The 44,051-nt window shown below is 39.5% G+C and carries 39 protein-coding genes, 1 tRNA gene and 1 pseudogene; 29 read left to right on the top strand and 12 right to left on the bottom strand.

All coding sequences use genetic code 11. The features are described 5' to 3' along the window. Nucleotides 1-260 (top strand): GGDEF domain-containing protein (locus ACTRWE_RS14180; RefSeq protein WP_462880159.1); only part of this gene is annotated, 260 nt, incomplete at its 5' end. Here ACTRWE_RS14180 and ACTRWE_RS14175 read toward each other — a convergent pair. After that, nucleotides 249-1,259 carry a GlxA family transcriptional regulator gene (locus ACTRWE_RS14175; protein WP_008110511.1) on the bottom strand — a complete coding sequence of 337 codons (1,011 nt, stop codon included), beginning with the start codon at nt 1,257-1,259 and terminating at the stop codon, nt 249-251. The genes ACTRWE_RS14180 and ACTRWE_RS14175 overlap by 12 nt on opposite strands. Nucleotides 1,260-1,387: 128 nt before the next feature. Between ACTRWE_RS14175 and ACTRWE_RS14170 the strand changes: the two genes are divergently transcribed. The 3 genes from ACTRWE_RS14170 to ACTRWE_RS14160 all read left to right on the top strand — a co-directional run bounded on the left by ACTRWE_RS14170 (nt 1,388) and on the right by ACTRWE_RS14160 (nt 5,463). Continuing rightward, the gene (locus ACTRWE_RS14170; RefSeq protein WP_350655136.1) at nt 1,388-3,295 is read left to right on the top strand and encodes a beta-ketoacyl synthase; all 1,908 of its coding nucleotides are present in this window, start codon (nt 1,388-1,390) and stop codon (nt 3,293-3,295) included. Nucleotides 3,296-3,648: 353 nt separating this feature from the next. After that, complete coding sequence (locus ACTRWE_RS14165; RefSeq protein ID WP_350655137.1) at nt 3,649-3,999, top strand: hypothetical protein; 351 nt, start codon at nt 3,649-3,651, stop codon at nt 3,997-3,999. Nucleotides 4,000-4,038: 39 nt separating this feature from the next. Next, complete coding sequence (locus ACTRWE_RS14160; RefSeq protein ID WP_462880158.1) at nt 4,039-5,463, top strand: CBM96 family carbohydrate-binding protein; 1,425 nt, start codon at nt 4,039-4,041, stop codon at nt 5,461-5,463. A 148-nt stretch (nt 5,464-5,611) separates the two neighbouring features. Here ACTRWE_RS14160 and ACTRWE_RS14155 read toward each other — a convergent pair whose 3' ends face one another. Both ACTRWE_RS14155 and ACTRWE_RS14150 read right to left on the bottom strand, forming a co-directional pair. Further along, nucleotides 5,612-6,796, bottom strand: a complete 1,185-nt coding sequence (locus ACTRWE_RS14155; RefSeq protein ID WP_462880157.1) for a DUF1624 domain-containing protein — start codon at nt 6,794-6,796, stop codon at nt 5,612-5,614. Nucleotides 6,797-6,923: 127 nt separating this feature from the next. After that, a complete protein-coding gene (locus ACTRWE_RS14150; protein WP_013464847.1) occupies nt 6,924-7,340 on the bottom strand; it encodes an MgtC/SapB family protein in 417 nt (138 codons plus the stop codon). A 271-nt stretch (nt 7,341-7,611) separates the two neighbouring features. Here ACTRWE_RS14150 and ACTRWE_RS14145 point away from each other — a divergent pair, with 271 nt between their 5' ends. Continuing rightward, complete coding sequence (locus tag ACTRWE_RS14145; protein WP_462880156.1) at nt 7,612-7,944, top strand: hypothetical protein; 333 nt, start codon at nt 7,612-7,614, stop codon at nt 7,942-7,944. On the opposite strand, the gene fghA is transcribed toward ACTRWE_RS14145, so the two are convergent. Then, the gene (gene fghA, locus ACTRWE_RS14140; RefSeq protein ID WP_462880155.1) at nt 7,898-8,740 is read right to left on the bottom strand and encodes an S-formylglutathione hydrolase; all 843 of its coding nucleotides are present in this window, start codon (nt 8,738-8,740) and stop codon (nt 7,898-7,900) included. The two genes, ACTRWE_RS14145 and fghA, sit on opposite strands and share 47 nt — an antisense overlap. Nucleotides 8,741-8,806: 66 nt before the next feature. Beyond that, nucleotides 8,807-9,928, bottom strand: a complete 1,122-nt coding sequence (locus ACTRWE_RS14135; RefSeq protein WP_013464850.1) for an S-(hydroxymethyl)glutathione dehydrogenase/class III alcohol dehydrogenase — start codon at nt 9,926-9,928, stop codon at nt 8,807-8,809. Between the two features lie 130 nt (nt 9,929-10,058). Between ACTRWE_RS14135 and ACTRWE_RS14130 the strand changes: the two genes are divergently transcribed. The 7 genes from ACTRWE_RS14130 to ACTRWE_RS14100 all read left to right on the top strand — a co-directional run bounded on the left by ACTRWE_RS14130 (nt 10,059) and on the right by ACTRWE_RS14100 (nt 17,823). After that, nucleotides 10,059-10,931, top strand: coding sequence for a LysR family transcriptional regulator (locus tag ACTRWE_RS14130; protein ID WP_029609976.1), 873 nt, complete (start codon nt 10,059-10,061; stop codon nt 10,929-10,931). A gap of 136 nt (nt 10,932-11,067) precedes the next feature. Continuing rightward, nucleotides 11,068-12,285, top strand: a complete 1,218-nt coding sequence (locus tag ACTRWE_RS14125; RefSeq protein ID WP_350654979.1) for a lipoprotein-releasing ABC transporter permease subunit — start codon at nt 11,068-11,070, stop codon at nt 12,283-12,285. Further along, on the top strand, nt 12,278-12,976 hold the full coding sequence (lolD, locus tag ACTRWE_RS14120) for a lipoprotein-releasing ABC transporter ATP-binding protein LolD (RefSeq protein WP_350654980.1): 699 nt from the start codon (nt 12,278-12,280) through the stop codon (nt 12,974-12,976). The genes ACTRWE_RS14125 and lolD overlap by 8 nt, the downstream gene beginning before the upstream one ends. Further along, nucleotides 12,966-14,210: a lipoprotein-releasing ABC transporter permease subunit gene (locus ACTRWE_RS14115; protein WP_462880154.1), complete on the top strand. Its 1,245-nt coding sequence runs from the start codon at nt 12,966-12,968 to the stop codon at nt 14,208-14,210. The genes lolD and ACTRWE_RS14115 overlap by 11 nt, the downstream gene beginning before the upstream one ends. 97 nt (nt 14,211-14,307) lie before the next feature. Then, a complete protein-coding gene (locus ACTRWE_RS14110) occupies nt 14,308-14,781 on the top strand; it encodes a YehS family protein (RefSeq protein WP_350654982.1) in 474 nt (157 codons plus the stop codon). 402 nt (nt 14,782-15,183) lie between these two features. Further along, entirely contained in the window at nt 15,184-16,536 is a 1,353-nt protein-coding gene (gdhA, locus tag ACTRWE_RS14105; RefSeq protein ID WP_350654983.1) for an NADP-specific glutamate dehydrogenase, read from the top strand. A 180-nt stretch (nt 16,537-16,716) separates the two neighbouring features. Next, nucleotides 16,717-17,823, top strand: coding sequence for a GGDEF domain-containing protein (locus ACTRWE_RS14100; protein WP_350654984.1), 1,107 nt, complete (start codon nt 16,717-16,719; stop codon nt 17,821-17,823). 45 nt (nt 17,824-17,868) lie between these two features. Here ACTRWE_RS14100 and ACTRWE_RS14095 read toward each other — a convergent pair whose 3' ends face one another. Both ACTRWE_RS14095 and ACTRWE_RS14090 read right to left on the bottom strand, forming a co-directional pair. Next, nucleotides 17,869-19,602 carry an AMP-binding protein gene (locus ACTRWE_RS14095; RefSeq protein ID WP_411737805.1) on the bottom strand — a complete coding sequence of 578 codons (1,734 nt, stop codon included), beginning with the start codon at nt 19,600-19,602 and terminating at the stop codon, nt 17,869-17,871. Nucleotides 19,603-19,933: 331 nt separating this feature from the next. Beyond that, nucleotides 19,934-20,380, bottom strand: a complete 447-nt coding sequence (locus ACTRWE_RS14090; RefSeq protein ID WP_213608045.1) for a DUF3010 family protein — start codon at nt 20,378-20,380, stop codon at nt 19,934-19,936. A 566-nt stretch (nt 20,381-20,946) separates the two neighbouring features. On the opposite strand from ACTRWE_RS14090, the gene thrS reads away from it, so the two are divergent. The 10 genes from thrS to ACTRWE_RS14040 all read left to right on the top strand — a co-directional run bounded on the left by thrS (nt 20,947) and on the right by ACTRWE_RS14040 (nt 31,383). Next, nucleotides 20,947-22,857: a threonine--tRNA ligase gene (thrS, locus tag ACTRWE_RS14085; protein ID WP_008466944.1), complete on the top strand. Its 1,911-nt coding sequence runs from the start codon at nt 20,947-20,949 to the stop codon at nt 22,855-22,857. A gap of 59 nt (nt 22,858-22,916) precedes the next feature. Beyond that, on the top strand, nt 22,917-23,477 hold the full coding sequence (gene infC / locus ACTRWE_RS14080) for a translation initiation factor IF-3 (RefSeq protein ID WP_008466946.1): 561 nt from the start codon (nt 22,917-22,919) through the stop codon (nt 23,475-23,477). A gap of 212 nt (nt 23,478-23,689) precedes the next feature. After that, nucleotides 23,690-23,890 carry a 50S ribosomal protein L35 gene (rpmI, locus tag ACTRWE_RS14075; protein ID WP_004587840.1) on the top strand — a complete coding sequence of 67 codons (201 nt, stop codon included), beginning with the start codon at nt 23,690-23,692 and terminating at the stop codon, nt 23,888-23,890. 15 nt (nt 23,891-23,905) lie between these two features. Continuing rightward, complete coding sequence (rplT, locus tag ACTRWE_RS14070; RefSeq protein WP_008110477.1) at nt 23,906-24,268, top strand: 50S ribosomal protein L20; 363 nt, start codon at nt 23,906-23,908, stop codon at nt 24,266-24,268. 287 nt (nt 24,269-24,555) lie between these two features. Beyond that, the gene (locus tag ACTRWE_RS14065; protein ID WP_411737804.1) at nt 24,556-26,373 is read left to right on the top strand and encodes a M14 family metallopeptidase; all 1,818 of its coding nucleotides are present in this window, start codon (nt 24,556-24,558) and stop codon (nt 26,371-26,373) included. Nucleotide 26,374: 1 nt separating this feature from the next. Next, a complete protein-coding gene (locus ACTRWE_RS14060; RefSeq protein ID WP_411737803.1) occupies nt 26,375-27,016 on the top strand; it encodes an MBL fold metallo-hydrolase in 642 nt (213 codons plus the stop codon). An 84-nt stretch (nt 27,017-27,100) separates the two neighbouring features. After that, complete coding sequence (locus ACTRWE_RS14055) at nt 27,101-27,559, top strand: Lrp/AsnC family transcriptional regulator (protein ID WP_008110469.1); 459 nt, start codon at nt 27,101-27,103, stop codon at nt 27,557-27,559. Nucleotides 27,560-27,673: 114 nt separating this feature from the next. Further along, the gene (locus tag ACTRWE_RS14050; RefSeq protein WP_008110467.1) at nt 27,674-29,230 is read left to right on the top strand and encodes a SulP family inorganic anion transporter; all 1,557 of its coding nucleotides are present in this window, start codon (nt 27,674-27,676) and stop codon (nt 29,228-29,230) included. Between the two features lie 258 nt (nt 29,231-29,488). Further along, nucleotides 29,489-30,562, top strand: coding sequence for a sensor histidine kinase (locus ACTRWE_RS14045; protein ID WP_008110465.1), 1,074 nt, complete (start codon nt 29,489-29,491; stop codon nt 30,560-30,562). Beyond that, complete coding sequence (locus ACTRWE_RS14040; RefSeq protein ID WP_033103250.1) at nt 30,559-31,383, top strand: LytR/AlgR family response regulator transcription factor; 825 nt, start codon at nt 30,559-30,561, stop codon at nt 31,381-31,383. The genes ACTRWE_RS14045 and ACTRWE_RS14040 overlap by 4 nt, the downstream gene beginning before the upstream one ends. 62 nt (nt 31,384-31,445) lie before the next feature. Here the strand turns inward: ACTRWE_RS14040 and pyk are convergent, their stop codons facing one another. Then, nucleotides 31,446-32,882: a pyruvate kinase gene (gene pyk / locus ACTRWE_RS14035; RefSeq protein WP_033103249.1), complete on the bottom strand. Its 1,437-nt coding sequence runs from the start codon at nt 32,880-32,882 to the stop codon at nt 31,446-31,448. A gap of 350 nt (nt 32,883-33,232) precedes the next feature. On the opposite strand from pyk, the gene gndA reads away from it, so the two are divergent. Continuing rightward, entirely contained in the window at nt 33,233-34,606 is a 1,374-nt protein-coding gene (gndA, locus tag ACTRWE_RS14030) for an NADP-dependent phosphogluconate dehydrogenase (protein WP_013464864.1), read from the top strand. A 66-nt stretch (nt 34,607-34,672) separates the two neighbouring features. On the opposite strand, the gene ansA is transcribed toward gndA, so the two are convergent. Together ansA and sppA are read right to left on the bottom strand one after the other, a co-directional pair. Then, on the bottom strand, nt 34,673-35,683 hold the full coding sequence (gene ansA / locus ACTRWE_RS14025; protein WP_033103248.1) for an asparaginase: 1,011 nt from the start codon (nt 35,681-35,683) through the stop codon (nt 34,673-34,675). 70 nt (nt 35,684-35,753) lie between these two features. Next, nucleotides 35,754-37,619: a signal peptide peptidase SppA gene (gene sppA / locus ACTRWE_RS14020; protein ID WP_008112457.1), complete on the bottom strand. Its 1,866-nt coding sequence runs from the start codon at nt 37,617-37,619 to the stop codon at nt 35,754-35,756. Between the two features lie 322 nt (nt 37,620-37,941). On the opposite strand from sppA, the gene ACTRWE_RS14015 reads away from it, so the two are divergent. Then, nucleotides 37,942-39,903 (top strand): oxidoreductase, encoded by a 1,962-nt coding sequence (locus tag ACTRWE_RS14015; RefSeq protein ID WP_033103246.1) that lies wholly within the window; start codon nt 37,942-37,944, stop codon nt 39,901-39,903. A gap of 314 nt (nt 39,904-40,217) precedes the next feature. Here the strand turns inward: ACTRWE_RS14015 and ACTRWE_RS14010 are convergent, their stop codons facing one another. Beyond that, entirely contained in the window at nt 40,218-41,066 is an 849-nt protein-coding gene (locus ACTRWE_RS14010) for an IS982 family transposase (RefSeq protein ID WP_462880153.1), read from the bottom strand. Between the two features lie 197 nt (nt 41,067-41,263). Here ACTRWE_RS14010 and ACTRWE_RS14005 point away from each other — a divergent pair, with 197 nt between their 5' ends. The 5 genes from ACTRWE_RS14005 (at nt 41,264) to ACTRWE_RS13985 (ending at nt 43,697) form a co-directional block, all read left to right on the top strand. Then, the gene (locus ACTRWE_RS14005) at nt 41,264-41,812 is read left to right on the top strand and encodes an NAD(P)H nitroreductase (protein WP_033103115.1); all 549 of its coding nucleotides are present in this window, start codon (nt 41,264-41,266) and stop codon (nt 41,810-41,812) included. Nucleotides 41,813-42,015: 203 nt separating this feature from the next. Continuing rightward, nucleotides 42,016-42,393 (top strand): hypothetical protein, encoded by a 378-nt coding sequence (locus tag ACTRWE_RS14000; RefSeq protein ID WP_033103118.1) that lies wholly within the window; start codon nt 42,016-42,018, stop codon nt 42,391-42,393. 88 nt (nt 42,394-42,481) lie between these two features. Then, a tRNA-Ser gene (locus ACTRWE_RS13995) sits at nt 42,482-42,572 on the top strand. Nucleotides 42,573-42,686: 114 nt separating this feature from the next. Continuing rightward, complete coding sequence (locus ACTRWE_RS13990; RefSeq protein WP_033103114.1) at nt 42,687-43,010, top strand: hypothetical protein; 324 nt, start codon at nt 42,687-42,689, stop codon at nt 43,008-43,010. A 69-nt stretch (nt 43,011-43,079) separates the two neighbouring features. Further along, a complete protein-coding gene (locus tag ACTRWE_RS13985; protein WP_008112467.1) occupies nt 43,080-43,697 on the top strand; it encodes an FKBP-type peptidyl-prolyl cis-trans isomerase in 618 nt (205 codons plus the stop codon). A 75-nt stretch (nt 43,698-43,772) separates the two neighbouring features. Here the strand turns inward: ACTRWE_RS13985 and ACTRWE_RS13980 are convergent. Next, a pseudogene (locus ACTRWE_RS13980) lies at nt 43,773-44,051 on the bottom strand (TonB-dependent receptor); the annotation flags it as partial.

Raw genomic sequence — 44,051 nt, 5'->3', positions numbered from 1 at the left:
ACATAGAGGTCGCTATAATCACAATGGATAAGCTAAGAACTGACATACAAAATCATCAATTTACTTATATGCAGAGCACGTTAAACATCACTATCAGTATTGGCTTGGTCGGTATTGATGCACATGAGCATACTCACCTGAGTGAAATTTTAAGATTAGCCGATAATTATTTATATTTAGCTAAAAACAACGGTCGAAACTGCGTTGTCAACAGCCTGACTAAAATATCAAACAAGGGCAAAGAAACATTAACCAAATAATTTTCGTCTGACTACTTTTCTGTATTCGCTCGGGGTTTGGCTCAATACCTTTTTAAACACACGGGTTAAATGCCCTTGATCGTTATAGCCAACTTCTAGCGCGACTTCCTGAATTGATAAGTTCGATGAAGCCAGTAATTCTTTTGCACCTTCAACACGTAGCTGCTGCCAGTACTCTATAGGGCTTTGATTTGTAGCAAGTCGAAACCTGCGTGTAAACGTGCGGTAGCTTAAGCTAAATTGTGCCGCGACTTCTTGTAAATCTAACTCACTAGATAAATTAGTTTTTAACCAAAATTGTATTTGTGCAATAAGTTCATCAGCATGTCGGTTAACGGCGCCTTCTAAATAGCGTTGATCTTCGTAGGGTTTACGTATTTCATGTGAAAAGTTCCGCTCAACATGCTGCGCCGCTTCTTTACCATAGTATTGGCTAATAATATGAACAATAACGTCAGCTAAGGCATTTAAACTGGCTACCGTATACATGCGCTCTGATTGGGTAATAAAAAAATCAGGTTTTAAGCTAACGTTTGGATAATCTTGAGAAAATTGCTTGGCATAATGCCAGTGAGTGGTTGCAGGGTGACCATCAAGTAAACCGGCTTCTGCGAGCAAACAATTGCCGGTACCAACGCCAATAATATGGCTTCCCATCGTAAAACTCTCATTGAGCCAATTAACTATTGGTTGATTTGTTTTAACAACCGGGCGTGGATTACGCCAAATACCCGGAACAATGATTAAATCGCAATAGGGGGCGTTATCACTGCTGCAATCAGGCACGATGGCTAAACCTGTTCTGGTTGCAATAGGAGCCATATTTTTAGCAATTAAATGAATATTCAGCGCTCTAAAGTGTTGCTTACTAGTGTGCCCTTTGGCGAACGCTTCACCTGCTCGGAGCATTTCAATTGGCAGGGTTAAACTAGTTACCAGTAGGTGCGAGTAAACAGCAATAGCTATATTTAATGGTGGATTTGTTGGGTTATTGCTCATTCAAATGCTCCGACCAGTTGTTTTTGGCCTTTTATGCTTAATATTTGGCTATTAAAGCACAAAGTTGTGTTCGTAATCCATTTAAACTGACTCCATATTCTTATAACACGTTTTTTTAAAGGTAAATTATGACCGCATTACCCGTCATTGTCGGCATGGGAGGCATTAATGCCGCTGGCCGTACTTCTTTTCATCAAGGTTATCGTCGTATCGTGTTAGATAGCTTAGAGTCTCAAGCTCGCCAAGAAACATTTTTAGGCCTTGCCACATTAATGAATTTAGTGAGTGTTGTGAATGGACAACTACAAGACATGAAAGGCAATAATGTTGAGCAAAGCGACATAGAAGCACGTTTTGGTGAGCAAATTATTGCAGGTACATTAATTCGTAAAATTGAAAAACAACATTTTGATGTAGATGCCACGCCATGGCAGCAAAAAATGACGTTAACCGCATCGGATGAAAACGCGATTGTGTTTGAAACACGCCGTCGTGATTTACCTTCGCCAGTTCCTGAAAGTTGGCACGTTGAAGAGCTTGAAAATAAAAAAGTGAAAGTAACTATTGCGGCTCAATTTGATATTAAACATGATTCTACTCGCGATAATCCAATTAAATCTGCTGGGCAACTACCCACAGGGTTTGATCCGTCAATTATGTACAATAGCCGCTACCAACCTCGTAGTTTACAAGCTACTATTTTTGCTGCCACCGATGCAATAAAATCAACCGGACTTGATTGGCAATACATTATGAATAGTGTTGAGCCTGATAAAATTGGTACCTATTCAGCATCGGTTATTGGCCAAATGGACGATAAAGGTTTAGGTGGGTTAGTCAAAGCGCGCCAGCAAGGTGATCGCGTCAGCACAAAGCAGCTAGCACTGGGTTTAAATACAATGTCGACCGATTTTATCAATGCCTATGTTACGGGCAATGTAGGAACTACTTTTTCTACATCGGGTGCGTGTGCTACTTTTTTATATAACTTGCGCGCAGCAGTAAATGATATACAAGCAGGGCGCACACGTGTTGCAATTGTGGCAAGTGTAGAATGTGCGATTACCCCTGAAGTGGTTGAAGGCTTTGGCAATATGAGTGCGCTGGCTAATATTGAAGGTTTGCGCCGCTTAGATGATTTAAGTAATGACGATGAACCTGATTATCGTAGAAGCAGCCGCCCATTTGGCGAAAACTGTGGCTTTACTTTAGGTGAAGGCGCACAAGTGGCTATATTAATGGATGATGCGCTGGCACTTGAACTAGGTGCAGACATTATGGGCTGTGTGCCTGATGTATTTGTTAACGCCGATGGAGTAAAAAAATCAATTACTTCACCTGGGCCTGGTAACTACATTACCATGGCAAAATCGGCTGCACTTGCCAGTAGCTTACTAGGTAAAGAGGCATTACAGCAACGTAGCTTTATTTTAGCCCATGGTTCAAGCACACCACAAAACCGCGTAACTGAGTCGTTAATTTATCATAAAGTAGCGCAAACATTTGCAATAGATAATTGGAAAGTAACCGCCCCTAAAGCGTATGTTGGCCATACTATAGCACCTGCCAGTGGCGATCAGCTTGCCATTGCCTTAGGTGTATTTAATCATAATATTATGCCGGGTATTACCACTATAGATAAAGTGGCTGATGATGTTTATGCAGATCATTTAGATATTCGTAACAGTCACTATGATTGTGGTGATATGGATATTGCATTTATAAATTCTAAAGGGTTTGGTGGTAATAATGCAACAGCCACAGTGCTTTCAGCAAAAGTAACGATGCAGATGCTTGCTAAGCGTCATGGCGATGAAATGATGGGGCTCTATACCAGCAAACATGCAGCGGTAAAAGAAGCACAACAGCACTATCAACAACAAGCAGATTTAGGTCAATACGCGCTAGTTTATCGTTTTGGTGATGGGCTGATTGATGAAAATGACATTGTTATTGATGAGCACAGCATTCAGCTGCCAGGCTTTGAAAAAGCAATTACATTCAGTACAACAAATTCCTATCAAGATATGTTCTAAGCACACATACTTGTTAGCAAGGCGCTTTTTAAGCGCCTTTTTTAATGTATGAACCCATATTGTAGTTTAACTAATGCGCTAATTAGTTCCTTAACGAAAATATTAAAACTTCACCTCTTTGCAAATACTTCAAATTACTAATCTCTTCTTCCGCATTAAAAATAAAGCACCTTGATAAATTGAAAATATTAGGTTTGTTGCATACAATATAACAATTAATTAGTAGTATGTTATTTATTTTATTAAGTTAAAAAGTATTATTTATTGTGCATCAAGAACTTTATAAATAGTTACTATAATTTTTGCTCAGATAGGTTAAATACTCAATTTTATTAATTACTTTAGGAGTAGTGATGAAATTAATACCATTAAAACGCTTGCTTACAGGGCAAAAAAGTCTCACTTTATGTACTTTACTCTTTCTGTCTAAACTTAGTTTTGCGTCTATTATTTTATTTGATGACAAACCACGTAATGGTACTTCATTGTGGTCAACCTCATCTAGTGAATCGACTTTAACTAAAATTGGTGAGCCTGTAGCTGATGGCGAAAGAGCTATATTAATGCAGGCACACTACTGGACTCAATCAGGATTACGTATTGCTCAAGTACCTCCTTTTAAAAATTCAATACTTGAGGCAAAAATATACAGAAAATCAGGAAATAAGGGCACTTTAATGTTTCGTCGCGGTAACGATTCATAAAAAATAAATCTTGATGAAACCAATAACGAATTTTGGACATTGGATGGTTTGCCTGGCCATAATAATTTTTCAGACGATACATGGCACACGATTAGAATCAATCTCAATGGCTTTAATCTTGATGAAAATGAGAAAGTCCTGGCTATTGGTATTCAAGGCCCTCTTGGAACAGGTAGATTTTACATGGACTCGGTTTCCTTTGTTGAGGGAGAGCCAGATAATAACATTTCTCCGCCGTTAGCTGGTAATTGGGAGCTGACTTTTGAAGATAATTTTAATTCAACTTTATTAAACCCTAATAATTGGCATGTTGGAAAGCAATATCTAGGAATGAGTGGTATCGCAGGTAATGCTGGGCGAGAAACTATTCGCATTGAAAATGAAATGTTACGGTTTGAAGCAGAAAAAAACACATTAAATCAAGGAACCAAACGTTACTTTTATAATGCCGCTGAGGTAAGTACTTTTCGTAAATTTAGACAAAAATATGGTTACTTTGAAGCCAAAATTAAGTATGACTCAGTACATGGTGCTTGGCCTGCATTTTGGTTACTACCTGACAAAGGCATTTATGGTAATGATACTTATAGGAGGCAGTCATTATTAAAATTTAATCTTGATGATGTATCTACTACTATTTCTTCTGCATTATTAAGATTTAAGATCTCTGAAGCAAACACTCAAAGCAGCATAGCTGTGCATAAAACACTTTCCGCAGATTGGTCCCAAGATACTGTAACTTGGAATACTAAACCGCAGGTCGATCCTTTATGGTTTAGTCATAGCTATGGAGAGGTTACGGGAAACATAATTGAAGTGGATGTTACCAGTTATATAAGAGAGCAAAAAAGTTCTGATAAAGAGGCGAGCTTTGCATTGATTGACAATTATATGCGTAGCCTGCTTATAAAAATTTTTAGCAGTGAAGCGAATAATATTTCTGATAGGCCCGCTTTAATTGTAAATGAAGAAAGTTTATTCCCGACTGAAGATGCTTTTGTGCGTGGAGGTAATTATGCAGATACTAATTATGGTCAAGAACCATTTCTTTTAATTAAAGACACTTGGGGAGATACCTCACCTACATTCGATCAGGGAATGGAGTTTGATATTATGGAGAGTTTAGGTACCTGGGGGGAAGACATCAGTATCTCTGCTCTGCATTGGGATGGTTACGGTAGCCAACATAAGTCAGTAAATTCCGGCGAGCTTTATCATAATTATTCCTCAGATGGTTTCCATATATATGGCATGCATTGGCAGCCTGGTTATGTCGGTATGTATATAGATGGTGAAAAAGTCTGGGAGCACTATGACGACCGAGTTGGAAGTTTACCTTCTTATATTATTTTATCGTTACAAGTAGGTGGTTGGGATGGTAATGAAAAGAATATCAGTGATGATTTTGAGGCTAACATGCTAGTAGATTTCGTTAGGGTCTGGAGTAATTCAGAGTTCAATTAACAACAAGAGCGAACCAAAGCGTTATCATTTATAAATGTCGATTATGATGCATTAAAAAAAGCACTCAAAAAATTAAATTAATATATCTGATAAAGTGACGAAACATTTTATCGAGTATTTCCCCCCCAATATATTGTGGGGGAGATTACTAAATATATTTAGCAATCAGGCTGTTTTTATTACGATATTTCCAGTTTAAGTAGCGCTTAGCGAGTAGGGCGGTAAGCACAACCACTACAGCTATCATCGCCATGGTCGCAATATAACTCATACCATACCCAGATGGTAAGCCAACAAGGGTTTCACCATAGGTCATATCACTAAAGTTAAAACCAAGAGCAGGTATTAAAAGCCAACTGATAGCATGTAGCAAATACAAGTGAGTGAGGTAGGAAAACATGCTGGTTTTACCTAGTACTTGCAGAAAATTTTGCGAAAAACTAGCCTTTAAGTGGCTCAACAGTTTTAGCGCAATTAAACCAAGCCCTACAGTAAGTAACATAAATTGTAACGACAACGGATATTTAGTCGGATTTAAAAACGACATAATAGTCAGCAGTGGAGCTGTATGTGTAGAAAACTGTGACATATCACCGTATAAATTAAAGCCGCGTAGTATTGAATAAAGTGCTAGGCAGCTCATACCCATAATAAACGCGTAATTCATCACTTTTTTACTATAATGCTGAGATTTATAATATATACCTGCACAATAAGCCAAACACATGAGTCCAACAATAGGCGCAACGGGGTAGGTCGTTCTAATAGAAAAACCAAACGGCAGTGCTAATACATTTTTTTGATGAACGATAGACCACAGTGTATGCGCTATTGTATTAGTTTCAAAGGTAATGCCATCAAGTAAGTTATGACCAAATACCAGTAATAACCCAGCTATAAATACAGGGTATATACCTGTTAAGCGAAGCAAGCCAAGCACCACAAAGCCCCAGCCAATCGCCCAAATTACTTGAGCATATAACATCGGGAAAAGAGGATTAAAACTCCATGACCATGACACAATTGTAAACTCAAATAAAATAAGCACTAAGCCTCGAACTATTAAAGCGTTAGCAAACTGACGAGTACACGCGTATTTATGCTCTGTAATAGCGGCAGAGAGGCCTGCTAAAAATACAAATAATGGCGCACAGAAATGCGATATAAAGCGTGTGAAAAAAGTAAGCGCATCTGTTCCGGGTATGGTCATGGGATCAGTTACTGAATAATTTAGACAATAATACATGCCGTGATCTATCACCATAAATATGATGATAATGCCGCGTAATAGATCAATATGATGCAAGCGACTTTGCGATAAAGATAATGACATAAAATACAATTAACAAGAATGAAAAAAATGAACTTGATTATATGTTATATTATATCAAAAGGCGAGTTTGAAGATTGAATTTAACAGGGTGATCGCGTCAGCGCTAAGCAATTAATTATAATTTTCATTATTTAAATTTTTTAACATACCTAAGCGTTATGAAGTTTATTACTGCCAACAAAATAGCTATTTCATAGCGGCTGTACGCAATAGCGATACCAATTAAACCCATATTCCAAATACTCGCAGCTGTTGCTGTTCCAGATGTAGACTGGTTATTTTTTAAAATAGCGCCGCCACCAATAAAACCAATACCTGTAATAATACCTTGTAACATTTTAGATTGCGCCTCTGCGCCCTCCAAAACTGACATAGCAATCAGTGCATAACCACATGATGCGACGGCAACTAAAGGAAACGTTCTTAGACCTGCACCATTATGGCTATGCTCTCTATCATATGCCATTGGCAGGGCAAGTAAATACGCCATGCCAAGATGAATCAAGTTATCAATAATGTCTCTCCACTGTAGATCAATTTCCATTGCTATTTCCACGGATAAATTTTAAATAAGTAGCAAAAATTGAACCAAGGTATTAATTTAAATAAAATCATTGTGTTACCTTTGTTTTATCGAGGGGGATGAGTGGCGTTAGCAATATTTACACAATAAAGTGCGTTTTTACCCAGCAATGAATTTCAGCTGCGTACCACACAAGCAAACTCTATTATGTAAAATTGTGGGGCTTACATATTTTTACAACACTCCTTTTTTAAGTCGTATATAATTTGGCTTATTTGCAACGAGAGTTTACATGCGCATTTTATTAATTATTATCTTTTTAAATGTATTAAGTGGTTGCACAGTAATGGGTATATTTTTGGATGAAACGGCGAGATCCAATTCAAACATCAATAGCACTAATAGTTATGTAAAGGATAAAGATGGTTTTAGTTTTAGCAAACTTGGTTACGAAACTGATAAAGCCATAATTGAATTTATAAAAGGAGATGACGGTGTGATTAAAAAATGTAGGCAGGTTACTAAGGTCTTAAAAGAATGTGTAGAAGTAGATAAATCTACTCTACACAGTAATGAATCTAAGCCGATAAAAACTGATGATGAAATAATAAGTGTTGGTCTATAAAGCTACTAATAAAAAAGTAACTATGATCGTAGCCAGCGTGCATTTCGAGCTGCAGCGGATACGCTTTTGTATTAGCGATATCGACCAAATTTTGCGGCTTAAGCTGCTCTTCTAAAAAGTTATCAGCATCACCTTGGCTTACCAGCATAGGTAAATAGTTAGCTTGCTCGGCTTGTTGCATTAATTCGCAAGTATCGTAGTGTGCCCACGTTGTTTTGTCGTCCCCTAAGTAGCCTGTAAATGCTTTTACACCCCACGGACACGCCATAGGATTAACAATAGGACTAAATGCCGAAGCGCTGGTGTACGATTGTGGGTTTTTAAGTGCAATCATCAATGCGCCGTGCCCGCCCATTGAATGACCACTAATTGCTTTTTTATCTGTAACAGGAAAGTGTTGCTCAATTAGTGCCGGTAACTCATTAACAACGTAATCATACATATTAAAATGGGTGTTGTAGGGCGCTTTTGTGGCATTAAGGTAAAACCCAGCACCTTGTGCAAAATCATAGCTGTCTTCGTTTGGCACGTTATCACCACGTGGGCTCGTATCTGGCGCTACAATGGCGATACCCAGCTCCGATGCTTTTTTAAATGCGCCTGCTTTTTGCATAAAGTTTTCATCGGTACAGGTTAAACCTGATAACCAGTACAGTACCGGCACCTTATTGGTTTCACTGGCGCCTGGCGGTAAAAAAACTGCAAAACGCATAGTGCAACGAGTGCTTGAAGCGCTATGGCTGTATTGCTTATGCCATCCGCCAGCCACTTTCGCTGTTGAAATATTTTCTAACATAACAATCCTTAAAAGCCGTTACTTAATAGCAACGGCTTGTGATGGTAATTAAGTGAAATGAGCGTATTAGTAATGAATTACAGTACGAATACTTTTACCTTCATGCATTAAATCAAAGGCATCGTTAATTTCTTCTAGGCTCATGGTATGAGTGATAAAGTCGTTTAGCGCAAATTCACCCGCCATGTAACGCTCTACAATTTCAGGAAGTTGTGAGCGACCTTTAACACCACCAAATGCGCTACCACGCCATACACGGCCAGTAACAAGTTGGAACGGACGAGTTGAAATTTCTTGGCCTGCACCTGCAACACCAATAATCACCGACTCTCCCCATCCCTTATGACAACACTCAAGCGCAGAGCGCATCACATCAACATTACCAATACATTCAAATGAGTAATCAACACCGCCATCGGTCATTTCAACAATGACTTCTTGAATTGGCTTGTCAAAGTCTTTTGGATTAATTAAGTCGGTAGCACCTAGTTTGGTCGCCAAGTCAAATTTAGAGGTATTAATATCAATACCAATAATACGGCTTGCACCAGCCATTTTAGCGCCAATAATGGCAGATAAACCAATACCACCTAAACCAAAAATAGCCACCGTATCGCCCGCTTTTACTTTAGCCGTATTTGTTACAGCGCCCATACCGGTAGTAACACCACAGCCTAATAAACAAATTTCTTCTAACGACGCTTCTTTGTTTACTTTAGCCAATGAGATTTCTGGCAATACTGTGTATTCAGAAAATGTAGATGTACCCATATAGTGGTAAATAGGCTCGCCATCTTTGAAAAAGCGAGTGGTGCCATCTGGCATTAAGCCTTTACCTTGCGTTTCGCGAACTGCTGAACACAAGTTTGTTTTACCTGAAGTACACATTTTACATTCACCACATTCTGCGGTGTATAAAGGAATAACGTGATCGCCAACTTCTACACTTGAAACACCTTCGCCCACAGCATAAACCACACCCGCGCCTTCATGACCTAAAATAGCGGGGAATATACCTTCAGGATCTTCACCTGATAAAGTAAAAGCGTCTGTATGGCACACACCAGTGGCAGTGATTTTTACCATTACTTCGCCTTTTTTAGGCATCATCACATCAACTTCTTCAACGCTTAAAGGCTGATTAGGGCCCCAGGCAATCGCTGCTTTTGATTTTATAAATTCAGACATGTGTATATCCTTTGTAGTGGTTTGAATATGAATTGTAGACCCATACTGTTTGGGTGATGAGGTTATTGTATTTGTTTCTCAGATAATGATAATCTTCAATTTAATAAAACACTTTTACAGTATGGTAATAATTATGCGTTGGGAAGGTATTGATGAGTTTATTGCTGTTGGCGAAGAGGGAAGTTTTACCCAAGCTGCACAGACGTTAGGTTTATCGGTTGCTCATATTAGCCGCCATGTTACAAAGCTAGAACAACGGTTAAATACGCAATTATTAACACGTACTACTCGCAAGGTTGTTTTAACCAAAGAGGGCGAGCAGTTTTTACACCAAGTTAAACATTTACAGCACGCAATGGACGAGGCCACTCAAGGCTTAGCATCGGTACAAACCTCACCTAAAGGTAAAATTAAATTAACAGCACCGGTTATGTATGGTGAAAGTTTTATTATGCCCATTGTGCATTCATTTATGCATGATCACCCTGAGGTAGAAGTAATCGCAACGCTCTCTAACGAGCAAGAAAACTTATTAGAGGGGGGCTTTGATTTAGCCATTCGACTAGGCCATTTAAAAGATTCAAGCTTAAAAGCGCGGCGCTTGAGCTCGCGACGATTTATTATGTGTGCTTCACCTGCATATTTAGCGCGTTTTGGTGAGCCTCACACTTTGGGGGAGCTTAATAATCATCAATGTTTAATTGGCAATAGTAGTTATTGGCGAGTAAATGAAAATAATCGTGATAAACATATTAAGGTAGCAGGGCGATTGCATTGTAATAGCGGCTGGGCACTCGTTGACGGCGCTATAAAGGGTTTAGGTATTGTTCAGTTGCCTGATTACTATATTGAAAATGAAATTAAATCCGGTCAGTTAGTACCTATATTAACTGCATACCAACCACAACAAGAGGGCGTGTGGGGTCTATATCCGCCACGGCAATTTGTGGCTACTAATGTGCGGGTATTACTTGATTACTTAGTAACAGGGCTGAAAGTTTAGCAGGGTTTACTGGCTTGTTTAAAATATAGCCAAGTGTCAGATTTATAAATTATTTCTTACATTTATGGTGATATTCAATTGCGCTGAGTTCGTGCTACTATAACGTCACACTTTTGGCATTAATGTTTTAATTAATATGTTTCAACCTGTTAGCCTATTTATCGGACTCAGATATAGCCGCTCCTCTAAAGGCAATGCGTTTATTTCGTTCATTTCGTTTTTTTCTATTGCAGGTATAGCGATTGGTTTAATGGCGCTTTTTACGGTCAGTAGTGTAATGAACGGCTTTGAGAGTAGTTTAAAATCAAATATGTTGGGGCTTATTCCACACGTTGAAGTGCAAGCCAAAGATCACTCCAAAGCGCAAATGAATTCGTTAAAATCTGCGCTTGAGCAATCACTGTATGTTGATCATGTTAGTTTGTACCGCCACGGTGAAGCCATATTGCAAACCAATAAAGATCTTCACGGGGTGTTATTACAAGGGCTTTACGACAATAACGGCTCGCTGTATAAAATCACCGACAAAATAGTGCAAGGCAATTGGCAAAGCGTACTAAATAATAATTATAATATTGCAATAAGTCGTTATTTAAGCCGCAAACTTGGCGTTGGCTTAGGTGATAAGTTACGTGTAATTATGCCTAACGCATCTACGTACACCCCACTTGGGCGCATGCCAAGCCAACGTTTATTTAAAATTGCTGCTATCTATGAAACTGGCTCTGAAATAGACATGGGACTGGCATTTACCAGTGGCGTATCACTACAACGGGTTTTAAAACTTAGCAACAATACGGTACCTAATTTAAGCGTGTCACTGCATGAGCCGTTTGCACTTGACCAGTTTATGCAAGACAGCCAACACATACTCAATGATTTTAAACTCACCGACTGGCGAAGCAGTCAAGGCACTTTATTTGCCGCCGTTGCGATGGAAAAACGCATCATGTCTATGCTCCTTGGCTTAATTGTGCTGGTGGCGGTATTTAATATTGTATCGGCACTGACCATGATGGTCAGTGAAAAACAAAGCGAAGTAGCAATTTTGCAAACATTAGGACTCACACCAAGCCAAGTGCAAACCGTATTTATGGTACAAGGGCTCTATAACGGAGTAATTGGCACGGCCGTGGGTTCTTTTTTAGGTCTTTTATTAAGCTTATATATAAATGAACTGCTGGCTTTGGTTGGTTTAAATTTACTATCGGGAATTTCACTCCCCGTCAAATTTGATGTGGTTAGTTTAAGTGTTATTGCCGTTTTAAGCTTAGCAATGAGCTTTTTAGCGACTTTATATCCAGCACGCCAAGCCGCTAAAGTAAACCCAGCAGAGGTATTACGTTATGAATGATTTAGTAATTAGTTGTGAAAAAATAAGCAAAGTGTACCAAGACGGGCAAAATCAGGTTGAGGTATTAAAAGGGGTTGATTTAGCCCTAACGCAAGGTGAAATGCTGGCAATTGTTGGCAGCTCAGGTTCAGGTAAAAGTACCTTGTTACATATTTTAGGCACCTTAGACACGGCCAGTGCGGGTAGTGCAAAAATAAAAAACCAAGACGTTGCTAAGCTATCTCGCTCGCAGCAAGCAGCTTTCAGAAATAAAAACTTAGGGTTTATTTATCAGTTCCACCATTTATTAATGGAATTTAGTGCGGTTGAAAACGTTGCCATGCCATTACTCATAAAAGGGTTGAGCGCAAAAGAAGCCAATAAGAAAGCGCTTAACATGCTAGATAAGGTAGGCCTTGCACATAGAAGTAGCCATAAGCCTTCGGCTCTTTCTGGTGGTGAACGTCAGCGTGTTGCCATTGCACGCGCTCTAGTGACAGAGCCTGCGCTGGTGCTTGCTGATGAGCCAACGGGTAATTTAGATAAGCAAAATGCGATTAAAATTTACGATTTAATTAATGAGTTAAATAAAAGTTTAAACACCAGCTTTGTGGTGGTTACTCATGATTTAGAGCTGGCTGATAAGCTGGGTAAAATAGCGTACTTAGATGATGGTAAACTATCAATAAAAGAGTCTAGTTATGTTGCTTAGTGCCTTTATTAGTAAACGCTTTAGAGCCTATTCAGGCCATAAAGATGAAAAAAATGCCTTTGTAAGTTTTATAGCCAAAGCATCCACTATCGGTATTTTACTTGGTGTTGCCGTGTTAATTGTGGCGTTATCGGTGATTAATGGGTTTGAGCAGCAATTAGTGCATCGCTTATTGAGTGTGGTGCCGCAAGTTGAATATGTTGCCCCAAGTAGGCCGATTGCCGATTGGCCCACTAAAGTCGAAAAGTTAAAACAGCAACTACACGTAACAGGCGCAGCCCCATTCATTGCTGTTAATGGTATGGCGCAATTTAAAAGCCAATTAAAAGCGGTTGAGATTCGAGGTGTTGAGCCTTCGTTGGAAAGTGATGTGTCAGCCATAAACCAATTTACACAAGGTAAATTAGTCAGCCAGTTAACAGGTGATAATGTTATTTTAGGCAAGCAAATTGTTAAGCAACTTAATATCGCATTAGGTGATAATGTGACCTTGTTAATCCCGCAAATTAGTGAAAAAGGCCAGTCATTACTCGCCCCAAAACGCGTTACACTCACGCTTGCGGGCATTATAGAAATGGGCGGACCAATCGACAGCAGCGCTGCTTTTATTCATCTTAACAAAGCACAACAAACCTTAGGCTATGATCAAAGCCAAGTAACAGGGTTACGCTTGCGTGTTGATGATGTGTTTTCGGCGCATCAAATAGCGCTTCGTGTTGGCCAGACTATTACCGATTATGTGTATATTTCGAGTTGGCTTAGAACGCAAGGTAGCTTGTATCAAGATATTCAAATGGTGCGCACGATTGTTTATATTGTGGTGTTTTTAATTATCGCGGTGGCGAGTTTCAATATTGTGTCTTCACTGGTAATGGAAGTGCGTGAAAAAGAAGGCAATATTGCTATTTTAAAAACCATGGGTGCCAAAGACAGTACCATATTGGCTACTTTTGTCATGCAAGGCTTAACCCAAGCATTTGTGGGTGTACTTTTAGGCTCAATTGTTGGCGTGATTTTAGCAATTAATATCAGTGAGTTATTTACTTGGCTGAGCTTGTTACTGGGTGAAAACCCGCTAGAAGGTGTGTACTTTATCGAATTTTTGCCCAGTAAATTAGTTTGGCAAGATATTGTGTTGACCGTTATAGCCACCTTTGTGCTTGCGATATTTGCTACGCTATATCCAGCATGGCAAGCAACACGAGTAGATCCGGCAAAGGTATTGGGTAATTAAACACAGTATTTAATAGGGTGCTTAGTGTAACTCTGATAAACTGCGTCGCTACTAAACAGCTTTTGTTTGCTGAGCGCTTATTTACCCGGGATTTACTTTGACACATAACGATATTTTACGCCGTATTCGCTACACCTTCGATTTAACCGATTCAGCAATGGTTGACGTGTTCTCCGCTGCAGAGCACAGCGTCAGCACTGAGCAGGTGATTGCATGGTTAACTAAAGAGGGCGAGCCTGGGTATACCCCAATAAGTGACACTGAATTTGCGGTATTTTTAAATGGTTTTATAAATACCAAGCGCGGCAAGCGTGAAGGTGAGCAGCCAGAGCCTGAAAGTAAATTGAACAACAATATTATTTTTATGAAATTACGTATTGCTTTAAATATGAAAGCAGAAGACGTGATGGCCACACTAGCCTTAGTTGATTTTTATTTAAGTAAGCATGAGCTCAGTGCATTTTCACGTAAAGTTGAAAACAAACATTACCGTGTGTGTAACGATCAAGTTTTACGTTTATTTTTAACTGGTGTGCAGCGTACTTTTCGCCCAGATGGCGAAAAAGCTTAATGCATTTTATAAAGGTTGATTAGCAACCTCCATTTACCCCTCTTAAACGAACTCACTAAAATCTACGCTATTATTAGTCTTATCCTTCTACAACTTCAGTCTTATAAAGCATTTTATGTTGACGCTCTCGTAAAAACGTAGAGTCGTATTTTGTTTTACTATTTTTTTAATACTTTTAACGTGTTATTCATTTAAATTGGTGTTTTTAGCATATAAATTCTTTTTTAACGGGTTTTTATACAAAAGAAACAATAATTTAATTCAACATCAAACACGTGCATCCAGTTTATCTATGATGTTAAAGTGTAAAAATAATGATCGCATAATCAATTTCTCTACTAACAATAACGTTGATCATTTTTCCTGTTTCGAATTTAAAAATACCCACATGGAAGAATAAATATGAATTATATACACAGAACAATTGCGCAATTAAAGCAGACGAGTCCTGCGCAATGTGAGTTTTATCAGGCAGTAGAAGAAGTGCTAGACTCGCTAGAGCCTGTATTTGCGCAAACCAGTCATTACCAACAACAAGCAATTATTCAAAGAATGGTAGAGCCAGAGCGTCAGTTAATGTTTCGCGTGCCTTGGGTTGATGACGAGGGCAATACTCAAGTTAATAAAGGCTACCGTATCGAATTTAATTCGGCGCTTGGCCCTTACAAAGGCGGCTTACGTTTTCATCCAAGTGTAAATGCCAGCATCATAAAATTTTTAGGCTTTGAACAAATTTTTAAAAATGCACTGACTGGTTTGCCTATAGGCGGCGGCAAAGGAGGCGCTAATTTTGATCCTAAAGGACGCTCTGATGGCGAGATAATGCGTTTTTGCCAATCGTTTATGACCGAGTTATATCGTCATATTGGCCCGACTACCGATGTACCTGCAGGGGATATTGGTGTAGGGGCACGAGAAATTGGTTATATGTTTGGCCAATACAAACGCTTAACAGGGCGCTATGAAGGCGTACTAACCGGTAAAAGTTTACTTTGGGGCGGATCGCTTGCTCGCAAAGAAGCAACGGGTTATGGCGCAGTGTATTTTGCTAACTATATGCTTGAAGATCGTGATGACAGCTTATCAGGAAAACGCTGTTTAATTTCAGGCTCTGGCAATGTGGCAATTTATGCCATGGAAAAATTATATCAATTAGGGGCTACGCCTATCACCTGTAGTGACTCAAAAGGCACTTTGTACGATGAGAGTGGCATTGACTTAAAACTCATTAAGCAATTAAAAGAGCAATCACGAGGGTGTTTGAGTGACTACCTAGATACTCACCCTCAGGCAAAGTATACGCCTCGCGATGAGTACCCTCAGGATGGTCATGCTGTATGGCGTTACAGTGCGGATGCGGCTTTTCCTTGTGCTACACAAAATGAATTAACCCAAGCGGATGCAAAAGCACTACTTGAAAATGGCTGTACTTTAGTCAGTGAAGGAGCAAATATGCCTTCAACCAAAGAAGCGATTGATTGTTTCATAGAAGCAAAAATTGCTTATGGACCTGGCAAAGCAGCAAATGCAGGTGGCGTGGCAACGAGCCAACTAGAAATGGCGCAAAATGCCAGTATGCAAAGCTGGACGTTTGAAGAAGTTGATGAAAAGCTCAAACAAATAATGAAAGATATTTTCACAACAGCAAGCGATACCGCAAAAGAATTTGATCAGCCCGGTAATCTATTACTAGGCGCTAACATCGCCGGTTTTAGACGTGTAGCCGATGCAATGATTGAACAAGGCGTTGTATAGTAGCGCCTCGGCTATTTAATTAACTCTCTACTTTTATTCTTTATACCCTGAATAGGGATTGTTCAGGATATAGCAAAAGTAATGTATAATATTATTTAATAAGGTAAATTTAACTCGCTAATTAATAACAATAAACTATAGTGTGGATAAGGATAAGTGAGCTTATTAAGGAGAGTGCAGGTGCGTCTTATTCCCGCAGTTTTTTATTTTTCAAGTGCAACAGAGCACGACTTCCAAAATCAACTTAATAAAAGCTCAATGCGTCTTGCTGATGCATCACTCTACCTTGTAACACTTTTTTTATTATCTTTTATTTTTATGTCTTGGTTTAATCAACAAGAGCCTGCCAATTCAACCATAACAATTTTACGCGTAACTATGGTGTTGTTATCGATAGTCCTGATTATTATAAATAAAACACTAAGTTCAGAGTACTTGCATTCGCGCTTTTTCAGTTATGCGGTTTTATTTTGTTTTTTATTTAGTTATTTCTTCTGGGTATATGTGCAACGCTATAGTGAATTAAAAGAGGGTGGACCTATGCTTGTCGCTGCTGCATTTATAGCCATACCGATGCTGCACTTAGGACATAAACTGGTTTTATGGTCAATCATTGGCATTGCCCTGATATTTATTGAGCTTTTTTCTTCTACTTCGATTGCGTGGACACTTTATTTTTATTTCAGCATAGTTATTGTACTGGCCATAGTGCAATATCAACTAGATATCCTATTAAGAAAGCAATATAAAGCGGAATTATTTGAAACTGAAAAAGCCAATACCGATCAATTAACAGGTATGCATAATCGGCATAGTTTTGATAGACGCTGTAAAGCATTAATTAACAAGTTAGCGCCATCACAATATTTAGGGTTAGCCATGATTGATGTCGACTATTTTAAAAATTATAACGATAACTACGGCCACTTAGAGGGAGACAACGTACTAATAGCAGTCGCAAACCGCCTAAAACATTGTGACGCTGATATTGTGGTGCGTTTTGGTGGTGAAGAATTTATATTGGTAAAAATATTACAGGCAAATGAGTTAGATTGGTTGAGTGACTTACCTAAACGCTTTGCAGACGATCCGATTGCGCATCAGTATTCACCCTTTAACCGTATTACTGTCTCTGCTGGTATTGCAATTGATAAATACACTACATATAGACCTTCAATTAAATCATTGTTGGCAACAGCTGATGTAGGGGTTTATAAAGCTAAAAATGCAGGACGAAATATCAGTATTACCGATTTTGTTGACCCTAAACAACCTGAAATTGAGTAAGACAATGCAAAGCACTAAGCTGATAGTGCTTCGCATTGAATCGGATTACGAAAATGCAGATTCGGCGAGCTCTTCTTGCATTTGTTCACGCATTTTAAATTTTTGCAATTTGCCGGTTACCGTCATCGGGTAATTTTCAACAAAGCGAATGTATTTAGGTTGTTTAAAGTAGGCGAGTTTGTCCTTTAAAAATAATCGAATTGCATGCTCATCAAGCACTTCACCTTCTTTAGGCTGGATCCAAGCACAGACTTCTTCGCCAAATTTTTCATCACTAATGCCAAAAATAGCGGCGTCTTGTATACCGGGGTAGGTGTAAAGCACTTCTTCAATTTCACGCGGATAAATGTTTTCACCACCACGAATAATCATGTCTTTAATTCTGCCAACAATGCTGACAAAGCCCTCACTGTCCATTACCCCTAAATCGCCCGAGTGCAGCCAGCCGTCATTGTCGATAGTGGCTTTGGTTTTCTCTTCATCATTCCAGTAGCAACGCATAATGCCGGCCCCACGGCTACATACTTCACCAGGCTGCCCGATTTTTTGAATGTCACCAACCTCATCAATAATTTTTACTTCGGTGTGTGCAAGTGCTCGGCCAACCGTAGTGACTTGACGCTCAATAGAAGAGTCGGTTTCGGTAATGTTATTAATTGGGCTGCATTCTGTTTGCCCATAGGCAATTACCACCTGATTCATATTCATGAGTGTTTGTACTTTACGCATAACTTGTTCGGGACAGGTTGAGCCAGCCATAACGCCGGTTCGTAATGTACTTAAATCATAATCACTAAAGTTATTAAGCTCTAATTCGCTTATAAACATGGTAGGCACGCCATGAAGTCCGGTGCACTTTTCTTGTTGTACCACCTCTAATGTGGTTTTTGGATCGAAAGAATCACTAGGATAAATAGCCGCAGCGCCTTTACTTACACACAATAAGCTACCCAAAACCATGCCAAAACAGTGATAAAGCGGTACAGGGATACAGAGCTTATCGCGTTCAGTAAAATGCATTGCTTGGGCAACAAGCAGTGCATTATTAAGAATATTTTTATGCGTTAGCGTAGCCCCTTTAGGGTTTCCTGTGGTGCCAGAGGTAAACTGAATATTAATGTCTTGATTGCAATTGAGGGTTTTTGCCACCGCTTGAAGTTCTAACTGGTGCGCATCTGAGGGTAAAGCGAGAATTTCATTAAATGAAAACATGCCATTTACTGGCTCATCACCTATGCAAATTACATTTTTTAATGAAGGAAGCTGAGCGGCTTTTAATTCCCCTTTTTGGCAACTATTTAGCTCTGGGGCTAAACTTTGTAGCATATTAATATAGTGACTGCCCTTAAACGCTGTGGCAGTAATAAGTGTAGAGCATTCAACACTATTAAGGGCATATTGCAGTTCATTTGGGCGGTAAGCGGGGTTAATACACACCATGATTGCGCCGATTTTAGCCGTGGCAAATTGAGTTAAGCACCATTGTATATTATTGGGTGACCAAATACCGACCCTGTCACCGGGCTTTACCCCTAATGCCAACAGGCCCATAGCCAGCTGATCAATCTGTTGCTGAAATTCTTTATAGCTTAAGCGAATATTTTGATGAGCAACAACAACTGCGAGTGCTTCAGGTTTATTGTCGACAATTGAGTTAAGGTATTCTCCAATAGTTTGCTCTACCAGTGGTGTACTTTGACTCCCCTTAAAATAACTATTTGATAGCGGTATAGTGTTTATTTGCTCTACTTCTTTTATCACTTTTTGTGTCGCTTTCATGACATACTCCATGTTTTTATTTTTGAGAGGCCTGCTGTTTAAATAAACACGAATTGTCGACAAAAGGAAGAGGGTTAGACTAATGTATTATACCAATCGGCAATAATACTAAATCATTTTGAGGGGGCAAATCAGACGCTAGCTGTGTTAAAAATTTCTCATTTAGAACAACTAACTAATGAAATTTTTGCTTTGATATCGACACGATTTTCCTCCCTCAAATTAGATCACTTAGTTAAGCGAATTGGTATTACTGTTTTTTTGTAGAATTTAAAGACAAAAAAACGCGTACTCTCTAGCGAATACGCGTTTTTATAAGGGTGTAATTAATTTACAGTTCGTCGCTGCGATACGTTTTTTTCATGATGTAAACGTAAGCATTAACAAATGCATTTTCTTGATACTTTTTAAGACCGGTGTCTTCAAACGCGATAGGTATCGGATTACGTTTTACTTGTTCTTTTATTTCGGTGGTTGAAAACACGCGTACATCGAGATTATCGATTAACTGAATAGCGGTTTCCATTTTGAATCCTTTAGCGCTGCCAGCAAACTTACCTTTAGGTTGGCGTTCGCGAATGGCAACCGAATCAATTTGGTAATCTTGCATTAACTTGGCAAAATCAAACTGAAACTTACGCATTACTTCAGTGTCGTTACCGTTACCTAAGGTAAAGCGTGTTTGGCGCACATCACGAATATCAAAAACGTCATTATCTTTACTTAAAATACAAAGTAGTACATCACTACCGGTAATTTCTACACCACATGTTCTCATTGCTAATCTCTACTATAACTTAATTACCCGTTATTATACGCAACACGCATTAAAATGCGAGTTTAAGCACTTGCAGTGGTGTTTTTGTTAGCGTTTAACGTCCATTCGTCATTTTGATGTAACAAGGTCTGTTTATCTTTGCGGCTAAATGTGCAGCCCTCCTTTTTTTTAGCCAAGACAGCGCTATGGTTTGTTTACTTTAAATAGGTGTGAGCGTTGCTCAATTTTTTACTTAGCGCCAGGTGATAGCTCCCGGGCTTTAACTAAATCGCCCCTAGATTGAACAAATCCTAATATAGAAAGCCAACAGACTCCTATTAAACGTTATTAATTGCACTTTTATGGTAAAATTGGGTGGTTTTTAATAGCTTAAAACTTGTAATTAATGCTGCAGCACGCGACAATAACTCTCTTGTAGTTGAGCAGACTCAGCATCTACATTAGCCATTTTTGGCGAAAAATAGTCAATGCTTATTCGTAAAAGCGTTGTCGAGTCATTCTAATTTAATTAATTAAAAATACACGTGATACATTGTAGGTGTCACCACTGTATGTAAGGATTTATAATGCCAGTTATTACTCTTCCTGACGGTAGTCAGCGTAGTTTTGAAAACCCTGTAAGCACACTTGATGTAGCAAATGATATAGGCCCAGGTCTTGCTAAAGCCACCATTGCGGGTCGTGTGAATGGCGAACGCGTGGATGCATGTGATTTAATTTCAGCCGACTCTCGTCTTGAAATTATTACAGCAAAAGATGACGATGGTTTAGAAATTATTCGCCACTCGTGTGCCCACCTAATTGGTCATGCAGTTAAGCAACTTTTCCCAGACGCTAAAATGGCGATTGGTCCTACTATCGATAACGGTTTTTACTATGATATTGATATGGAACATTCGTTATCTCAAGATGATCTTGATGCTATTGAAAAGCGTATGTTACAGCTTGCAAAAACAAACTACGATGTAGTGAAAAAAACCGTTAGCTGGCAAGAAGCACGCGATACGTTTGCGGCGCGTGGCGAAACATACAAAATAGAAATTCTTGACGAAAATATTGCTCAAGATGATCGCCCAGGTTTATACCACCACGAAGAATACGTAGATATGTGTCGTGGACCACATGTTCCTAACATGAAATTCTGTCAAAACTTCAAAATTATGAAGGTAGCAGGTGCATACTGGCGTGGTGATTCTGAAAATAAAATGCTGCAGCGTATTTACGGCACAGCGTGGGGCGATAAAAAGCAACTTAAAGCGTACTTAAAGCGTTTAGAAGAAGCTGAAAAACGTGATCACCGTCGTATTGGTAAAGCACTTGATTTATGGCACTGGCAAGAAGAAGCGCCAGGCATGGTATTTTGGCACAACGATGGTTGGAGCATTTACCGTGAATTAGAAGAATTTGTGCGTGAAAAATTACGTGAGTACCAATACGAAGAAGTAAAAGGTCCAATGATGATGGACCGTTCGTTATGGGAAAAATCAGGTCACTGGGAAAAATATTCAGAAGCCATGTTTACCACGGAATCTGAAAAGCGTGAATACGCAATCAAGCCAATGAACTGTCCTGGTCACGTACAAATATTTAACCAAGGTTTAAAATCATACCGTGATTTACCACTGCGTATGGCTGAGTTTGGTTGTTGTCACCGTAACGAGCCATCAGGCGCACTTCACGGTTTAATGCGTGTGCGTGGCTTTACCCAAGATGATGCGCATGTATTCTGTACTGAAGAGCAAATCATGGATGAAGTATCGGCCTGTATTAAAATGGTTTACGATACGTATGAAACATTCGGCTTTGAAAAAATTGTAGTTAAACTTTCAACTCGTCCAGAGCAACGTATTGGCGAAGATGAAATGTGGGACAAAGCTGAGCTTGCACTTGCTGATGCACTTAAGGCAAATGACATTGAATTTGATTACCTACCAGGTGAAGGGGCGTTTTATGGTCCTAAAATTGAATTTACTTTGTACGATTGCTTAGACAGAGCGTGGCAGTGTGGTACAGTGCAACTAGACTTTGCATTACCTGGTCGTTTAGGCGCAACATATGTGGCTGAAAATAACGAACGACGTACACCTGTTATGATACACCGCGCTATATTAGGGTCTATTGAGCGCTTCATTGGTATTTTAACAGAAGAGTATGCTGGTTTATTCCCAACGTGGCTTGCGCCTAAGCAAGTGGTGATTATGAATATCACCGATAAACAAGCACCGTATGTTCAGGAAATTGTACAAAAATTAAATAAACTTGGAATTAGAGCCGCTGCTGACTTGAGAAATGAGAAGATTGGCTTTAAAATCCGTGAGCATACACTTAAGCGTATTCCTTACTTATTGGTTGTTGGCGACAAAGAAGTTGAGCAACAAGAAGTAGCAGTACGAACTCGCACAGGTGAAGACCTAGGCAAATTTAATGTCGATGATTTTGTAGCTAAAATCAGTGAAGAAATCAAAAATCGACAGTAAAAATCGAGCGTGTAGGGCAAGCAAAAATAGCCAGCTACACGCTTATATTATTGATATTCTTGGAGGAACGTACTATTAGAGGCGGCAAGAAAGGGCAACAAACAGCTCAAAAAAATCGTATTAACGAAGAAATTACAGCGCAAGAAGTTCGTTTAATCGACATCGACGGCGAACAAGCTGGAATTCAGTCATTAAAAGACGCGCAAGCTATGGCTGATGCAGCGGGTGTTGATCTTGTAGAGATCAGTCCAAATGCTGAGCCGCCTGTTTGTAAGGTTATGGATTACGGTAAGTTCATCTTTGAAAAAAGCAAAGAACTAAAAGAGCAGAAGAAGAAGCAAAAGCAGATCCAGATTAAAGAAATCAAATTCCGTCCAGGTACGGATGAAGGTGATTATCAGGTTAAGCTACGCAACTTACGCAAGTTCTTAGAAGCTGGCGATAAAGCTAAGATAACTATCCGCTTCCGTGGTCGTGAAATGGCTCACCAAGAAATTGGTATCGAATTATTAAACCGTATTAAAACCGATTTAGAAGAATTAGCAGTTGTTGAATCTTTCCCAAATCGTGTTGAAGGCCGTCAAATGGTTATGATGATGGCGCCGGTTGCTAAAAAGTAATAATTAGGCGATAATACGCACCGAATTTAGCTCAGGTTTGCAAGTGATATGAAAATGTCCACCTGAGTTAACCGGTTTTAAAGTAAAATTGCGGTATTTATATCGGGTTTTCACCGGAACATAGCAGTAAGTTAGGCCTTTAAAGTGGAGCTATAGCAATATATCTCACGCCTTCTTACTAATTTTAAAGCAATACAATTGGAGTTATTGCAATGGCTTACAAGCTAAAAAGTCACAGAGGCGCAGCTAAGCGTTTCAAAAAGACTGCTTCTGGCGGTTTCAAGCGTAAACAAGCGCATCTTCGTCACATTCTGACTAAGAAAACTTCTAAGCGTAAGTTACACCTACGTCCTAAGATGATGGTTCATAAAAATGACCATGGTCTAGTTTCACGTATGTTACCATTCGCTTAATAGGGGTTTTTAGAAATGGCAAGAGTTAAACGCGGCGTTGTCGCACGTGCACGTCACAAAAAAGTTTTAAAACAAGCGAAAGGTTACTACGGAGCACGTTCACGTGTTTACCGCGTAGCTTTCCAGGCTGTTACTAAAGCGGGTCAATACGCTTACCGTGACCGCCGTGCTAAGAAACGTACTTTCCGTCAACTATGGATTGCACGTATCAATGCTGCTTCACGTCAAAATGGTCTGTCTTACAGCCGTTTTATCAATGGTCTTAAAAAGACATCTGTAGAAATCGATCGTAAGATCCTTGCAGATATCGCTGTTTACGACCAAGTTGCATTCGCAGCGCTTGTAGCAAAAGCAAAAGAAGGCCTAGCGGCAGCTTAAGTTTTTGTATAAGTATTAAAAAGGAGCCTATGGCTCCTTTTTTTGTGCCTGTAATTTATTATCTTTTTTATGCGCTTGTAGGCTTTTTCCTTTATTTATTACCGTTGTGTGTTCGTTTTTTTAGGTACTTATTAGCCCTTTTTATTCAGTAGATGTTGATAGCGTGGCTGGGCTGCAACTAAAAATGCCGTTGGCTGTATTTTTTTGTTGAACCACCGCAGTTTTGGCAACTAGAAAAGTTTAATTGCTATAATTTTTCTTAATTAATGGGTTTGTTAGAGAAGTATATGTTTATAAGTTTATTGGTTTTATCTGCAAGTATGGCAAATAGCAATCATTTACCGCCATTATTACCATGGGAAGGTAGTAGTACCTCACTATTGCAACAACAGGGACCCTTAACCACAGACTTTGAAATTTCTGCAGGAGTCTCGTCTCCCAATTATGCTAATACCATGGCATTTGTTGATAGATTAGTGGCTGCGAATCCCACTCAATTTAAATCAAAAACGATTGGCTATAGTAATAGTAAACGAGCAATAAAAATGTTGATTGCCAGCGAACAAGGTTTTTTTAATGCGGGGCAAATGGCCAATAGCACTAAACCTACCGTACTTATACAGGCAGGTATTCACGCTGGTGAGATTGATGGTAAAGATGCGATGTTTATGCTGCTTAGAGATATTGCGACAGGTAAGCGCCGTGACATTTTAAAAAAGGTAAATATTTTATTTATCCCAATATTAAACGTTGATGGTCACGAGCGTAGTAGTGCGTTTAATCGTATTAATCAGCGTGGCCCTGTCAAAATGGGTTTTAGAACAAACGCAAATAATCTTAATTTAAATCGTGATTACACTAAGCTTGATACGCCAGAGGTTAAAAGCGTCCTTCAAGTAATTAATGATTATAATCCGAATTTGTATATTGACGTACACGTCACTGATGGGGCTGATTACCAATACGATGTAACCTATGGCTATAACCCAGTATTTGCTAGCGAGTCGCCTGCCATTTCAGATGCGCTTAACCGTTATTTTAAACCAATGATTGATCAAACCCTCACTGAGCAAGGCCATATTCCGGGCCCTTTAGTGTTTGTTATGGATAAGCAAGAATTTAAATCAGGGCTGGCCGGTTGGGTTGCCACACCGCGGTTTTCAAACGGGTGGGGTGATTTAAAGTCATTGCCTACCATTTTAGTTGAAAACCATTCTTTAAAGCCATACAAACAACGCGTGTTAGGGACTTATGTGTTTATAGATGGTGCTATTGAAGCATTATCAGCGCATAAAGATAAACTCGCTAATGCAGTAAAAAAAGAACAAGAATTTGTTCCTAAGCAATTAATTGTTAAGCGTGGTTATTCTGAGCAGCCTGATCATATCGCGTTTAAAGGTATTGCTTATTCTAAAAGCCTGAGCCCATTGTCAAATCAACAAGAAGTAAGCTATTTGGGTAAAAAACAGGATTATGACAAGCTGCCTATTTTTTGGCAAAAAGAGGTGCAGCACACGGTTGAAGTACCAAAATCATTTTTTATTCCACCTGTTTACACCGATATTATTGAGAAATTAGCCCTGCATGGGGTGTCAGTTAATAAGCTCAGTGGTGCCAACACTCAGCCATTAAAAATGGCAAAAGTAGCGCAATATAGTTTTGATAAAGCGCCATTTGAAGGGCGTTTTAGAGTGTCGGCTAGTTTTGATTATGTACCAGCTACAAATGTGGATTTAGATGGTTGGTTTGAAGTCAGTACACAGCAAAAGGCGGGGGAGTTAGCTGTCCACTTGCTATATCCTGAAGCGCCTGATTCATTTTTTGCATGGGGGGAGTTTAATACTATTTTTCAGCGCACTGAGTATATGGAAAATTATGCTTTGATCCCGTTTGCTGAAAAAATGCTTGCTGATGACCTTAAATTAGCCCAAGAATTTGATAAAAAAGTGAAGCAGGATAAAGACTTTGCTAAGAACGCTGATGCACGTTTAAACTGGTTATATGAGCATAGCCCATTTTATGATCAAGCTTATTTGAAATACCCAATTTTAATGTCATACGAAGAGAATATAGTTATTCCAGCGCAAAAAGATAAAGAAATATAAGATGAAAATAATCACTATTCCCGTAACCCCGTTTATGCAAAATTGCCGCATTATAGTATGTGAACAAACCCAGCAAGCTGTCGTGGTTGACCCTGGCGGTGATGCTGACAAAATTAATGCAGCACTTAAGCAGCATAATTTATCATTGGCAGCGATTTGGTTAACCCATGGGCATTTAGATCATGTAGGCGCTGCGCATAATTTACGCGAGCAACACAAGGTAAAGATGATTGGTCCCCATGAGGATGAACGTTTTTGGTTCGACAATTTACCGATGCAAGCCACTATGTTTGGCTTTAAACCGATCAACTCCTTCTATCCTGATGAATGGTTAGCCCATGGTGATAGTATCAAGGTTGGGCAGCTTGAATTTAAAGTACTTCATTGCCCAGGGCATACGCCAGGGCATGTTGTGTTTTATCAACAAGCACACAATACGGTTATCGTCGGGGATGTTATTTTCAAAGGTTCAATAGGGCGTACCGACTTTCCTAAAGGCGACAGCAAGCAGCTAATCGACTCTATAATGCAACATATCATGACATTACCACCGAACACTGCAATTTTAAGTGGCCATGGTGACAACACCCATGTTGCTCATGAACAGGCTACTAACCCATTTGTAAGTGGCCAGTTTGGTTGATGTGCATATTTGTTAAAAATAAGCAGACTGCTTTTTAAAAAGGCTGTATAATTTAACCAATTTATTAGATAAATAAGAAATAAAATGTCTCTAAATCACGTAGATCGCCAAATATTGGCACTTTTACAACAAGATGCAAGTTTATCAACTGCTGAGATTGCAGACAAAGTCGGACTTTCTCAGTCTCCTTGTTGGCGTCGTATTGCTAAATTAGAACAAGATGGCTACATCAAAAGTAAAGTCGCATTGCTTGATGAAAAAAAGCTGGGCTTTGATATGTTGGTTTACGCCCATGTACGTTTATCAAACCATGGTAAAAAGAATTTAGCTGAGTTTGAAAAATTAATACTTAGCTATGATGAAGTGACTGAATGTTACACCATGGCTGGCACTATGGACTTTATGTTGCGTATTATTTCTCAAGGCATAGAAGGTTATGAGCACTTTGTACGCGATAACTTGCTTAGCTTAGAATATGTACAAGAAGTTCATTCTAATGTGACCATGACGTGTGTTAAACGAAGCACGGCACTGCCACTTTAAACTTTACTAAGCAGCTAAAAACACACAGGCTGAATTAACTATAATTGTGAAATGAGCGCTAATTTGATAAAATCTAGCGCTTTTTTTGTTAGCGAAATAAAACTGAGGAACTCAATGTTTAACTTACTCAGCAGAGCGCCAAGCTCTGCTAAAAACGATATTCTCTCTGGATTGACAGTGGCACTTGCCTTGATCCCAGAAGCTGTTGCATTTGCCTTTGTTGCAAATGTAGAACCTCTTGTTGGTTTATACGCCGCATTTATTGTGGGCTTAATTACGGCTATTTTTGGTGGTCGTCCGGGTATGATTTCGGGTGCAACCGGTGCATTAGCGGTTGTGATGGTAAGTTTAGTACTTGATCACGGAGTGGAATACCTATTTGCCACTGTGTTGCTGATGGGACTACTACAAATATTGGCTGGGGTATTTAAGCTTGGTAAATTTATTCGTATGGTTCCGCATCCTGTTATGCTCGGTTTCGTTAACGGTTTAGCGATTGTTATATTTTTAGCCCAGCTTGGACAGTTTAAAGTGCCTGATGGTGCTGGCGGCCAAATGTGGATGACGGGCAGTGCGCTTTACATCATGTTAGGTTTAGTGGCGCTAACGATGGCAATTATTCACTTTTTACCAAAATTAACTACCGCAGTGCCTTCATCACTGGTTGCTATTGTTACTGTAACGGGTTTAGTGATTGGTCTTGATTTAGAAGCGCGTACAGTACTTGATTTCTTAAAAGGCATGACAGGAAATGAAGCTGCAACCATTGCCGGTGGCTTACCACAGTTTCATATTCCTATGGTCCCTTTTAACCTAGAAACACTACAAATTATCTTTCCATATGCGCTTATTCTTGCAGCAATTGGCTTAATTGAATCGCTGTTAACGCTAAGCTTGATTGACGAAATTACAGAAACCCGTGGCCATTCTAATAAAGAATGTATTGGCCAAGGTGCGGCCAACGTCACATGTGGTTTCTTTGGTGCAATGGGTGGCTGTGCCATGATTGGCCAATCAATGATCAACATTAATTCAGGTGGGCGTTCGCGTTTATCAGGTATTAGTGCCGCATTGATGTTACTTGCATTTATTATCTTCGCTTCAAGCTTAATCGAAATGATCCCACTGGCCGCATTAGTTGGGGTTATGTTTATGGTGGTGCTGGGTACGTTTGAATGGGCGAGTTTCAAAATGATGAAACGCGTGCCTTTATCTGATGCTTTTGTGATTGTATTAGTTTCGGGTGTAACGGTTATTACCGACCTTGCGATTGCGGTGTGTGTAGGTGTTATTGTCTCTGCGTTAGTGTTTGCTTGGCAGCATGCAAAACATATTTACACAACTAACTATATTGATAAAGAAGGTTCAAAAGTGTACGAGCTACATGGGCCTTTATTTTTTGGTTCGGTTAAAAACTTTGCTGATTTATTTGATGTTAAGAATGACCCTAAAGATGTGATTGTTGAGTTTAAATACAGTCGCGTTGCGGATCATAGTGCGATTGAGGCCATCGACAGCTTAGCTGACAAATACAATAAAGCGGGTAAAAAGCTGCACTTGCGTCATTTAAGTAAAGACTGTACAGAACTACTTCATAAAGCACGTGACTTAGTTGAAGTGAACGTAATTGAAGATCCGACTTATAAAGTTGCTTCAGATAAACTTGCTTAAAAAAGAAAAGTAAACATTTATAAGCGAAAGGTGGATGCCTTTCGCTTTTTTTATGCGTTTTAAATCATCCGCAAGGGGTAATTGCAACACGAGTTTTAGTTTGTTTAACGTAACCACTAAACCAGAACTGAACATCCATCCTGTATTTATTTAATTTATTGTTTGCGATAGGGCTATTAAAAAGTAAGACAGTTGGTAGTGCTATACCTGACGATAAATCGATATAATAGTGACAAATTTACAAGGTAATAATTAATTTTGAATTGGCAGTCTTTAATTGATAACAGACAACGTTTTTTCTGGCTTTTGCAAATTGCAGGCTGGATAGGTTATGCGTTAGTTAACTATATTGGTTCTAAAGTATTCGAAATGCGTGATATTTACGTATTCGTTATTTTACTAAACGCCTATGCGGGCTGTTTAATGACTGTGCCTCTGCGTTATATTTATCGCAAAATTTGGAATGCCTCACCTTGGGTATTAATTATTGTTGTATTTGGCGCCTCTTATATAACCGGTACATTATGGGCCGTGGTGCAAAAGTTTAACCTGTGGGAAATTTATCGCCACGGATACCGTCCTGAAGAATGGTTTTATTATTTACAACAAGGACTTGATTCTGTTTATATTATTTTGTGTTGGAGTGGTTTGTACTTTGGGGTTAAGTATTACCAGTTATTACAAAGTGAACGTCAAAAAGCCTTAAAAGCGACCACAATGGCGCACGAAGCGCAGTTAAAAATGCTTAGATACCAGCTAAATCCTCATTTTCTGTTTAATACGCTCAATGCAATATCAACCTTAGTTTTGGTAAAAGAAAATAAAGATGCTAACTTGATGGTATCTAAATTGAGTGACTTTTTACGCTATACGCTTAATACTGATCCAATTAAAAAAGTGCCGCTGGAGCAAGAGTTACATGCATTAATGCTCTATTTAGAAATTGAACGTGTACGTTTTGATGAGCGCTTACAAGTTAATGTGGACGTGAGTGAGCAGGCCAAACAAGCATTAGTGCCAAGCTTAATATTACAACCGATCATCGAAAATGCCATTAAGTACGCCATTGCCCATATGTCAGAAGGTGGTGTTATTGATATAAAAGCGCAAGTTTTTGCTAATGAATTATTACTTGAAGTGGGCGATAATGGGCCTGGCACTGATATTGAAAATGGTCAGTTAGTTAATGCACAAGGCGTAGGGGTGGCAAACACCCGAGACAGATTAAAAACGCTCTACGAAAATAATTACTCGTTTGTATTATCACATAATACGCCAAGTGGATTAAAAGTTAATCTGCGAGTCCCGTTTGAGAAGGCTGTGAAGAAATGACAAGAATAAAAACGCTTATTGTTGATGATGAACCATTAGCACGTAAAGGTTTAGCCGTCAGGCTTGAAGAGTTTTCTGATATTGAAGTGATCAAACTGTGTAGCTCAGGTTTTGATGCGATTGAAAGTTGTAAAAACGAAAAAATTGATCTTGTCTTTCTTGATATTCAAATGCCTGGTATGAACGGTTTTGAAGTCGCACGTGCTTTAAGTGAAAGCAGTAAAGATTTACCTGCCATTGTGTTTGTTACGGCGTTTGATCACTTTGCTGTTAAAGCATTTGAAATTCATGCTTTAGATTACATTTTAAAACCCGTTGATGATAACAGATTAAAACAGGCGGTAGAAAAAGTGCATACCTATTTAAAAACTCAGCAGGATAACGCCCATAAGAAAAAACTAGCGAGTTTCGTAGCAGGGATAACAGGCAATAACTGCGAAGAAATTTTAAAGAAATTAGCCACAGGCGATACCCTTACAGATCGTCGTTATCCTGAGTCATTGGCCGTAAAAGAGCAGGGCGAAATTGTCAGAGTACCCATTGCTACTATACAGTGGGTAGATGCAGCAGGTGATTACATGTGTCTGCATTGCCAAGATGGGCAAACGCATATATTACGTAAAACCATGAAAGAGCTTGAACAAGAATTAGATCCAAGCTTATTTGTACGTGTTCATCGCAGCGCGATTGTTAACACCAAACAAATTAGCAAGCTGGTAACTCAGGTTAGTGGTGAATATTTATTAGTGTTAGATAACGGACAAGAGCTTAAAGTAAGTAGAAGTTACCGTGATAAAGTAAAAGCAGCACTGGCTAGCTAACTTTAATAAATAACATAAAAAAACGCGAGCTTTTAGCTCGCGTTTTTTTATGTGCGTTACAGTTACGAAACCGTGACTATTTTCATCGTGTTGGTTGCACCAATCGTTTCCATCGCATCACCGTGGGTAATAATCACGGTATCGCCTGCTTGTAAAGAGCCTGCGGCTACAAGTGTGCTTAATGCATCTTTAACCATGCTATCTTTTTCACATTTTGTAGAGTCAAAAAATACAGGGTAAACACCACGATACAGTGCTGTTTGACCTAATGTACTTGCATGACGTGAAAGTGAATAAATAGGCAGTCCAGAGCTAATACGCGACATCAATTTTGCCGTGCTACCCGACTCAGTTAGGGTGATAATCGCTTTAACAGAGTCTAAGTGGTTAGCGGCATACATAGCTGATAAGGCAATTGACTCGGCATTAGAAGAAAAACGGCTGTCTAAACGATGTTTAGAAACGTGTGTTTCTTTTTGGGATTCAGCACCTAAACAAACACGCGCCATAGTAGCAACGGTTTCTTCCGGGTAATCACCAGCGGCTGTTTCAGCAGAAAGCATCACTGCATCTGTGCCATCAAGTACTGCATTGGCAACATCCATAACCTCTGCACGAGTTGGCATTGGGTTATCGATCATCGATTCCATCATTTGTGTGGCTGTTACAACAGTACGATTAAGCGAGCGTGCGCGACGAATAATGAGTTTTTGTTTGCCCATTAAAGCTGCGTCACCAATCTCAACACCTAAATCACCACGAGCAACCATCACAGCGTCAGACGCTAAAATAATATCATCTACTGCTTCTTGCGTTTCTACTGCTTCAGCACGTTCAATTTTAGCTAAAAGCTGAGCATTAGAGCCTGCAGCTTCTGCAAGTGAACGTACATAACGCATATCATCGCCACTACGTGGGAATGAAACGGCAATATAGTCAACATTAATTTCAGCCGCAGTTATTAAGTCTTCTTTGTCTTTGTCGGTAAACGCGGGTGCAGTTAAACCACCACCCAAACGATTAATCCCTTTATTGTTCGAGAGCACCCCACCCACAGTAACCACAGTGTGCACTAAATGACCTTCAACATGTTCTACAGTAAGCTGAATTAAGCCATCGTTTAAAAGGAGTAAATCACCAGGAGCTACATCTTGTGGTAGCTCTTTATAATCGATACCAACGGCGTTAATATCGCCTTCACCTTTTTCCATTTTTGCATCAAGGATGAATTTTGCACCAACAGATAAGGTCACTTTGCCTTCTTTGAAGGTTGAAACGCGAATTTTTGGGCCTTGTAAGTCAGCGAGAATCGCGATGTGCTTACCAAGTTTAGTTGCAATATCTCGAACAGCTTGTGCACGGTCTTTATGATCTTGTGCAACACCGTGTGAGAAATTTAATCGAACGACATTTGCGCCTGCACGAATAATTTTTTCTAAGTTATTATCTCTATCTGTTGCAGGTCCAAGTGTCGCGACTATTTTTGTACGTCTTAACATTAAATTCTCCTGTGTGCTTTTTTTAAGCAAGTTGACGGTTATTTTGTTTTTAGCGATTACTAATAAAGAGCAATCTTTAGTTTTATGCAATTTTTATAACATTGCGACTATTATATACAAAATGAATATGTCATCATTATGACACCGGTGTCACAGGGCGTCAATGATCTAAAAATTTAAATAGCACTGCTATTTCTTCCCCTGAGAGGGCGGTTGTTTGATATAATTGCGGCGTTTATTTTAACTGTAATAAATGCATGTAGCTTTGCTCATGGCTGCGGTCTGAGTATAATGCACGCGGTATTATTTTAATTTACTAACCAAATAGTTGTTACCGAGGAGGGCACTAAATGCAAGTTGCATTAGTAGGGTTAGGCGTTATGGGGAAAAATCTTGCCCTGAACTTGATTGAAAAAGGGATAACGCTTGTCGCTTATGACAAAAACCCAAATGCGGGTGAAGAATTACTAAGTTGTGCTAAATCACAAGGCATGGCTGATAAACTTCACATTGTCTCTGATCTAGGGGATATGGTTAGGCGTTTAGAAGCACCGCGTTCTATTTTATTACTTGTGCCTGCTGGTGAGTTAGTTGATGCGGTTTGCAACGAGCTTATTGAAGCGGGTGTTCAGTGTAGTGATATTATTGTTGATTGTGGTAACAGTAATTATAAAGACGGTATTAACCGTAAGCTCAAATACCAAGATAAGTTTGAATTTGCCACTATGGGTATTTCAGGCGGTGCCGAGGGTGCACGTCATGGTCCAGCTATGATGGCCAGTGGTTCTGAAGGTGGCTGGGAGCGTGTCGAGCCATGGTTTACAAAGGTTGCTGCAAGCTATAAAGGCGAGTCGTGTTTTGCGCGTGTGGGCCAGTCAGCCAGCGGCCATTTTGTAAAAATGGTTCACAATGGAATTGAATACGCACTCATGCAACTGATTGCAGAAATGTATCAGCTATTGCGTCACGGCACTAATCGCTCACCTAAAGAAATTGCAGAGATATTTAACGAATGGTCTCAAGGGCAGCTAAATAGTTATTTACTGTCAATCTCAAGCCATATTTTATCACTTGAAAATTCGCATAATGTGCCGCTTGTAGATTTAATTGACAATAAAGTAGGCGCAAAAGGCACCGGTTTATGGACAGCACAAAACGCCCTTGAATTAGGTATTGCGGTACCGTCGCTAGTGGCTGCTGTACAAGCTCGTCATTTAACCAATGCGTGTAATACCACTGCCGCACAAGAAATGACATACAGCGCACAAAATACCACGCAAGTTGATATTGATTTAGATGAATTAAAAGATGCGTTTACCCTTGCGAGCCTGTTGGCTTATCGTCAAGGACTTGCATTAATTAAAGGCGCTTCACGAACTCATCAATGGAAAGTTGATTTAGCGAAAACGCTACAAACATGGCGTGCAGGGTGTATTATCCGTGCTGATTACCTTGATAGTGTAGCGCAAGGCGTTGAGTTTATTGACACGCTTGAAAAAGAGTCATTAGCGATGCGTAAAGTGACTGGCCAAGCCGTTATGACGGGTCTGGCGTTTCCTGTGCTTAGTGCAACACAAACCTACTTAGCAACGCTAACAACACCAAGTAATGGGCACTTAGTTCAAGCCCAGCGTGATTACTTTGGTGAGCATGGCATTAAAACCCACAGTGGTGAAACGTGTCATTTAACTGACTTAGTTGATATTGACGCAAAAGTTCGTTAATAAAATCTAAGTAATCAAAAAGGACGCTAAGTAGCGTCCTTTTTTGTTATTCGCTTAACTGATTACTTAACGGGTCAGCTCACCACGCAGGTTATCTTGCATTAAATGGCGAATTGTTTCAATTTCTAGGTTTTGACTAAACAAGTAATGCAGCTTAGTTAAGCATGCTTCTAAGGTCATATCGTAACCGCTGATCACGCCTATGTTTAACAGCGCATTACCCGTGGCATAACCGCCCATGTTCACTTGGCCTTTTAAACATTGGGTTAAATTAGTAATGATAACACCCCGTTTACTTGCTTCATCCAGAATCGCTAAAAACTCAGGGTCTTGTGGCGCATTGCCTACACCAAAGCTTAGCAGTACAAGGGCTTTAATATTGCCATTAACTAAGCTTTTTACTACTTCTTTGCTGATCCCTGGATATAAATACAGCACGCCAATAGCTTGCGGTGTAATAGGGATAACTTGGAGTTCATTTTCTACATACGGGCTTAATTGCCCTTTGATCAGCTGAATATTAATACCTGAAAGCGCAAGCGGCTCTAAGTTAGGTGAGGCGAATGCATCAAACCCATCTGCATGGGCTTTTGTGGCACGATTGCCTCTGAACAACTGATTATTAAAAAATAAGCTGACTTCTGCAATGGGGTAGTTAGCCGCTAAATACATGGCATTAAGGAGGTTAACTTGGCCATCTGAGCGTAATTGAGACAGCGGAATTTGTGAGCCGGTCACAATAATAGGTTTAGTTAAGTTTTCAAACATAAACGACAGAGCTGATGCAGTATAGGCCATAGTATCGGTGCCATGCAGTACCACAAAGCCATCGTAATCTTGGTATTTACTTTTTATATCATCGGCGATGAGTTGCCAATGAGCCGGTGACATATCTGAAGAATCTATAAGTGGGCAGTATTCATGAATATCAAATAATGGCATTTCTTCACGATTAAACTCTGCGTTATTAACCACGGTTTCGGTTAAAAACCCTTCAGCAGGAATATAGCCGCGAATTGATTTTTTCATTCCTATGGTACCGCCAGTGTAAGCGATATAAATGCGTTTACGTTTCATAAAAAAAGCCCAGTAAAAAAACTGGGCTTAGTATAACGCTAACTGCTAATCAATACAGCCTGTTAAGGCACTATTGTGCAACTGTACACTCTAAACAGCGGGCATAAACACCTTGTGGATCGTTATAATCTTTTAGGTTTTCTACTTCACTGCTTAATTGTTTAATAACACTTTGCAGATTAGCTTGGCTGGCTAATACTGCTGTTTTTTGTGTTTCAAGCCCAAGTACTGATTTAACGGCGGCACTGCCGAAAATATCTTGAAGCATTTTTTCTTGTGGGCTAAGCGATTGCTTAATTGTTTTAACGTCATAATAGTTAAGCTTTGCAAGCTCAGCAGCTGCTTTAATCGCATCTTGTTTATTACCAAGTTTATCAACTAAACCAAGCTCTTGTGCTTGAGAGGCAATCCATACCCGGCCTTGGGCAATTTTATCAACTTGCTCTGGGGTCATATTACGTGCCTCAGCAACCACATCTAAAAAGCGTCCATACGCTTCTTCAACACTCATTTGAATAACTTTAGCCATTTTCTCGTTAAGTGGGCGAGTGATTGAAAAACCTGCCAATTCGGTGGTTGCTACGCCATCTGAATACACGCCTATTTTAGCGAGGGTATCTTCAAATGTCATAAAGGTACCAAATACGCCAATTGAACCGGTAATTGTACTCGGTGCTGCCCAAATTTCATTGGCCGCCGATGCAATCCAATAACCGCCTGATGCAGCCACTGAGCTCATTGATGCAATAACGGGTTTACCAGCAGCTTTAAGTGCAAGTACTTCAGCACGAATTACTTCTGAGGCAAACATGCTGCCACCGCCTGAATCTATACGTAAAACCACCGCTTTAACCTTGTCATCAAGTCGCGCTTTGCGAAGGAGGGCTGCAGTTGAATCACCACCAATTTCACCAGCACGGCGTTCACCATCAACAATAGTGCCTTTAGCAACCACAACAGCGACTTTTTCAGTCATAGGGTTATCAAACTCAATAGGCGGTTTTACTAAACTTAAGTATTCACCAAAAGAGACTTGTTTGAATGTTTTTCCATCTTCATTTTCTCCAACCAATTCAATTAATTGTTGGCGAATTTGCTGATTGGTTTTTAATGAATCAACCCATTGGTTATCCAGTGCATATTTACCGGCATCACCATTAGCGGCTTGCATTTTAGCTAAATAAACATCCATTGTTTCATCAAAGTTTGACTCATCAAAAGGGCGCACGGCACTAACATCTTGCTTATATTCATTCCATAAAGCACCTAGCCATACACGGTTTGCTTCTTTAGCTGCCTCTGACATATCGTTTCTGATAAACGGTTCAACGGCCGATTTAAAGGTACCTACACGGAATATATGCTGAGTGACTTCTAATTTTTCTAATGCGTCTTTGAAGTAAAGCGGGTACATACCGTAGCCTTCGATAAGTACACTACCATAAGGATGCATCGCAATTTCGTCTGCATGCGCGGCAATGTAATATTGTGCTTGGGTGTAGTAATACCCTGAGGCAATCACTTTTTTACCAGTTGCTTTAAATGTTTCAAGTGCCTGCGTAATTTGTTTGAGCTTATTTAAATGTGCTTTTGGCATTTCTTGTAAATCAAGCAAAATAGCGCTTATACGCGAGTCTTGTGCTGCTTCATTAATTACTTCAACTACATCGTCGAGCAATATTTCACTGGGTGAGTCAGCACTGGCCGTTGCATCATTAATAGCGGCTTCAACAGGGTCTATATAGGTTTTTTCTTCGACAATAGGGCCATTAAGGTTAAGTCTAAGAACAGAGCCCTCTTCGACAATAATTTTATCACCGTCACTTGATACCGATACGATAAAAATGACGACCAAAAATAAAAACAATACGTTGAGTATTAAACGACGTGAGAAGTTGATCCCCGTCCATATACCTTTAAATACCTTTGCTATCAAAATAGCTCCTTAAATTGGTACAGCTAAAACGTTATTGCCATCTTAGCGTAGAATATAAATAAATTTAACTGCTAAATCGTAACGAAACATTTATAAATTCAATTACACTTGAGATTAAACACGTGTTTATTTAATAAATAATTACTGAAATTATGGCTGTAGTCACTACTTTTAACTCACGCTATTGGTCAAGATAAACGCAGTCAACAGGTTTTAAGTTAAAAAATTATTAAGTTTAATCTGCTCATATATTGCTTATTGTTGGTCATTAAAGCAGAATTGACTAAATGCACACAGGTTAGACCAGTTATTGGGGCACAGGATGTTAGAACAAAAATTAGAACTAAAACACACACAATTACGCAACCGTTTAGTAATGGGATCAATGCATACCGGCCTCGAAGAGGGATGGCATAATCGTAAACGCCTACGTGCTTTTTATGAGGCACGTGCTAAAGGTGGCACAGCAATGCTCATTACGGGGGGATATAGCCCTAATCTTCGCGGCAAGTTAACGCCTATTTCATCATCATTTAATAGTTATTATGATGTTTTTAAACACCGTGCTTATACGCAAGCTGTTCATCAACATGGTGGTAAAATTTGCCTGCAGTTATTGCATGCTGGGCGCTATGCTTATCATCCATTCAATCAAGCCCCAAGTGCTATAAAAGCACCGATCAACCCTTATAAACCTAAGGCTATGTCTTTAAGTTCAATTAAAAAAACCATTAAAGATTTTGCTCACTCTGCATATTTAGCAGAAAAAGCAGGTTACGACGGCGTAGAGGTGATGGGCTCTGAAGGTTACTTAATTAATGAATTTATGGCACCGCATACAAACAAACGAGACGATGAGTTTGGTGGCAGTCTTGAAAACAGAATGCGTTTAGCTGTTGAGATTGTAAAAGCAGTAAGAGCTAAAGTTTCAGATAAATTTCTAATTATTTTTAGACTGTCTGTTATCGATTTAATTCCGAATGGCTCAACTCCTGAGGAAGTAACACAACAAGCTATTGCACTTGAAAAAGCAGGTGTTGATATTTTCAATACTGGCATTGGTTGGCATGAAGCACGGGTACCGACAATTGCAAGCATGGTACCCCCAGGTGCATTTAAAGAAGCGTCAAAGCGTTTAAAAGATGTTATTAGCGTGCCTGTTATTGCCGTAAACCGCATTAATACACCAGAAATTGCCAATGATATTTTAACGGCGGGTGAGGCTGATTTAATCTCTATGGCGCGTCCATTATTAGCTGATCCTGAATTTTTTAATAAATACGCGGCTAAGCAATCTGAGCATATTAATATTTGTATTGGATGTAATCAGGGCTGTTTAGACCACGTATTTAAAGGTAAACGTGCCACGTGCTTAGTTAACCCACAAGCGGGTTTTGAACTTGATTACCCTCTAGAAAAAGCCGCAACAGCTAAAAATGTATTAGTGGTTGGAGCGGGTCCTGCTGGGCTTTCTTCAAGTTGTTACTTAGCGCAAAAAGGTCACAATGTAACGCTTATTGACCAAAAGCAGCATATGGGTGGGCAGTTTAATTTAGCCATGCAAATACCAGGTAAAGAAGACTTTAACCATACATTGGCTTACTTTAGTAATGAACTTAAGCGTTTAAACGTCACCATTGAATTAGGCAAAGCATTTGATGATAGTATGCTGAGCCAGTTTGACGATGTGGTTTTTGCCACGGGTGTAAGACCACGTGAAGCTACGATTAAATGCAGCGATGATAAGCGTGTATTTGCTTACGATGAAGTTATACGCGGTGAAGTAGAGCTGGGTAATTCGATTGCGATTTTAGGCGCAGGCGGTATAGGTTTTGATATGGTGGCATTTTTAAGCGAACATAAATCACAAAGCATCAGCGACTTTAAAACCCAGTGGGGCATAGAGTGTGAACCTCAGCCGCATAAAGATGAACGTCAACTCTATATGCTAAAACGCAGTGCAGGGCGCTTTGGTGGTGACTTAGGTAAAACTACTGGTTGGATCCATCGTCAAGTTGCCAAACAACATGGTGTTAAACAAATTGCCAATTGCCAATACCATCGTTTTGATAAAAACGGCCTAACCATTAGTGTTGCTGGTGAAACTCAAGTACTGCCAGTCGATACGGTTATTGCCTGTATTGGTCAAGTGTCTAACGACGAGCTATTTAAGGCACAAGCAGAGGACGCCAAGGTTCATGTTATTGGTGGCGCTAAACTCGCTGCTGCTATTGATGCCAAGCGCGCTATATTTGAAGCTTTACAAGTTGCACGCAGTATTTAATATGCAATTTAAGTAAGTACACGGGTCTGATTATTTTTTAAAGATAGTTAACTTTTAATCAGACCCTTATATTGTTGTTTTTTACCTTACCCCATTCCTTGTATAGCTAATAAATACGCTATTGCGATTTTCAATGGTGCCTCGGCTACAACGCTTAACTGGCAAAATTAAATCGATAAAGCCTCTCATTAGTTCGACCTAATTATTTACACGCAAAAGGCGAGCGTCACTTTGTAATGGTACAAATACACGGCTATTTGGGTTGCGATATTATTTGTGTACTTTTTTAACCTAACCTCAGATCTGCATAAGAATTAAAGCCGAGTCACTTTAATACTCGGCTTTTTAGTCTGAAAGGTATAGGCAATTAATCCAGCCATTAAATTAACCATAAATGAGATGCAGCTGCGGTGCCTTGTATGGTCTATTTGAGCCATATTTTTCAGTTGGTCGAAAACTGTTTCAATGATAAAACGCTTTGATAACATCGCTCTATCCCAAGATGATATTGGCTGACGTTTCATATTACTTCGTTGACCTGTAATAAAATCAATGCCTTGCTCAGCAAGTTCCGCTTTTAGGTTTGCAGATACATAACCTTTATCAGCGTATAAACTACCTGTAACATTATCGACCATATCTAACACCGGCTGTCTATCATCAACATTCCCAGCTGTCACTTTTACTGCTAATAAACCACCTTCATCATTCATGATGAGGTGAAGTTTAAACCCATAAAAGCAGCCCATTGTTCCTTTACCCCGCTTGGCTTTTCCCGCGAAAACTTGGTGGCGAGGAATACGCATGTTGTGACACACCTTGAGAGAAGTAGAATCGATAAATGCAATGCCTGTTGGTTTATCAAAGCGCTGCTTCAGATAGCTACACAGAGCAGGTAACGTGGCTTGAAGTAACTTCAACATACGTGTATAACTGACTAAATCAGGAAAATAATGTCGCCAATACTGACAAACAAATTTGGTGTAGTAAGTTTTAAAGTCGCGATAACCTGATTGATGAATAGTCATCACTTCGCTAGAGGATAGTCGAGACGGCTTAATGCGTTGCTTCTCACCTGATTCTATTAGGTGTTTAAGCCACTGAGGTTCAAACAATAAACAAAAATCATCGACATCTACGTAAATTGCATCTAAGTTATTCATGCCCTTGCCTCGGTAATCTTATGTTTCTTGGTCGAAAGATCTGATCACCGCAAGGGCATTTAGTTCCATTTCTTATGTGCAGCTCAGGTTAACCTAGGTACTTTCTTGATAAGCAAATAATAACAGCGGGGTGCCCATTATATTTTAACCTAAGGGTTTCAATGGTATGCTATTGTTTTGTCTTTTGAGTAATTATAATGGATGCTATTGAGCTTTTATTAACCCGCCAGTCAGATGCAAAACTGACAGAGCCAGGCCCTAATGAAGAACAACTAAACATTATTCAGCAGGCTGGGCTCAGAGTTCCTGATCATGGCTGTATTGCGCCTTGGCAATATATTATTGTTCAAGGGGATGCACGTCATAAGTTGGGTGAAATTTATTATCAAAGCGCTTTGGCCGAGCAGCAAGCTGAAAAAGTAATTAATCGCGCTAAAGAGTTACCCCTTAGAGCACCCATGATCATTATTGCCATTGCAAAATATCAACAACATCCAAAAGTACCAAGAATAGAACAAGTTCAAAGTGCAGGCTGTGGCGTGCTGGCTATGCAACAAGCCGCATTTTCACAAGGGCTTGGCGGTATTTGGCGCACAGGTTACTTTGCACAAAGCCCCAGTGTTAAACACGCGCTTAACTTAAACAATGATGATGAAATAGTGGGTTATTTGTATTTAGGGACGCCAGCAGTTGAGTGTAAAAAGTCACCGCGCCATAAACCAGAAAACTATTTTAGTTTTTTGTAGCAATAGGATGAACTTTTTATATTCAATATAGTCATAATTCATTAAGTTAATCGTGTTACACTACCGCGGTTAATATTGTAGCTGCGAGAAGCGCACGGAAGCACCATACGCAATAAATCTTCTTCAGTTTGTTTTTTAATCGGTTGTTTTTTGGTAATGTATGGAAAGTCTTACCAATAATAACGATAAAGAAGACGAAAATGATGGGAAATTTATTTTTACGTGAAAAAGAAAACTGGTTTGCTTGGTCAATCTGGGGTGTTGTTGGCGCGCTTGCGACATTTTATGTTGCAATGAATACACAAGCAGCTCAATTTATTGCTGCAAGTGCGATGGGTGTCCTAGTACTGCTAACATGGTGGATGCAACAGTCTCGACGATTTGATTTTGGCAGAGCCTTTAAAATATGCTGCTATGTTCTATTATTCACCGTCCTACCTTCGTTTGTGTTAGTTGTGATCCCAAGTGATGATTTAAACCGCTTCGATTTAATATTTCAAAGTATTGCATTTTTAACTGCCAGCTTACTGGTGTGTTTAGTATGTTCTTGGATTGCCCGCAGACCTAAACAATATTACTAGGGTTTATGACTATCCTGATTTATTTAACCGGTTTTAGTAAAATAGGGCTTTACAAGCTAAGCGTATGATCTTATTATGCGCGCCGTACGGAGAGATGGCAGAGTGGTCGAATGCACCGGTCTTGAAAACCGGCAGGGGTTTATAGCCCCTCTAGGGTTCAAATCCCTATCTCTCCACCATTATTTAAAAAACCGCCTTATTGGCGGTTTTTTGCTATCTGGAGCTTTATTATGTCACAGTCCCCGGAGTTATCCTTTTCTAAACGTTTACTCAAGCACATCCTGCTATGGACTGTGTTTGGTTATTGTTACCAAAGTGCCATATCGTTATTACAAAAAATGGCCATTGATGCATACCCAGATAATGCGCTGATGATGACTTTCTTATATGGCATCGGATTTAATCTTTTATCCGGGCATTTAATCACAAAATACGATCATTTTTGGCCAGTGTGGGGTGCGTTTTACATTGGCATTATCGGTTTGGTGGCTGTGCCTCTTTTACTGGTCGGTGTGGCTGGATTATTGTCGATGAGCTTACTTGTTGGAATTTTGCTCAGTTTACCTGTATGTACCTTTGCTATTGGTTTAATTAAAGAAAAACTCAATAAAAACTAGCCCCAAACGGCTTTTATTTTGTGATAGCATATACGGGTCTTTTAACTAACAAAACGTGAATAACACATTATGTCAGATAATTTTACTACAGATGCTGAAAAAGCAAGTTACGGTATTGGCTTACAAATGGGTGAGCAACTTAAGGCTAACCCTTTTGAAGGTTTAAACTTAAATTCAGTATTTGAAGGCATGAAAGATGCGTATGCAGGCAGTGCTTTTCAAGTAGAGATCCCTGAGATCCAAGCTGCATTTGAGAAAATCAACGAAGAGATCCAAGCTCGTCGTGAAGAAGAAGCTAAAGTATTGGCTGCTGAAGGTATTGCATTTTTAGAAGAAAACGCAAAACGTCCTGAAATTACAGTTACTGAGTCAGGTCTTCAGTACGAAGTACTTGCAACAGGTGAAGGCGAAAAGCCAACTGCAGAGTCTACAGTACGTGTTGATTACCACGGTACTTTAGTAAACGGTACTGTTTTTGATAGCTCATACGAGCGCGGTCAACCTGCTGAATTCCCAGTAGGTGGCGTGATCAAAGGTTGGACTGAAGCATTACAAATGATGCCAGTAGGTACTAAATGGCGTTTATACGTTCCTCATGAGCTTGCTTATGGTGAACGTGGTGCCGGTGCTGCAATCGCACCTTACTCAACTCTAGTATTTGACGTTGAGTTACACGCAATTCTTTAATTAGAATTTAGTTGTAAAAAAACCGCATTCATTATTACGAATGCGGTTTTTTATTGTCTGATTAAAGAGCGCGTTTTAAAAGTAGCCTCTAACGCCAAATTGGAAGTTACGTCCAGGAAGAGGTGCCGTATCTTTAATAAATGAACTATGCACGAAACCAAGCTCATCAGTTATATTATCAACACTTAGGTATAGCTGCGTGCCAACCTCGCCTAAATCAAGCTGATAATTGGCTTGTAAATCAATTAATGTATAGCCATCCGTTGCCGTTTCGTAAGCACTAATATCATTTTGCTCAAAGTAATGGGTTCCTGTTAAGGTAAATTGCGCATTACCTAGGGTATATTGTACACA

The sequence above is a fragment of the Pseudoalteromonas sp. G5_S1_54_S4 genome (assembly GCF_054968565.1).
Note: the sequence above shows the minus strand (reverse complement) of the source record. Positions and strands in the feature narration are given on the sequence as shown.

Coding starts and splice junctions, on each gene's coding strand:
- ACTRWE_RS14175 (WP_008110511.1), bottom strand. CDS start 1,259: ATGAGCAATAACCCAACAAATCCACCATTAAATATAGCTATTGCTGTT.
- ACTRWE_RS14170 (WP_350655136.1), top strand. CDS start 1,388: ATGACCGCATTACCCGTCATTGTCGGCATGGGAGGCATTAATGCCGCT.
- ACTRWE_RS14165 (WP_350655137.1), top strand. CDS start 3,649: ATGAAATTAATACCATTAAAACGCTTGCTTACAGGGCAAAAAAGTCTC.
- ACTRWE_RS14155 (WP_462880157.1), bottom strand. CDS start 6,796: ATGTCATTATCTTTATCGCAAAGTCGCTTGCATCATATTGATCTATTA.
- ACTRWE_RS14150 (WP_013464847.1), bottom strand. CDS start 7,340: ATGGAAATTGATCTACAGTGGAGAGACATTATTGATAACTTGATTCAT.
- ACTRWE_RS14145 (WP_462880156.1), top strand. CDS start 7,612: ATGCGCATTTTATTAATTATTATCTTTTTAAATGTATTAAGTGGTTGC.
- fghA (WP_462880155.1), bottom strand. CDS start 8,740: ATGTTAGAAAATATTTCAACAGCGAAAGTGGCTGGCGGATGGCATAAG.
- ACTRWE_RS14135 (WP_013464850.1), bottom strand. CDS start 9,928: ATGTCTGAATTTATAAAATCAAAAGCAGCGATTGCCTGGGGCCCTAAT.
- ACTRWE_RS14125 (WP_350654979.1), top strand. CDS start 11,068: ATGTTTCAACCTGTTAGCCTATTTATCGGACTCAGATATAGCCGCTCC.
- lolD (WP_350654980.1), top strand. CDS start 12,278: ATGAATGATTTAGTAATTAGTTGTGAAAAAATAAGCAAAGTGTACCAA.
- ACTRWE_RS14115 (WP_462880154.1), top strand. CDS start 12,966: ATGTTGCTTAGTGCCTTTATTAGTAAACGCTTTAGAGCCTATTCAGGC.
- gdhA (WP_350654983.1), top strand. CDS start 15,184: ATGAATTATATACACAGAACAATTGCGCAATTAAAGCAGACGAGTCCT.
- ACTRWE_RS14095 (WP_411737805.1), bottom strand. CDS start 19,602: ATGAAAGCGACACAAAAAGTGATAAAAGAAGTAGAGCAAATAAACACT.
- ACTRWE_RS14090 (WP_213608045.1), bottom strand. CDS start 20,380: ATGAGAACATGTGGTGTAGAAATTACCGGTAGTGATGTACTACTTTGT.
- thrS (WP_008466944.1), top strand. CDS start 20,947: ATGCCAGTTATTACTCTTCCTGACGGTAGTCAGCGTAGTTTTGAAAAC.
- rpmI (WP_004587840.1), top strand. CDS start 23,690: ATGGCTTACAAGCTAAAAAGTCACAGAGGCGCAGCTAAGCGTTTCAAA.
- rplT (WP_008110477.1), top strand. CDS start 23,906: ATGGCAAGAGTTAAACGCGGCGTTGTCGCACGTGCACGTCACAAAAAA.
- ACTRWE_RS14065 (WP_411737804.1), top strand. CDS start 24,556: ATGTTTATAAGTTTATTGGTTTTATCTGCAAGTATGGCAAATAGCAAT.
- ACTRWE_RS14060 (WP_411737803.1), top strand. CDS start 26,375: ATGAAAATAATCACTATTCCCGTAACCCCGTTTATGCAAAATTGCCGC.
- ACTRWE_RS14055 (WP_008110469.1), top strand. CDS start 27,101: ATGTCTCTAAATCACGTAGATCGCCAAATATTGGCACTTTTACAACAA.
- ACTRWE_RS14050 (WP_008110467.1), top strand. CDS start 27,674: ATGTTTAACTTACTCAGCAGAGCGCCAAGCTCTGCTAAAAACGATATT.
- ACTRWE_RS14040 (WP_033103250.1), top strand. CDS start 30,559: ATGACAAGAATAAAAACGCTTATTGTTGATGATGAACCATTAGCACGT.
- pyk (WP_033103249.1), bottom strand. CDS start 32,882: ATGTTAAGACGTACAAAAATAGTCGCGACACTTGGACCTGCAACAGAT.
- gndA (WP_013464864.1), top strand. CDS start 33,233: ATGCAAGTTGCATTAGTAGGGTTAGGCGTTATGGGGAAAAATCTTGCC.
- ansA (WP_033103248.1), bottom strand. CDS start 35,683: ATGAAACGTAAACGCATTTATATCGCTTACACTGGCGGTACCATAGGA.
- ACTRWE_RS14015 (WP_033103246.1), top strand. CDS start 37,942: ATGTTAGAACAAAAATTAGAACTAAAACACACACAATTACGCAACCGT.
- ACTRWE_RS14010 (WP_462880153.1), bottom strand. CDS start 41,066: ATGAATAACTTAGATGCAATTTACGTAGATGTCGATGATTTTTGTTTA.
- ACTRWE_RS14005 (WP_033103115.1), top strand. CDS start 41,264: ATGGATGCTATTGAGCTTTTATTAACCCGCCAGTCAGATGCAAAACTG.
- ACTRWE_RS14000 (WP_033103118.1), top strand. CDS start 42,016: ATGGGAAATTTATTTTTACGTGAAAAAGAAAACTGGTTTGCTTGGTCA.
- ACTRWE_RS13985 (WP_008112467.1), top strand. CDS start 43,080: ATGTCAGATAATTTTACTACAGATGCTGAAAAAGCAAGTTACGGTATT.